A 57,671-nucleotide genomic window follows, 5' to 3' on the forward strand; every position below is an offset into this window, starting at 1 on the left:
TCCTTACAATATTTTAAAGCCTCTCGGTCCTCGTCTACCAATCGATCCTAACGCTGTCAGACCGAATGTCAGAAAGCCTGTCGTCAACTCTCAACCTTTTTCAGGTGTTCAAATCATCAAAGAAGATCTTAAGCCGCACTTCCCATTTAAGCCGCGTATTCCTTCTCATCGCAGCTCCCCCATTTGGAAACCTCAGGAATCTTCATCTACCTCCGAACCTCTTCCTGTGCCCAAGCCTACATGGACTCCGAAATCGCCTAATTCGTATCCTCCGGTTCAAACATACCCTGATAAGAAAAAACCTTCCGATGCGGAGAGCTCGCAATGGAAGCCCAGGCATCATTGGGGAGAGCCTCCTGTGCAGCGTCCGCCGATTTATCGTCCTCGCAATCGCCACTCTTCAGTAAAAACTTGGAAAGAGATGGACGAAAGAAACAGAGAAGAGTAGATAGTGTCGTCATGCCCTTTGATACAGATGTTCTAAAGGCATTTTCCACAAAACCTGGCGTTTATCTGATGAAAGACAAAGCGGGTAAGGTGATCTATGTTGGAAAAGCGAAGAACCTCAGACAACGTGTGCGGCAATACTTTGTCAAAGGAGGGGACGGACGCTTTATGATCCCTTTCCTTGTTTCGAAGGTTGAATCGATTGAGACTGTGGTTGTCAGCTCCGAAAAAGAAGCGCTTTTGTTAGAAAATAACCTGATCAAAAAGCACAAGCCGCGCTATAACGCCCTATTAAAAGATGATAAGAGCTACATTGCCTTGAAGCTTACACGTCACCACTGGCCGAGAATAGATCTTGTCCGATACAAAGGGAAGCCTAAAGCAGACGGCATTTATTTTGGTCCCTATGCGCATGCTGGTGCAGCACGCAAAACGCTTGATTTGCTCCATAAAATTTTTCCCTTGCGGCAGTGTTCCGATCAGGAGTTTGCTAGACGCAATCGTCCTTGTATTTTATACGATATTAAAAAGTGTGTCGCACCTTGTGTGGGCTATTGCAGTAAAGAGGAATATGACGAACTTGCTGCAAAAGCTGTTCGTTTTTTGCGTGGCAATGACAAAGAAGTGATTCGAGATCTTTACCGGAAAATGGAGAGGTGTTCTTCGGAAATGCAGTATGAGCAGGCAGCCGAAATTTATCGCACAATACAATCGATCGAAAAAACGGTGGAAGGACAGCATGTGGATAAACCTTTGGGTGTAGATGCGGATGCTTTGGGGCTTCATCGGGAAGGGGAGGAGGTGCTTCTTGCACTGCTCATGTTCAAAAGCGGGCGGCTGACTGGATCCAAATGTTTCAGCTTCCGTTCAATAGCTCAAGATGATCAAGAACTTGTCCAGTCTTTTATTTTCCAGCACTACGCAGATTTGCCCTCCTTGCCTCACGAAGTGATTGCGCCGTTGGATATCGAGGAAGGGGCAATCATTGCAGAGCATCTGTCTGAAGGAAGATCTAGGAAATTATCGATCATCTCTCCTAAGAGAGGAGAGAAACGTAAACTTGTTGAAATGGCGGCAATGAACGCTGAATCGGAATTTAGAAAAGAAAAAGATGCGGATGCGATTATTGAAAGAACGTTGCTGCAAATGCGGGATAAATTTCATCTGTCGCGGTACCCCAAACGGATTGAATGCTTTGACATTTCAACGATTTCAGGGGAGGAAACCGTAGCAACCAAGGTCGCTTTCCTCGATGGTAAAAAAGACGCTTCGGCTTATAGGAAATATAAGATTAAAACCCTGGATCGTCCAGATGATTATGGCGCAATGTATGAAGCATTGATCAGAAGATTTAGAAAAGCTGAAAAGGAAAATCATCTTCCAGACCTTCTTATGATCGATGGAGGAAAGGGACATTTAAACGTTGCGCTTAGAGTCCTTCAGGAATTAAATATTATTTCAGTCGATGTCATTGGCCTGGCAAAAGAGGATAGCCGGCATGATAAAGGTCAGACACTTGATCAGGTTTTCCTTCCAAATGTTAAAGATCCCCTTTTGCTTAGCAGGCACTCGCAAATTCTTTTTTTTCTGCAAAAAATCCGAGATGAGGCGCATCGCACTGCAATAGCCTTTCATCGAAAAAGAAGAAGTAAAGCTTTGATAAAAAGCGCTCTCGATGATGTTCCAGGCATTGGAAATGCACGTAAAAAAGCGCTTTTAAAACACTTTGGAAGTCTTAAAAAAATAAAAGAGGCTTCCATAGAGGAGTTGGTCTCTATCCCGGGAATATCTGAGCAGTTAGCCGAGCTAATCAGACGTTTGTAACATTTTCTTCTGTTCCAAAAGCTGTTCGATTGTATACGCCAATCGTCTTCCATCGGTCTGATGCCCTGAGAGATATTTAAATGGCGGGCAAACAGACCCTTTTTCCTGAAGTTCAAGAATGCGCTTGGAATCATTCAGCTGAGTGCGGGCATCAGAAATGGCTGTTTTGCTTATTGGCTTAATAAGGGGAAGCAAGCGACTGACTTTTTGATAGAGAAGAAGCGCTTTTTTTTCAGGGATCAGCCATAAGTCTACAGGATGCATAGAAGCAATGAATTTCCGCACAACTTTTTTCTTTTTGGATAATTTTTTATCTAAAGGAGATGGAAATCCTTCCCGTTTTGAAAGATATTTTTTGAGTTGTTGATGGGTCTTGATAGAATTTAATAGCTTCTCTTCATTTTGGCAAGATCCGCAAATACAGGAAAAAATGTTCCTTCTGGATAAATCGTATTTTTCTAAAGAAATTGGAAGAGTATAATTTTTGTTTTCTAGGAATGCTTTTCTGCACTTCTGTAGATCGTATACCAATCTAGCGTAGTTTCGCATCCAATCAACCGGAACAGCGGGTTCTTTTGTTTCAAGACAATGAATTTTCTCTTCCAAATGTTCGATCTTATCTAAGAGAGATAACCGGAGCTCGGTTTCTTTTTTTCCGAGAGCGAAAAATTCAGCGAGCTTTTCTGCAAACAGGGTTAAAGCCGCATATGGATGCAGATTGTTTAAAGAGGTTAAATGGATTAAATCCAATGCAGTAGAGCGGATCTGATTTTCGATGACGCAATCAACTGCATTGACGATAGCGGGCATTTCAATTGTGGAATTCATTGTGTGGTAAAGGTGCAGCTTTTGTGACATCAGCCTTTTTTCATCTTTGAGATTCGGTAAAATTGCAGAGTGCGCAGCGCTGCAGCAACAGCAGCTTGATTTTCCATGTTGAGAAAGTGTTTTCTCTTGCATCACGCTGCAATGTTCCTGAAAGTAGAAAAGAAGTTGGTAATAAAAGATTTGCATCCTTCGATAGGCGTGATCTATAACCACGTTGCGCCACTGCTTGAATTCAGAATCGCTCGGCCTGATTCCAGGCTTATGCGGGTATTCACTGCTTCTTGAAATTGTTATGTTTGATGAGTAAGCGTAATAAGTACGCTTCCGTTTGCGGTTTTTTCTCGGTTCGATGTTGCTGTTTTTCAAACATCTTAATACTGTTTGTTTAACAAGAGTTTCTTTTTCGTTGAATAATGAAAGACGAAATCCTTCTTTAAAAGCATAAGAGATGCAGGATGAGGAGATCGGGATCATCATAAACCTCCTTTTTTACATTTCGAATGAACTTTTTTGAATTAATTGACAATAAAATAATTTAAGTTGCGTTAATCCAAGAGAATTTGTTAAGATTCTGGCTCGTAAGAAAGCGATGATGGGGTATTAGCTCAGTTGGTTAGAGCGCCACGTTGACATCGTGGAGGTCAGCTGTTCGAGTCAGCTATATCCCATATTTTTTATCGTATGTTATATTCTTCAAAGCATCATCATCTAGTCGCAGCAGCTCTATTGGGGCGCTCCCTTTGCACTCTTTTCCCTCAGGCAAAAATATTGCACTTCGATCAAACAAAGAAGGGATTTTACTGTCTGTGTAAATTTCCTCATCCTTTTGATGATCAGGCTCTCAGAATGACTGAAGAGGAACTCAAAAGAACAATCCAGGAAAACTTAAAGATAGAAACTGTTGAAATGATGCGTGAAAACGCAGCCGTGTTGTTTGAACATCGCGGGCTGGAACCAATGGCCGATGAGATCAGAAAGGGATCTTCAACGATTATTGAATTAGTTCGGATCGAGGAGTTTTATGGAGTTTGTCCAAAACCTCATTTGTCAGGGACTAGGCAGGTTGGATCAATAAAACTCTTTTGGAAAAGAGAGGGGGAGTTGATCAAAATCGAAGGAATTGCCCGAGAGACCTCTAAGGATTTGAAACAATTTTTTAAAAATTTTGCAGCGTTTACTTCCCACGAAGAATTGGGAAAGGAAGCAGACCTTTTTTTTGTTGAGAAAAATTGCTGCTTTTGGGCGCCGAAAGGAGAGTTGATCCGAGAGATTCTCGTTCAGTGGTGGAAGTCTAGTCTTAGAGGATTAGGATTTTCTATTTTCAGCTCTTCCGGAGCTTCCATCACTGCTGATCCCCGTTTTGAGTACGGCTGTCAACTGGCAGAGATCTCTGAAAAAAAGAGAGATGAAGAGCTCTCTATGGAAGGTGGACTGTATGATTTGCCATGGGCAACTTCGGATCGATTTTGGTGGGCTTTGGATGAAAAATCAGCCTTGGCTAATGTGAATTCCTGCTTGCATTTCATTAAGAAAACCGTTAATATGATGGCCATTGACTGCTCGTGGATTTTCTATAACAACTTGTTGAAATCCCGTCGTTGTCAAAAAAATAGGGATTTGAGCATTGAAATCCTCTCTCAATCGCTGGAAATAAGTGGAATTGAGACATTCAGGCAGAACGAGTCGTTCCAGAAGTATTCGGCCATTGAGGCCAGGTTTACAGATTCGTTAGGCAGAGAATGGTCAGGGCCAAGGATTGAGTTGCGGGATGCTAGCGGCTTTCAGATCGATCAATCGATGGATTCATTTGTTTTGGTTGGATCGGTGTTTAGGTCATTGGAAAGCTTAATCGCACTCCTTTTGGAGTCTTCGAAGGGTGAGCTGCCATTTTGGCTGGCTCCCGAGCAGGTTAGGATTTTGCCTGTTAAGCAAGAAGATGTTGCGTGGGCCGTGGAGATCGCTGAAGAGTTGATTGAAAATGGTTATCGGGTACATTGCGATGCGGATCCAGGCTCGCTTTCGGAGAAAGTGAGCGTAGCAAATCAATACAAGGTTCCCTATATTGTAGTCGTAGGGAAAAGAGAGAGAGAAGAACAGGCTGTTTCCGTAAGGTGTAGCTCAAAAGGAAATAAAGCAAGTGTTGTCTCTTTCGAATTGTTTATGGAAGAGCTGAAAAAACAAAGAGAAAAAGCTCAATTCCCTATTAATTAATGACTAAGTGAAAACTGGAGAGAAGCAATAGTTTGAGAATTAACCGAGAAATTCGCGCGCCTAAGGTAAGAGTGATTAGCTCGACAGGCGAGCAGGTAGGGATTATGAGTCCCAGAGATGCCTTGAAAAGAGCAGAAGATGAAGGGCTTGATCTCGTGGAGATTGCGCCCAACGCAAATCCTCCCGTTTGTAAGATCATTGACTATGGAAAGTTCCGATATGATCAGACTAAACGGGAAAAAGAAAGTAAAAAGGCCTCCCACCAGATCAAGGTAAAGGAGGTCAAAGTAAAACCGAATATTAATGAGCACGATCTCCAAACGAAGATGAGGCATGCAAAAGATTTTCTTGAGAAAGGAAATAAGGTTAAGGTGACCTGCATGTTCAGAGGGCGTGAAATGGCTCATAAAAGCATTGGAGAACGGTTGATTCAAAGGATTGTTGAAGATCTGAATGAGGTGGCCGTTTGCGAAACACCAATGAAAATGTTCGGGCGTTTTTTAACAGTGGTCTTGGCGCCACATAAAAATAAGAAGTGATGAGAAAGCCATGCCTAAATTGAAAACCAAGAAGGCCGTGGCGGCCAGATTCAAACTGACGGGAAAGGGAAAATTGCTTAGACAAAGACCCGGCCTGCGTCACATTATGACCAAGAAGACGCCAAAGCGAAAACGTCAACTGGCCAAACCGGCACTAGTCAGCGATAGCCAGTTAAAGACTTATAAGCGCTTAATGTGCGTCTCATAATAGTGGAGGTTAGCAATGGTTAGAGCAACCAATGCTGTAGCGACACGTCGAAGAAAGAAAAGGCTCTTAAAGCGGGCGAAAGGGTTTTGGGGGGATCGTAAAAATCACCTCAAAATGACTAAAGATGCCGTGATGCGTGCATTAGCATTTAACTATGTGCACAGGAAGCAGAAAAAACGCGACTTCAGAAAGCTCTGGATCACACGTTTATCTGCGGCAGCAAAAATTCACGGAATATCTTATAGCAAACTCGTTCACGGCTTGAAAAGGTCTCGATGTGAGCTAGACAGAAAGATGTTAGCCGATATGGCAATTAGCGATCCGGACGGTTTCAAACAAGTCGTCGGTCGCGCTAAAGAAGCGTTAGCGTAAATCTAACTTTAGGGAATGTCATCAAACTGATGGCATTCCCTTCCTATATGAAGTCATGCAAGCAGAAATCGAAACATTAAAAAAGACATTTACGGCAGAAATCGATCAGGCATGCTCTACAGCATCTCTGGAAGAGTTGAAAATTAAGTACCTGGGACGTAAAGGGCCGGTGCAGGATTTGATGAAATCTCTTAAAAATGCATCGAAAGAGGAGAGGCCTGCGCTTGGCAAGTTGATTAACGATCTCAAGGAAGAGATTTCGAATGGCATTAACGGAAAATATGACGACTTATTGATTGTGGAAGAGGATCGAAAGATCAAAGAGGAAACTATCGATATCACTCTCCCGGGAAAGCGTCGTTTCTCCGGACGGAAACATGTCATTACCCAATCTATCGATACGATTTTAGAAATTTTGATTGGAATGGGATTTTCGGTCCAGTATGGTCCGGATATCGATACCGATTACTACAATTACGAAGCATTGAATTTTCCTGAAGATCATCCTGCTAGGGATATGCAGGATACCTTTTACATTACAGACAATGTTTTACTTCGCTCCCATACAAGCAACGTTCAAACTCGTGTGATGGAATCAGCAGAGCCTCCCATACGGATCATTGCCCCGGGAAAAACGTATAGAAATGAGACGATTACGGCAAGATCGCATGTCTTTTTTCATCAAATTGAGGCTCTGTACATCGATAAAGGCGTCACTTTTGGCGATTTGTTGTCTACGCTTGACGAATTTTTATCCAAGTTATTCGATCACGATGTCAAAACACGTTATCGGCCAAGTTATTTCCCATTTGTCGAACCGGGCTTGGAAGTGGATGTCAGTTGTTTATCGTGCAGCGGTAAAGGGTGTACTCTTTGCAAGCATACCGGTTGGCTTGAGGTTGCTGGTGCGGGCATGGTTCATCCTGAAGTTCTCAAAAATGGAAATATCGATCCGGAGATTTATACAGGATACGCTTGGGGACTAGGTGTGGAAAGATTAGCAATGTTAAAGCATGGGATTAAGGATATTCGACTATTCACGGAAAACCACATCCGGTTTTTAGAACAATTTCCGGCAATATAAATGATTTCATCTACTGTTTTAGAATCGGGGATAAAGCTTGTCGATTTTATCCACCAGAAGCTGCAAGGCAAACATTCTCTTCGAAAAATTAAGCGTGCCATTGAAAACAATCATGTTTGTGTTAATGGGGCAGTGGAGAGATTTTACAGTTTTCAACTTTCCAAAGGCGATTTAGTTGAATTCGATGATTCTGTGCTTGAAAAATCGGAAAGTGAAAAACCGGTTCCCGAACGGGATGCGATCCTATTTGAAGACGATCATCTCCTGATTTACAACAAGCCCTCAGGCATGAATTCAGATGAATTCGGATTGGGAAAATTCTTCCCCTCTTTCCCGCTTATTCACCGATTGGATAAAGAGACGACGGGGTGTATTATGTTTGCCAAATATCCCAAAGTCAAAAATCGCATGATCGAATTATTTAAAGGAAAGAAAATTTCCAAGCATTATTTGGCGGTTGTTGATGGTGTCCCCAATAAGCGCGAAGGCGTAGAAGAGTCGTTTATTGGCCAAATTTCATCTAATCCCGGAAGTATTAAATGGGGAAACGTCTCTCCAAAGCAGGGGCAGCATGCGAAAACCCAATGGATGATTGAAAAGAGGGGAAAGGAAGCTGCATTATTAAAGATGCAGCCGATTACAGGGCGTACCCACCAGCTGCGCGTCCATGCGGCTCAGATGGGGCATCCGATTTTAGGGGATTTCCGTTATTGCCGCCATTTTAAGTGTTCCTATCAGCCCTCAAGAACTTTGCTTCACGCTTATACACTGCATTTTCCCCATCCGATTTTAGATGCTTACCTAAAAATTAAAGCGCCGATCCCTGCAGACATGAAACAAGCAATCAGACAAACGTGTAGATGAGAGCGCTTATCGTAAAAACTTCATCCTTAGGCGATATCATTCATGCGTTTCCTGTTGCGGCGTATTTGCAAGATAGATGTCCCGGAATATTGATCGATTGGGTTGTCGAACAGCCTTTTTCCGAATTGGTCCGCTCCCATCCTTATGTTCACTCTGTTTATACAGTCCATACCAAGAAGTGGCGCAAAGGACGTGGCTGGAAAGAGATTGCGGCAATTAGAAAACAGTTGAAATCGCAGAGTTGGGATGTCGTTTTCGATCTACAGGGAAATTCAAAATCGGCCATTCTCACTCATTGGGCAAATAGTTCGGATAAAGTGGGGTATGGTGATCGTTTAGTTTTTGAAAAGCCGAATCTCTGGGTGACAACGCATCAATACGACCCTCCTCCAGAGGCCAATGTAAGGGAAGAGAACCTGTTTCTCGTTCGTTCGTATTTGCAAGATAAGGCTCCGTTTCAAAGCAAAGCGGTCTATTTAAACATCTCGACAGAAGAAGAAGAGTTAGTCGACCAAATCGATCGACGTTTGCCGAATCAACGCAAGGTCATGGTATGTCCAGGTTCTGCTTGGCTGAGTAAGCAAGTTGAGCAAAAGGCGCTTGTCTGCTTTCTTAAACAGATCCCTAAGACTCACTTTTTACTCATTTGGGGAAGCGATTCGGAAAGAGAGGCAGTTGATTTTCTCCATCGTGAAATTCCCAATAGCTCTGTGATGGATCGCTTTTCCATACCCGTATTGCAAAATCTCATGGGCCGTGTTGATGAGGTGATCGCTATGGATTCGCTGCCATTGCACCTAGCTGCCACAATTGATGTTCCTACCTATAGTGTATTTGGAGCATCAAGCGCTCAAAAATATAAGCCTTTCGGAAAGAAGCATAGAGCCTTTCAGGGAGTCTGTCCTTATGGAAGGACGTTTTCCAGAAGATGTCCTATTTTAAGAACTTGTGAAACAGGGGCTTGCATTCGTTCGTTAACTGGCGATGAACTTTTTGAGCATTATTCGAGCTCTAAAATCTGAACATGTCCCTTTCGGGTCAGAGTATAGATAGATCTTCCAATCGGAGAAAGAAGAATCCCTTTTTGAAGCAGGCGCTGCACTTGTTCTTTGCGGAGTTGAATTCCGTTTTGCTCTTTCCAAAGCACATAATCGCATCCTTTATTCCAGGCGGAACACCCAAATCCTTTTTTTCCCTCTATCATGGGTTCGTTACATTTTGGACAAGGACCGAGTTGCTCTTCACAAATTTGATTGACATCGCTTGTTTTGATGATCTCTTTTGTAAATTGTTCGATGTTTTTCATAAATTCTTCTGAAGAGTAGTTTCCGGTTTCGATCGCTTTGAGCTTTGACTCCCATTCTCCAGTCAGTTGTGCAGATTTTAAAGCGGGACTTTGAATTAATGAGATGAGAAACTTCCCGCTGCTTGTTGATTTCAGATTTTTTTTCTCTCTTTTCACATAGCCTCTGGCAATCAACGTTTCGATAATGGCAGCTCTTGTTGCCGGGGTGCCAATTCCTTTATCTTTGAGAAGTTCTCTTTGTTTTGGGTCGTCTACTTGTTTTCCGGCTGCTGCCATAGCGCCTAGCAAGGAGTTTTCCGTATAGCTTTTGGGCGGCTGAGTTTTTCCTTCTTTTAAATAAGGGGATTGGGGCCCGCTTTCTCCTTTGACAAACGCGGGAAGAAGATCTTTTTTCTCTTCATTTTTTGAATAGAGCTTTGTCCATCCCGGATCTTTGATCACCGTTCCTTTAGCTGTGAATTTCAACGTTTGCACAACAGCTTCGGCAACGACTGTTTCTTTTAAACAAGGGGGATAAAAAGCGGCAAGAAGACGCGTATGAATTGTATCGAATACTTGCGCTTGGATAGTAGGGATCTGTTTGGGGTTTTGTCCTGTGGGAATGATTGCGTGGTGATCGGTGACTTTTTTATCGTCGATAATTCTCTTTGTGAAGTTAAGCTGATTCAGATCCAGAGCTTCTGTTTCTTCGGGTTTGAGTGGTTGAAGACTTCTCAAAGCATTGACAACATCTTTCTTCATCTCTTTATTGAGGTATTGCGAATCTGTTCTAGGGTAGGTGATCAGTTTGCTTTCATACAGAGACTGAGCGGCTTTTAAAGTGTCGGCAGCAGATATTCCAAAACGTTTGTTCATTTCCCGTTGCAGCTCTGTTAAGTCAAACAATTGAGGAGGCATCTGTTTTTCGTTTTTCTTTTTGATCCCTTCAATTCTTAACAGAGCGTCTTTGATCGTATCCAGGAGAGCTTCGCCCTCCTCTTTTTTCGAAAAACGCTGTCCGTTGTATTTAAACGCTGCATCCCGATATGTTGTCATAAGCTCCCAAAAAGGCTCTGATTGAAAAAAGGCAATCTCATCGTCTCTTTCGGTAATCATCGCAAGGACAGGAGTTTGTACACGGCCTAAGCTCCACAAGGTTCCTTTGCCGTAGCGTATGGTCAAGTTCCTTGTGCCATTCAATCCAACGATCCAATCTGCTTCGCTGCGGCAACGGGCAGCCTGGAAAAGGTGTTGATATTCAGAGCCGGCCTTCATTTTTTCAAATGCTGTTTTAATGGCTTCAGGAGTTAAGGAATTCAGCCACAAGCGTTGAAACGGCTTTTCTTCCAGGTTGCACCATTGCATGATGTAGCGGAAAATCAGCTCGCCTTCCCTTCCGGCATCAGTTGCACAGATGATTCGGTTTGCTTGGACGAGCAATTTTTTTAGAATTCCCAGCTGCTTTTTTGCTCCTTCGTCGCCGATTTCAGTTAACTCAAACGGCTTTGGAAGAAGAGGCAGTGTTTCAAGCGACCACTGCTTCCATTGAGGATGATACTCTTCAGGTTTTTTCAATCCTACAAGATGCCCAAAAGCCCAAGTGATCTTATATCCGTTGCCTTCGATATATCCCTCTTTGCGCGAGGCGGCCCCTAAATGTTCGGCAAGATCGCGGGCAACAGAAGGTTTTTCGGCAACAACAACGTTCATGTTTTAAAAATTTAACTTCCTTTCACCCTTTCCCATGCGTCATAGTACAAACGCACATCCGATCCAAGGTCCCGAATTTTTTCCATTGCTTTCAGCTGATCTTCCGAGGGAAATAAAATCGGGTTTTCCCTTAAATGTTTCGGAAGTAATTGATAGCTGCTTGGAATCGGTGTTAATGCATGCGTACGTTGGATATTTAATGCCGCAGCTTTTGGAGCAATCATGTAATTGATGAAGGCATGGGCGAGTTCCGGCTCAGGGGAGTGCTCAGAAATTGTGATATAGTCAATCGATAAGATCGCCCCTTCCTCAGGAAAGCTAAACTTCACCAGGTCAGCTTCCACCTGGACTTGGAGGATATCGCTGGAATAGGATTGGCAGATAAGGAATTCGCTGTTGATGAGGCCGTTTTTGTACTGCTCGCTTTCAAATTTTGCTAAATTTTGCTTCCATTTGATGACAAGATCTGCAGCAGATTCAATAGCGTTTTTGTCTGTTGAGTTGACACTGTGGCCCAATGTTCTCAATGCTGCGCCTAAGGCTTCGCGGGTGTCGTTAAGCATTGTCATTCGGCCGATATATTCCTTCGAACCGAAAATGTTGTAAGAAGAAGGGGGAGGAGCGACCTGGTCGGACCGGTATCCGAGGCCGGAGTACGAAAGCATAAAAGGGATGCCGTAGGGGTCGCTTTCTGAATTGAAATAGTGCGGATCCAGATAAAGGTGATTGGGGATCAAATCGAAGTTAAGCGGCTTGACCATTCCTTGTTTGGACATGATCTCTAAGTAGTAATTGCTGGGGAATAGAATGTCGTATGAAGAATTTCCCAGCTTAACTTTTGCATACATCGATTCATTTGAGTCGTACAGATCGATGACTACATGGCAGTTAAACTCTTTTTCAAATTCATGAACAAGGCGTGTATCCAGCATTTCGCTCCATGTAAAAATATGAAGAGTGCGCTGACGGTTATCTTCACATGACGATAGAATCACGAGGAGGAAAAAAAAACATGTCTTCCTTAGGTTCATATTTGCTCTTCTCCGGCGAAAGTGTGGTAAACAAAAACAAGCAGAAAGGTTCCCAGAAGAATAAGTGTGCTCAGCGCATTGATAATCGGTGTCGAGCCGTATTTGATCATGCTGTAAATGTAAAGAGGAAGCGTAGTAGATCCTTCGCCGGCGACAAAAAATGTGATCACGAAATCGTCGATGGAAAGCGTAAATGAGAGGAGGACTGCTGCAACTAGTCCTGGAGTAATGAGTGGAAAAATCACTTTTTTAAATGTCTCGAAAGCTCCTGCTCCGAGGTCATGCGCAGCCTCTACCAATGAATAGTCAAAATTTTGCAGCTTTGAGAGCATCAGCATGGTCACATAGCTAATGCAAAAGGTCGTGTGTGCAATGTAGATCGTAAAAAGCCCAAGTTTGACGTTCCAAGCGACAAACAGCATTAATAAGCTGATCCCCATTAATATATCGGGAAGAAGCAAAGGGGCATAGATGAGGCCGTAGTGAACTTTTTGCAGGGGAGTTCGATAGCGGTAAATCGTAAATGCGGCAAGACTTCCGAGCACAAGAGAGGTAGCAGCTGAAGAAACGGCAATGATCATTGAATTGACCAACGCTTTCCAAAGATCTGGTTCTGAAAACAGGGTATAATACCATTTCAGAGAAAATCCGGCCCATACGGTTCCATATTTGGATGCATTGAAGGAATTGATCATTAAAAGAAGGATCGGCACGTATAAAAAAATAAAAATCGCAATGGTAACTCCAAAGCAAAGACGACTTCTAATCATTCCCTGCTCCTGTTAATCGTTTCCAACGAACGCGTTTTTCTTGAGTAGATCAGTAAAATTCCTAAAGGAATGAGGATAATCAGATTTAAAACCATAGCAATCGCACTCGCTTCAGGAATACTTCTTTCAGCAAAAGTTTTTTGTGCAATTTTATTTCCAATCATGTCGCTGTTAACACCTCCGACAAGGTCGGGGATGATATAGGTTCCAACTGCGGGAATAAAGACCATCAAAGCCGCAGTAAGAATGCCTTTTTTGATTCCGGGAATAAAAACTTTTCCGATCGCCTTAAAGCGTGCGGCGCCCAAATCCATTGCGGCTTCGATTAACTGAAAGTCAAATTTCACTGCGGAAGTGTAGATCGGCAGAATCGCGAAAGGGATGAAAGTGTATACCATGACGATGATGACAGAAAAATTTGTGTACAAAAGAGGAGTTGTGGGAGAGATCACTCCGATTGTTGCCAGTATCTGATGAAAATAACCTTCTGGATGCAGGATTGTCTTCCATGCATAAATCCGGATAAGAAAGCTGCTCCAAAAGGGAATGACAGTGAGTATCAACATCAAATGGCGCCATTTCGGCTGCGATGTCGCTATTTGATATCCCATGGGAATTGCTAGAAGCAGGCAGATCAAAGTGCTTGAAATGCTGATCCATAAGGAGCGCCAGAGAAGTTTGTAGAAGTAGAGGTTGCCAAGGTGGCTTAGAGTGGCCAGCGTCCACCCCTTCTGGATGGCGCCGTAGATATCTGCCGGTTTGAATGCAAAGACGCAGATGATGATTGTAGGTAAGAGAAAAAAAACTGATAGCCAGGCAAATGAGGGAAGGGTGGAAAAGGTCTCTTTGAGCTTATCCATATTTTTCCCTGGCAAAGATAAAACCGTCATTCGCATGCCATGAGATCCAAACGTCATCTTCCCAGTTGAGCTGCACTTGGTCTAACAGGAATCTATCATGCTGTTTAGTCACAGAGATTTTGCGGTTGCCGATTAAAACACCAAAATGGGTGTGGTCTCCCTTGTAGACTTTGTCGCCAATCTTTCCTTTCATGCAATTGTATAAAGGGGTTGCCGGAGGTTTTTCTTTAGAGACTTGGATTTTTTCCGGTCTGACGCTTAAATGAACAAGGTCTCCCATATTCAAAGGAAGGTCGTGGTAGCACTTCACGGGAGGAAAGTCGTCGAAATGAAGCAAACTATACTCTTTACTTTCCACCTTTTCGACAATGCCGTCGAAAAAATTGGTATCGCCGATAAAGCGGGCGACAAAGCGGCTTTTAGGAGTTTCGTAGATTTCAGAAGGGGTTCCGATTTGCTCCAGTTTGCCATTATTGAGAATAGCGATTCTGTCTGATACAGCCATTGCCTCCTCTTGATCATGGGTTACAAAAATAAAGGTGATTCCCACTTCGTCATGGATAAGATCGAGATCGATCAGCATTTTTTGCCTGAGTTTTAAATCAAGCGCAGCAAGAGGCTCATCAAGTAAAAGAACTTTTGGTTTGTTGATCAATGCCCTGGCGATGGCAACCCGCTGCTTTTGTCCGCCGCTGATTTGATGGGGAAACTTATTGACGTGAGAAGTCATCTGGATTAAATCCAGCATCTGATCCACTTCTTTGTCGATCTGTTTTTCAGGAATTTTTTTAATTCTTAAGCCAAACGCAATATTCTCTTTGATCGTCAGGTGGGGAAAGAGGGCGTAGTTTTGGAACACCGTGTTAACCGGCCTTTTATTTGTTGGCAGATTGGTGATCTCTTGGCTGTTTAAGAGGATAGAGCCTTGATCAGGTTTTTCAAATCCTGCTAAGAGTCTTAGGAGCGTTGTTTTGCCGCATCCGCTAGGACCCAGTATGGAAAAAAATTCCCCGTTTTCGATGGAAAAGGAAACGTTGGAAAGAGCTTCCATTTGATTGAAATGCTTAGATATGTGATTAAAAACGACCTCGTTTTTCATCTGTCCGCCTGCTTTAGAGCATCTATTCTAAGGCAAATTCGTTGATCTTTTCAAGAGAATCTACAGAATATCTTTCAAAAATTTTAAGTTCATTTCTGTATGGTTTCGACAAAAATGAATAAATAGTGTATGATTTTTTGAATGAATTCGGCATTTGATTTATCTAGAGAAGAGTGGCAAAAATGGGCGGAAACAAACGGTTTGCCTCGATTTGTTTCTTCTCAAATTTTGCAGTGGATTTATGAAAAGGGAGTTGTTGACCCAGCTCAATTTTCCAATCTTTCCTTAAAAGCCAGAAAGTTTCTTGCATCGCAATTTAAGTGGGAGTTGCCGGCGATCCACTCTCATCTTGTTTCGGTTGATCAAAGTGAGAAATTTCTTTTGCGCACTTCCGATCACCAATTATTCGAAATGGTTTTGATGCCTTACGAGAGCAGGATCACCTTATGCATTAGCAGTCAGGTGGGCTGTCGAATTGGCTGCACGTTTTGTCAGACAGGAAAGCTTGGTTTGCAGAGGAATTTAACATCCGGAGAGATTCTCTCCCAAATTTTGCTTGCCAATCAGTCAATGAACGGGAAAAAAATTACCAATATCGTCTTTATGGGAATGGGCGAGCCGTTGGACAATTATGACGAGGTGCTCAAGGCGTGCAGGCTGATGGTGGATCCCAAGGCGATTGGGCTTTCGATGCACAGAGTGACAGTATCCACATCCGGCCTTGTCCCATACATCGAAAAACTTGGGCAGGATTTGCCTGTGCGTCTTGCAATCTCTTTGCACCAGGCAGATGATGAGAAAAGAAGCCGAATGATGCCGGTCAACCGCCGTTATCCATTATCGGAGTTAAAAAAAGCATTGCAGCAGTATCCAGCTCCCAAGAGATATGGGATCACTTTTGAGTATGTGATGATCGAAGGAGAAAATGACCGTATTGAAGATGCTAAAAAGCTTGTCAAGTTTGTGTCTGGTCTCAAAGCAAAGGTGAATCTAATCCCGATTAACCATTTCCCGGGTCTTGAGATGAAAGCTTCTGCGGCTGATCGTTTAAAGAGCTTTCAGTCCTATTTAGCTGAGCGTTCGATTCCGGCTCCTGTTAGATATAGTCGAGGGCAGGATATCAGTGGAGGTTGCGGACAATTGGCAGCAAAGACGCAAGAAGAGCTGAATATGGATCCCAGAGTTTTAAGAAGGCAGAGAAAACAGTCAGCCTTTGCTGCATTAAAATGAGTTAGTCAGAAGTTTAAAGTCGATATTTTCTTCCACAAGCTTAATTGCCCTTTCTATCTTTTGGAGGTCTTTGGTGCGGATTTTTGCAGTAAATGAGGTGATCATTTTCATTGCGTCAAAACTGCATACAGGCGCGTAAAGAACAGGGATGTCAGTCTGAGACAGAGCGTTGATTGTGTTTTTTTCCGGAGGATGGCGCCCGGTTAAAATGATCCCTCCTTCAAGATTTGCACCGTTTTCCATATAGCGCTCGATATATGTAAAAATAATATCGTTTCTGGTTGCAGGTGTAATGATGAGTTCTTTGGGAATGATTTCTTGTTTAAAAGCGTCTACAGAACCTGCGACAAGGCGAAAACTGATAAAGTGGCGGTAATGATGCTCTTTACCAGAGATAAGCTGCGTGTCAAATAGGGATTCAAAATCGCGGATCGTCGGTTTGTCCAGGAACGCGTTGTAAGGCACGCATCCGATTAGCGGAATTTGCCATCTTTCCAATGCGCGGGGAAAGTAATCTTGAATCATGGTGCGTTTTTTATCGATCACTCTATTTAAGATCACACCACGTATATTTACACCATACTGTTGACACAAGGAGATATTCAACGCCAGTTCATCGTGGGCGGAACCGAGTCCTCCAGAAGCGATGATCACCATGTCAAGACCGAGCTCTGAAGCGACTTTGACGTTATTCAAGTTAATAATCGAGCCAACACCGACATGTCCGGTGCCTTCCACAACTGTAAATGCATTTGCGTTCGAAATTCGTTGATAGGCCGCATGGATATCTTGTAGGAGATTTTCTTCTGAAATTTTTTTGTCGACGTAATCGCGAGTAAAGCCTGAGGGAATGATGACAGGACTCATGTCTTTCCAGGATGACGAGAGGTGAAAATGTTTTTTGAACAGGACAGCATCTTTATCGACAATTGTTTCTGGATCGATATGGATGTGTTGTTGTCCAACAGGTTTGATAAATCCTACAGATGGAAACAATTTTTTCAGCCCTGCGATAATGCCTAGACAAAGTGTTGTTTTTCCCACGTGCTGACCGGTAGCAGCAATAAAGATCGCTCTTTTAGGCATAGGCACTGACTCCAATTAACGTTTTGACCACAGCTTTTGTTTCGGCAAAAATCTCCTGATCGCTTGTTAAAGCTTCCACTTCATCCCATGAAAACCAGCGAAGGCCGTCTGTCTCTTCCGGGTTTTCGATGAGCTTTCCTCCCTGCGGGCGTGCAAGAAAGACCATATCGATATGTTGATGCGCAGGCACCCCGTTATGTTCAGGAATTTCTTCCAGCAAGCATAAATAGGGGCGTTCGATACTTTTTGCGTTCCAGTTGTCAACCCAGATATTCTCCTGCGGGATGATGGAAATGTGCAATCCGGTTTCTTCAAATGCTTCCCTTCTGGCAGCTTCTGGAGGTGTTTCGTTCGGATCGATATGGCCTCCTGGAGGCAGCCATTTTTGGAGTTTTTTATGAAAGATTAAAAGGACTTTGTCATTTTCCAGAATATAGACGGTAGAAGTAAATTCTCTTTTCATTTAAATGCACACGATAAATTTCATATTGAAATGAACATCATCTCGAATTTCCAAATTTTATGAAACCGTAACGATTAAAAAATTAGGGCGTATGAAAGTCCTTCAAAATTTTAGCAAACTTTTTCGATGGTCAGAACATCATATGCGAGGGATTTTTTTGAAAAATAATTCTTATCAATAAATTGTCGAGTCGATTAGGATCCATGTCCATAAAAAATGGAGTTGTCGATGCTGAAACGCAGATTGCTACCGAAACTTGCCTTAGAGGTCATTATTTCGATTCATCTGCTAAGAATTGATTTTCGGTAAGGGATTACCCTTACTCTTCAAATCCCTTCTACGCATCTGAACCAAACTAATGACCTCTAAGGCAAGTTTCGGTAGCAATCTGCGTCTGAAGCGATTATTGATTTTTATCTTTCTTCCCTTTTTGATTTACTGCGATGAAGAGAATCAAGTGGAGCTTCTTTCAGACCGTTTTCAAGCGCCTTCAGGCATCGTTGCCGGTTGCGTCAATGTCGTTACAGGCAATTATTTCCTCGTTGAAACAGACCTTTATGTTCCAGGCCCCGTTCCGATCATTTACAAACGTTTTTACAATAGCGGAAACCTTGGAGGCGGAATGCTTGATCCTTCCTGCCTTTCATCGATTCCAGGTATTCATTGACTTCATTTTCAATAGCCTGTTGAAGCAACAGGCGAGCTCCTTCCCTCAAAGTTTGTTCCAGAAAACTCTTCATTTCATTTGTTGCGTGAAATTTATCCAAAGAAATGACATCATCTTTCATGAGCGTATCTCCTATAAAATTTGTTTTTGATTCTAAAATTTCATAGGGTACGCTCTTTTTATCTCAAACACAACATTTGAAAATATCTCACTCTTCGATGCTTAAAACTGTATCTGGCACCTTTCAATCCGTTCTAAATGAGGTTTCGGTAGCAATCTGCGTCTTAGGAGAAAATTTGTATGAGTAAAGTATTAACGTTTGAATTAGATGAAAAAAACGAGCTTTTAGAAATTCATGGAAATGTCGAAGGTCTAATTTTTTTGCGAGATAAAATAACAAATCTTATTGAAATGGAAAAAAATAAACATATCCACTTAATGATTCCATCGTGGGGTGGTGAAGAACTTTCAGAAAAGAAACAGAGTGAGCAAAACACGCTAGTACCTCATGTAAAAATTTTCAAGTGGTGAAAGAGAGTAGATGAAGAGACGGGCTGGGTCTATTTTGGGAGGCGTTATTACGCTCCTTCTTGGGGTAGATGGACGACAGCGGATCCCGCCTAGTTTGCAGATGGCCCGAACCTCTATGCCTATGCGCACAACAATCCTTTAAAATATCTGGATCCGGACGGTCTGTCGGCAATCGAACATCAGCAGATGAACAGGCCCGGGACGCAAGGGACGTTTTTTGGAAGCTTTTCCCGAGACATATTAGGTGATACCAGTTGGAGGCTGGGAGATTACGTGTGCGATAACTGACAGTCGAGCTTGGGACCGGAGTAGGCCTTGCCTATGGCGGGACGGAGGGTGAAGGCTGCGGTCAGTCCGATTGAAAAATTTCTTGCCTTTTCAAAAAGGCGGGAAATCTGTTATGATGGAAGATAAATTTTCCGGGGAGCTCGGGGAAAGAGTCAGTCCGAACCAGGTCAGGACAGGAATGTAGCAGCCTTAAGGACCCCGATTCTTGCCCTGAGTTTTCTCCGGTTTTTTTTATGGCTGATGGCTTCTCAGCATCCAGAGATTCTTTTCCAGATCCCTTAAAATCTCGGTCAATATATCAGCGGTTGAAGGATCGTTTTCCTCTTCTGATTGTTCAAAAACATTTTTCATATCGCTGATGTGCTGTTCATACGATTCGATTAGCGAACTTAACATTTCATTTCCATTAAGCTCTTGATGGATCTCTTGAATGGATATTTTCTTTGAAAAAGCCATAACAGATGCGTCAACTTTTTTGTTCAACTGACGAATTCGCTCTGCGATCAGATCGTTCTGATTGGTAAGAGAAATGTATTGCTCCTCGAACATTTCATGCAATGAATGAAACCGAGGATCCACCACATTCCAGTGGCAATGCAGTGTTTTGATATAAAGGGCAATGTGGTCAGCCAGCAAATATTCCAACTTATCCGCCAATTGAAGTTTGCTGCCGGATTTAGTCATTTGAAAGATGTTTTCACGCACTTCCATCCCAACCTCCTTGTATAAATTTAATTATAACATTATGGTTGCTTTTATGGTAAAGATCAGCTTAGAAAATGTTTTATGGGGAGGGGAACAAGGCGTTCCTGCAAGCACTTATGGCTTAAAAACTCAAAATTTTTGGAGAAGCTCAACGCTTTTAAAAGATACACCCCATGTCCGGTTTTTGAGGCTTTATCAAGAAAAGGGAGAAGGTCTCTTAAAATCAGGATTTTATAAAGAGACAGACTACTATCGCAATCTTTGCGAATGCATCGAGCAATGCGGCAATTATTTCAATATTACCAATTCTAAGGATGCAGGCGAACAAATGCGCCGTTTTATCGATCATTTTAAAGGCAAAGACGCGCCTAGAGTGTATCATCAATCCGACGGCCAAGATCCGTTAGTTGCGAAAAATGCTTTTAGCGATTATTACGAGATTGTCGATGGAATTCATCGATTGGCAATCGATTATGTCAAGGGAGAAAAAGAAGCCGAGTGCCGGCTGAGTTCTGAGCAGCCAATGACTTTATTGCAAAAGCTAATATTGGGAAATGCGTGGACTCCCGGACAGAAGCTTCTCTACCAACCTATTCAAGCTCCAGAGTTAGAGTCGTTTACCTTAGTGCGTAAATGTACTGATAGATTTAAATTAATGCAAAAGATGATTGACTCCTATGGCTGGGATTTTTTAGGGAAAAAATATTTGGACTTGGGGTGTTCCTATGGTTTTTTCATGAATCGGATGGAAGCGTTGGGAATGAGGTCTTATGGAGTTGACAGCTGTCCAAACTCTATTATACTTGCCCAAGTTTGTTACCAGCAACCCAGGGAAAGGCTGTTGTGTCTGTCTTTGGAAAATTTTTTTGAGCTTAACGAAGAAAAATACCATGCTGTTTCGTTGCTTAGTGTCCTGCATCATTTTTTGTTAGGCCGAGGGAAGATGACTGCAAAGCAATTGATTTATGAAGTTGATAAAATCACTGAAAAAGTGTTGTTTTTGGACTCTGGACAGAATCACGAAGAGTGGTTTAAGGAATCTTTGCCAGACTGGAACGAAGAGAGGATGGTCGAATGGCTGAAAGAAAATACAACATTTGATGACGTGATTGTGCTTGGGAAAGACGAAGACAATGTCGGTGTGTATGCTCTCAACTATCATCGTTCACTAGTTGCCTGTATCAGAAAATAGATCTTTTCTTTTGGCAAGGATGATAATATGGCTGATACTAGCTTCGCTATGACTCAGTTTTTCCAAAAGCAGCAGCAGAGTTTTACTTTGTTTGACAGCTCTTTCAATAAGGTTAGCGATCGGAGCCAGCCATCCCCATAGAGCTCCTATTGACCCTGTCGAGTTCCACTTGAACCATGCACGCCAGATAGAACATCTGTCGTTTAGTGCGTTTTTTCTTTCTTCGGCGCTTCGGCTTGCATGTGAGAATTTGCGAGGCATTGAAAAGAAATTTTGCAGCCTGATCTGGCGGCTATGAAAGCTCAGTTGATAATCGAGAATTTCCCATTCCGTGTGCATAAGGCCAATGAGTTTATCCAGAGCATCTTCTGAATGGATATCGACGGATGTGGAGAATAGAATCCTGCCATCCCGCTTTGTCAAGCGAGCAAGCTCGTTAAAGAAAAGACGATGTTCTCTAGGAGATATGAATCCGATCAGTTCCGTACAGGCAACAAGATCAAACGAGAAATCTTCCAAATGCGTATTAGGGACGCAGGACAAAATAGGTGTGATCCCTTTTTCATTTTCACTCATGCATGATGCATTTTGCGCGATGTCTACAGCGCTGACCATACCTCCATTGTCGCGATATTTCTTTGTCAAATGCCCGTGTCCCGATCCAAGATCGGCGATTTTAAGTCCGTTGAGATCCAAATGTTTTTGAATAAAATGGATTGTGCGCTCGATTCTGGTTCTTTCTCTCGCGTTTCTCATGGGATTAAACTGGTTCGGATTTTTTTTCCATTCCCTTTCGAAGCGTGCTTTAGTGGCTTCTCTAAATGTTTTAGGTTTTAAGCGATCTGAATACGGGATCGAGACCGTCTTATCTTGAATCACATTAAGCTTGTTCATGCAGGTTCATCCAGTAAATCGGAGACTGTGATCTCAGGAGGTTTAGAGTCGATAGGGCGGTTAATGAATAATCTGAACCAGATTTCCAGCTGTAGAATAGACCATAGCTTGCGGTGCGTATCGTTGGCGTATCCTAAATGATTGATTTGATCTTTCAGCCAATTTTGGGAGACGAGCCCATTGTCGACAAGAGTCCCATTCGGAAGTTTAAGGAACAGGTCTTTCATTGGACTGTTTTCCATCCAACTTTTAAGAAAGAGTTGCCGTGTGCGCTTTGGCCTTTGGATAATCTGATCGGGAAGAGAGTTTTCCATTAAAGACTTGAGGTATCCTGCTGCCTCTTCCTCTTTGAGAAAATTCGGCTCAGGAAGAGATGCCAGATACTCCACCACGCCGCGATTGAGAAAAGGGGACTGCCAATCGATCTGATGAGCTGTTGTCAGCCTTTCATATTGATGAATGTAGCAATCAACAAGGCGGGTTTTTACGTCGAAATAAAGGTATGAAGCAACTGTAGACTGTACTCTAAAGAGATGGTGAAATTTGTGCAAAAATACTTCCGGATCGAAAATTCCTCTTAACTTTGGAGATGCTTTCGCTAGTTCCGCTTCATCGAAATAAGCATTGGCTTTCAAGTAGCTAGATTGCAACGGGTCTGTCCGTGATTCTTTCATTAATTCGTAGGCAAAAGGTTTGTACACTCTTTGCATGATCGGGATGAGGGCTCTTTGCAAGCGGTGAAGCCAGTTCAGAGCGATTTGCCTGATAAGGCTTGCGTCCTGTTCTTTTGTCGTATAGCGGCTATGTCCTGCAAAAAGTTCATCGCTTCCCATACCGGAAAAAACCGTTTTAGTGTTTTTAGAGGCCATTTCACATAGCTTCCAGGTAGCAACCACGTTGAGATCGGCAATCGGCTCGTCAAGATACCAGTTGATTTTTACAAGATCATTTGCGAATGTGTCTTGAGTGATTTTATAGGTTTCCTGTGGGATATTCAAGGAGCTGGATATGAGTTTTGCCGCTTCGATATCTCCTTCGTTTTCATTCAGAAATCCTACGCTGTACGAAAGGATTCTGTCATTTTTGCTGAGTTTTTTCAGATAGTGGGCGACACTTGCCGAGCCAAGTCCACCCGACATAAAGCAGCCGATTTTTTCTTCTTTATTGGGAAGGCACTGTTTGATGCTTGATTCGAAGATCTTGCTTAAATTTCCTAAAATTTGCTCTTTCGATCCTTTAGTAGGGTGCTCAAAATAAGAGCTATATGACCAGTAGGACTCGATTGTTTTACTTCCTTCCAAATGAAGTTGCAGAAAATGCGCCGGTAAAAGCTTGTTGATCCCTTTAATCGGACTCATGTCTTGAGGAATATATCCAAAGAAGAGGTAGGCCGATAGCGCATCGATCGCGGCTGTTTGCGGGACAGCTCCTGTGGACAGAATCGCTTTCAATTCGCTGGCAAAAATGAAATGGTGGTTGTCTTGAAACCAGTATAAAGGTCTTCTGCCTATCCTATCTCTTGCTAACAGGAGTTTTTTCTTATTCTGATCAAGGATGGCGATTGCGAAATCCCCTTCGATTTTTTCTAGAAACTTAGTGTCCAAGAGTTCATACGCTTTCAATACCAACTCGGCATGAGAAGTTGATTTCATCCGCATCGCCTGTGCGATCTCTTTGGAATTAGTCAGCGTTCCATCAATTGCACAGAAAATCGATTTGTTTCTGCTATAGGCGGTCTGACTTCCACATCCTCCTATCTGAATATTTTTATAAGTGTGGATGGCAGGCTCTTCCAGACAGCGATGCTTTAGCGTCTTCACCATCGGTTTGATTAGATCGTTCATTTGAAAAAGATCGGGATAAACAATTCCTGCAATGCCGCTCATTCATTACTCCCTTAATCATGGATTTTTAGAGCGTATCTTCTAAATCGACGACACGCTCTTAAGAGTATATTTTTGTTGAATTTTTTGGAACCTTCGGAAAGAATGCAAGCTGATGAGAGTTGAAACCGGAGAAATCATGAAACACTTACTTCTAGCCCTTCTGCTGTTTGGGATAACGGCAGTTTATTCCCAGGAAGAATTTGCCTATTTAAAAATGGGAGGAGTTGTCGGGGATAGCCAGGCGCCAGGCCATCGATCCTGGTTTGAATTGTCTACTTTTGATCAGGGACCGTATAGATGGACAAAAAAAGGAAGGGAGCAAAATTATTTGCCTCGCGAATCAGGTTCTGAAGGAGCTGGAAAGCTGGTGGTTGTCCGTACCGCTCGCAACCCTTCGCAGCAAATGTATGAGGCGGCTGTAAAGGGAACTTATTTCGGTACAGTTGAGATTGATGTTCCTGTTTCTACAGGAATGGGGGATCACTACATTCGCTGGACCCTTTCCGATGTTGTGGTGACAGGTCTTAACGTGGAACGTGCTCATGGGAAAAAGGGGCTGCCTATCGAACAGGCGACGCTTTCTTATCAAAGAGCTGAATGGCAGTTGCCTGAACAGAAAATACAGTCTCATGAGCATAAAAATTCAAGTTCCTGGCATTACCGTTAGAGGGTGTAGAAAAATGGCTTTTATTTTTGAACAGATTCGGACAGGCGGAGATCGCAATTTTGCTTATTTAATCGGGGATGGATCGACTCTGGAAGCTGTTGTCATCGATCCTTCTTATGATCCTGAAGCAGTAGTTGAAAGAGCGAAGGATCAGAGACTTAAAGTGTCTACAATTATCAATACTCATGGCCACGGAGACCATACAAATGGAAACGATATGGCTCAGGAACTTACAGGAGCTGACATTGCGGCGTACAAAAACTCCTCTGTTCCTCATGAGATGGATCTCGATGAAGGGAAGGTGTTGAACGTCGGGAATTTGTCCCTAAAGATTTTTCACACTCCTGGGCATTGTGAGGATCACATCGTCGTTTACGTTCAGAGGCACCATGTTGCAATTACAGGCGATCATTTATTTGTAGGCAAAATTGGGGGAACAGCAACAGAGGAGCAGGCAGAGCTGCAGTACTATCATTTGCAAAGGCTTTTTAGCGAACTTCCTTCGGAAACGACCATTTGGCCCGGCCATGACGTAGGAGTGCGTCCATCTTCAACATTGGCGCTGGAAAAAGAGTCCAATCCCTTTTTAATGGTAAAAAATTTCGAGGAATTTTTAGACTTGAAAAACAATTGGGCTGATTTCAAGAAAAAAAAGGGATTGAAATAGTCCCTAAAAGAAAATTTCACCTCCTACTGTAATTCCTTGCAGAGCCGTATTCCCGGAAGCCGAAGAGCTTGACACCCCTTCGTTATTATAGCTGTATCTTCTCAAGTGGGGAGTATTAAAATAGTTGTTGAATTCATACATGAGGTGAAATTTCATTAGCAGGCATTGACCGCAAGCAAACTGAAAGCTAAGTCCTGTTTTCAAGTGCAGTCCAGGGATGCATACGCATTGATCTTCTTTTAGATCGATATCTGTTGAAGTGATATTGCCGGAAATATCCAGGATTTCCTGGAGATGTTCGATATCTGTTTTTGAGGCAAGGATAGATCCTCCCATGCTCCCGAAAATTCCGATTCCGCATGGCCATTTCAGATTCACATCAGCTCCACCGATTAGGCCGGCTCCTTTCAGTGTGGAGTTCCAAGTCACTCTTGCAGGGGCGGCAAGACTTCCTGTACCAAAGTCGCCTCCTTCGTATAAATAAGATTGATCATGCTTCAGCCAGATTCCATGAAATCCAAAGAACGGATGCAATTGAACAGTGTCTTCACAATAGACGATTGTACGTCCGAAAAGCACATCGAGTGCTTGATATTTCAAATCTAGTTTTGCGGTTGCGGTATCTGCATCGCTTAAACCCGTGTTTGGATGGAGAAGAGAAGCTTTCAGGCTAATATCTTCATCAGTTGTATCGATAAATTGATTCCCTTCTGTTTTGAACCATGTATAGGAGACGACAGTATCCCATCCACAGCACCAGTTCCAACCGAGCCAGCCTCTGACGCCCCAGTCCCAATCATAGCTGGCGAAGTGTGTGTTTCCAATACCCAAAATCTCTGTTTGTTCCGTGTTGAAGTCGACGGCAAAATCCAGATCGTTCTCGCATGCCGTCCACCAAAGCCCCTCGGCTCCAAAGAAAAAATGGCACTCTCCCGGACAGAATTGATCACAGGCGTAGCAATAAGGGTCATAGGTGCGTGGAGGTTCTGAGTAGCAGTCATCGCTGCAGCAGCAGGGGCGAATAGGTGGAGGGGGTTTTGTGTATGTGATGTTTTTACAGCAGTCAGCCTCAACATTAATGCTCGATAGGAAAATAAATATCAGGAATTTTGCGATGTGTCTTTTCATTTAATCCTCCTTAAAATCGTAAATCTATTCCAAAAGTTGCGCCATGCAGGGCAATGCTTCCATCTGTTGCTGCACTTGATACACCTTCGTTTTCGTAGTGGTAACGGCGCACCTCGGGTGTGTTCAGCCATTGATTGAGTTCGTAGCAAAAGCGAAAGCGGATATTATAGTTGTTAAGGCAGCACATATCCCATGTAATGCCGGCCTCCAGTTGATATCCGGGAACGCAAAGACGTTGAGTTTCTTTTAGTTGAATACGTGGAGGCGTGACATCCGCTCCGTTCTCATCTAAGGAAACTTGAATATGATGATTATCCACAACTGCTCCGATGACGCTTCCTGCCAGCTGGCCATACATCCCTAAGCCGGATACCCAGCGATAAAAAAGTTCAAAGCCTGCATGTGCGCCAGGACCGGAAAGAGTGGAGTTCCATCTTATTTGTTCGGGATTTTCGGCAAAGTCTTCTTCTTCGTAGGTGACTTTCAATTTTTGTTTGATTCTCATCCATTTGGCTCCGATAAAGGGGCGTAAGATGAGTTTGTAGTCGAAAAATTCCATTTCTCTTGAAAACAGAAGGTCTGCGGTTTCGTACCAAAGATCTTGGAAGCCTTGGGCGATGCGTGCATTGGCAAGGCCAGTGTTAGGATGCAGCAGTGATGCAACCAGAACAGCGTCTGTATCTGTGTAGTCTTTGGTTTCTTTTGCTTTATTTTCGATCCAAGTGTATTGGCCTCTAATTTCAAATCCCAATAGTTCAAGCCCAAGATAGGCTCTTACTCCGGAACTCCAACCGTATTTCAGAAAGTGTGTTTTTCCTGTTCCCAGAAGTGTTGGAGGATCATCTGCTATTGTGTGGTCGACGGAGAAATCGAGGTTATCTTGGCATACGGTCCAGTAGAGGTAATCAATGCCTGCATTGAATCCGCAGCGGTTGTTGCATCCATATTCGCAAGGGGAGCTTTTCCATTGATTAGAGGCGGTGTTGCAAGGAGAGTAATCCCAGTAGGTGTGAGTGGTTACAGGGGGGCAGGGGGAGGTTGACAGCCAGCTTTTTCCGCATTGTGCTTCAAGAAAGGGGTTGGTACAGATCAGGGCGCAGAAAATGCTTAAAAGAAGTCTACGCGTCATAGGTCCTCCGCTTATATATCTCGGTCAAAAACATTAAGTGATAGCAAAGCGGAGAATATTATAAAATAAATATTATTTAAGGAATTTCTCCAAATGCAACTTTCCCCTCTAGATAGGGCAAGAGTTGATTTCCCCAAGGAAGAATAAAGACAGCTTTTTCTCCCGATTCTCGTTGAAATGAGAGAATGCTTTTTCCTCCATAGGCTCCTACAACGCCATTGCTATAGAAGAAGCCTATATTTTTTTTGATTCTAAATGTTTGAGGAGGAATTTCTTCTGTTCCTGAGATGCTTTGGAAAGTGATGGGTTCATTATCTTTGAATCCGGAAAGAAAGACTTTGTAGCGGGAGGCTTGGCCTCCGGAGAATTCCAGAGAGATTTTAGCTTTTCCATCTGAAAAAGTTTTTTCCAAAGGATTTGGAATAAAAGATGTGTTGGCGATCAGTTTGTTTTCATTGGTTAAAAGGGATAGATTAATCTCTTCTCCAGGCAGGTATCCTGCGCAAACGAAGCTGTCGACAATAGGATGAGAACTGCTGAATTGTTTTTGATTTTCTAACAGCTCTTCTTTGGTTACACTGTATTTTCTGATCAGTTTGTCGTAGGAGTATCCGAGGAAGCCTTCTTTAAAAAGGGGCCTGTCGATGATGACGTTGAATTCAGACAGTTGGTCGGGTAAATTTTCAACGGCGATGTGCACTCCTCGTTTATATTTTTCCAGCAATTCCAGAAATATGGGATCGACCTGGCTTTTATTTACGTTGTTTAGATCGATCATTTCCACGATGAGTTCGGTTCCCTCAACGGATGCGGACAGAGAGTTTGAGTAAAAGGCGATAAGGGCCATAGAGAATGCAGTGATAATTTTTTTCATAAAAATTCTATTTGGTTAATTGTGATTGAGTGGATTGCACTTTCTCAAGTGCTTCTTGAAAGGTTTCTTGAAAATTTTCTTCATCGTCGTTTTTTGTTGAATAACATAAATTGTTTTTGATTAAGATTGCTGTTGCTATTTTTTCTTTGCTACTTTCTAGGTTTTCTGGAGAATTTTTCTTTAAATCAGAAGATAGAATAATTAAATTTAAATTTTTAATATCAAATGGGTATTCAACAAGATATTTTTTAATTTCATTATTTGAATTGATTTGCATGAGAAAATCAGTAGCTAAATGGACAATCAGATTTCTCATTTCATCAAGAGATTTTTCTTCTCTTGTATGAAAAGTTAAGCTTAATCCATTTATTTTTTCTCCAAGAGCTCGACCTTGAGCTATTAAAGAGACGTCATATTTTTCAAGTGCTGTTTTTTTAAATTTATTTATTTCTTGATGAGCATGTTTGACATGCGGAGCTTCTTCTCTATTTTGACAATTAGATAGGAGAAACATGATCACTAATAAGGGTGTAAAAAATAATTTTACAAAAAATGGAGTAAAGAATAATAATTTCATGTACATTTTATTTATTCAACTGTATTTGAGAGATTTGCACTTTTTCAATCGCTTCTTGAAAGGTTTCTTTATAAACTTTTTGCAAAAATTGTTCTTCTTCATTTTTAATTGTATAGCAAATATTATCCTTGTTTAAAACTCCTAAAGCTAATTTTTCTTTAGTGCTTCCTGGATTTGTGATGTATGTTTTTTTTGAATTAAAAATTGCTACAGCTAAATCTAAACGCTTACTTGTAAATGGATGTTCAGCAAGATATTGTCTGATTTCATTATTTGAGTTAATTTGTTTGAGAAAATCACAGGATAAATTAATAATCAGCTCTCTCATTTCTTTTACTTTCAATTCTTTTTGGATATAAAAGGTCAAGCTTATTTCATTTATTTGATCCATAAACCCCCCCCCTTTTCCCCACAAAACAACGCCGTATTTTTTAAATGCATATTTTTTAAATTTATCTATTTCTTTATAGGTGTATTGTGCGTAATTGAATTCTTCTTTGTTTTGACAACTAAATAAAAAAAACACAGTTATTAAAAAAGGTAAAAAAAACAATTTCATATTAAATTCCGTTTTCCAATAAAAATTGAATTTCTCTCCATAATGTATCTTGATATCCACCACTTTCAATTAAGTGATCTAAAATACACGAGAGGGGATTTCCAGATCCAGAGCAGTATTCTGTATAAATAAGATTAACATTTTCGTGATGGGAACAGGTTAAATTAGCGATGAAGTTTACGATATCGTAATCGTTACTATAGTTTTTAACTAACTTATAATCTCTCGCATCGAATAATTTCGCACTGCCCAATGCTAAAACAAACATTTTATCTCTCATTTCTCGAGGCAGATTTCTGGTCGCTTCGTAAAAATCCAAACCTCCACGACTGTGGTCGATGTAAAACAAAAGAAAATTATCTCCTCTAATCGCCCGCATCTCCCAATAATCATTTCTGATCTGCTCGCTTAAATGTTGGATTGCAGGTGTCCGTATATGCATCATTTCCGCCATGCACAATCCCAAATCCTGAACAAATCCTCGAGACTGCTGACATGTCCAATGCACTTCGGCTCCGCGTAAATAACCGGAAATTTTTTCAGCCGTTGCTCTAGCTCCGGACTCCAGCGTTCCAATACCGGGGATGTAACGCACTCGAATACCGTCAAGGGGTCTGCCAGGTACAATTCCTGATACCGATGGTAACACAAAACCGTTATCCGGTACAAAAGATTCTCCTTGCATCACTCTGGCTATTCCTTCAATGGCAAAGCGTCCTGTAGATTCAGGTAAAATGTTGTGAGCAGCGACTTCACAACATTTTCCCGCTCCCTTAACTAAATAGTCCATTATTTCGCAGCTTACAAATCCTCCATAGACAGGCTCGGCAATCGGACGCTTAGTAACTGGCTGAGTTGAAAATCCATAAAAATCTAAATGCATCGTTGGACAGTTGCGTGTATAGGCATATAAATTCATCCCATCAATAAAATCTCCTGGATCAGGTGAAATCCATCGGCCAATTGCAGGGCGATAATCTCTCTTGCCAAAATGATAGAGATTCGATTCACGGGTATAGCGTTGATTGCTGAATAACCAGGGACAAATGATGGAAGAGGAGATAAGCTCTTGCATCTCTCCGAAAGCCGAATAGCGATAAGCAGCTTTAAGATCTCCAGAGCTAAGATCAAGAAGAGCAACGACATTAAAAATGTGGTCGTAAAGTGGGGCGTACGTTTCGCCTTGAAGTTCAAAGGCTATACAGGTGCGGAAAGCCGGTCCCTCGCGCTTGCCCATGACCCTCAATTCTGGAAATTCACCGCTCGGAAGGCGATAGCCGATTTCATAAATTCCCTGAAATAAATACTCTCTTTCCTCTTCTAATAAATTCTCTCCAGCCCATTTAAAATGATGCGCACTTATACGCCTTCCAAAAGAGTCGTATTGATACTCTATTTTCCATATTCCTTCCCTTTCAACCGCTCTTAATCGATTGAGGGCGTCGTATGTGTAAGAGATCTCATTTCCAGCTGAAATCTGAGAAATGGTGTTGCCATTTAAATCGAATTGATATTGATGCGCCTCGCACTGCTCAACTTGATTCAGGGAATTGAGCGCATAGTCATCTGAATCCTTGCTCAAACGATTGTGCAATGAGTCGTAACGATAATCATGCGCGCGAGTTGTCGATTCATAAATCAACTGATTCAATTCATCATAATTATAAATATTTGAATATTGCTTGCCTCCGTTGATAAAGTCTGCTTGCAGCAAGTTGCCAACACTGTCATACCCCTTCTCGGAAATCTCTTCTGTAAAATGAAGCGAAGAAATTTTTGTCGGTCTGCCGTTTAAATCCCATTTGAAATCCACCTCGTCGCCTGTGATCAGAACGCTTTTTAAGCTTCTCCCTTGCATGTCGGCAGATGTATAATGATGCGTGTAAAGAGGGGATTGATCCGGAGAAAAACGGGAAACAGTTGTCATCTCTGCTAGATCGTAGGTATAAGTAATTGCAGACTCGTCAGGCAATGTGATCTTCAAAATTTGACAGAAAGGATCATACTGGTACCGCATTCGCATGCCGGACGGCAGCACCTCTTCAATCAAATTGCCAAAGGAATCATATCTCCTTTCAATGGTTTTTCCTGTAATAGAATCAACACTTCGAATGAGCTGATCCCTTAAATTGTACTCGTAAGTGTAGTGCACGCTTTGGTCTGAAGAAAACATCTCGCTTTCTCTGCCCAAATCATCGTAAAAATAAGAGAGCAGCACTCCATCCGCTTTACGTTTTGTCTCTAACATTCCCATCGGATGATAAGTGAATTGTGTTTCCTTGAATTTTTCCTTCGGATCTTCGATGATGCGTACCACTCGATCCATTGCATCATAGACCCATTTGACTTCGTAGGTTCTATTGACAACTCCTTGCACGATGGAATCTGTAAGCGAAAGTGTTTTATTGCCTTTCAGATCGTAAAAAGATTGCCCTTTAGAAAGCAAAACGCCTTCTGCATTTTCCATGTGTGTCTCGACATCTCTGCCTAAGACATCTTTAGTCGTTATCATTTTCACCCCTTTGGGGTTGATGACCGTGGAACGAAAGACTTTTTGGCCATGAACATTTTCGAACGAAAAGTCGTAATGGTAGCAAGTGGCATTTCCCATAGGGTCGATTGTTACAAGGGGCATGCTGTAAGAGGCATATTCAGCTTTAGCCACGCTGACAGCCTTTTCCGTCTGCTGGCAGCGCTCTTCAACGCAGTTTCCATTGATGTCGTAGCAATAGGAAGTCCAGGAGATTGTTTTTCCATGATGATCTTCTATTTTGTTCAGTGTTACCCTGTTCAGGCAGTCGAACTCTTGAATGTAGTTCAGGTATTCTCCTTTTTCCTCCGACAACCATTTCTTTGTTCCGCAAAGCCTGCCCAAAGAATCGTAGGCATATGTTTCCATTGCAGTCATTTCTTCTCCATGGATAAGCTTGGCGCTTTTTCTCCCTGCAAAATCATAGCGATACTCGGTGACGGTTCCGGAAGCATCGATTTCATAAATGAGAAGGCCTTGGTCATATACGAATTCTTTTTTCCTCAAGAAATTTCCATCCGAAGAGTAGGTTTCGTCTCTCACTAGCTGTTGAAACTCGTCGTATACCATGGTGTGGTACGAGCCGTTTTTCTCATATTTTTGATGCAAAGAGCCGTTGAGGTTGTAAACATATCTTTCAGAGGTTCCATCCGGATACACAATTTCGGCAAGCTGCCCTCGAGCTGTATACCGTTTTTGGGTAACATTGCCTAAAGGGTCTTTTTCCTCTACGATGCGATCAAAAATATCATAGACCATCTCTTCTGTTGGCGCTGATGTTGTTCCATCTGCCAAGAAAACAGGCGGATATTCTGTTTTGATATGTCTGCCAAGGGAATCGTAGGTCATTTTTTTGACATTTCCATAAGCATCAGTTTGTTCAATTAAATTCCCCATGACATCATATGCGAAGGTGTAGACGAACTCTTCTCCACTCTCATGCAATTCTCTTTTTTCAATCATTCGATCAGCACTGTCGTAGGCAAATGATGTTGAATAACCGACTCCCTCTTTCTTGGAAAATACACAGCAGTTGTGAGTATTGTACTTGTAGACGGTTTCCACGCCGAAACAGTCTGTTTCACGAATGCAGCGTCCATAAGAATCGTAATCAAAGGTGAGTGTGAAGCAAAGGCGGTCATCAGCATCGTACACTGTTTGAGAAGTCACGAGATTATATTTGCCATAGGTGTATGTTTGCCGTTTGAGTTGAACAAGAACTCCCGTTAAAGGGTTAAGGTAGCCTTCAATTGTTTCTTCTGGTTTTCCAAACCCTGAAGTTTTGAGATCTTCTATCAAAGTGTGCATTTGAACGGTTGAGCTTGTGACATCGCTTAGATCATTCACATCTCTGCTTGATCCGTTGTCTTCTCTAACAGATGTGAGCGCCATAAAGGAGTTGTATGTATAACATTGCCTTTTGACCACTTGATCATTAACAATAGTCAGGATTTGAGAGACTCTGTTGGAACCTGGGACATACTCATATTCCTCTCTAACCCCGTCGCCATCTTCATGAGTCAGCACTAGATTTCGCCCATCATCGGTGTAGGTGTACGTGTGATGGAAGCTCTCCTGTCCTACCACTTCATTTTTTTTGGTAATTTTGATCGGCTCGAAATCGCATTTCCCTGTCAAATTGCCATAGAGAGTCTCTTTCAGTACGTTTCCTCTATGATCGTAGATATAGCTTGCTGCGCATAAGATGTGCTCGTTAGAATCTTCTAAAGCTTTTATCGTTAAATTTCCGCGGTTATCGATCGTTTTTTCCTTTTCTCCCCAATAAAAGCGCTGTTTTCTGTAGAGGTCTTTAGGATTTGCAAAGAAAGTACCGTTTAGGTAAGTGGTGATGCTTCCAACTCTTACGGAAGATCCCGTGTATCTTAGGGCAGCTTTAAGAGGTGTGATAACAATTGTTCCTCTATCGTAAAAAGGGTAACAGAAGTAATAGACAGCACCTCTTCTTTGCGGTCCAAATAAGGTTAATTTAGAAATTTTTCCAGACGATCCATACTCACATTTTGATCTGTGCATTCCTCCTGAATGTCCGGAAATTTTTCTCTCATATATCCTGAAAGAATCGCTGCCGTCTTCAGGCTTAATTTTAATGACATTTTCATCATAAGAGTAAAGAATCTCCTTCGGTTGATCGAACAGCTGGACTTTTTTAAGAAGTGGAAGCTTCTCTTTGCAGTGCTTCTTAATTCTTTTCATTTCACAGGTATATTTTGCGATTTTGCCGTCACTTGTTTTAATCGAAGAAAGCATTCCGGAATTATAGTAAAAATTTATCCATCCAAGACATGCCTTGCCATTCCGGTCAAATGCTTGAATAGAACACAGCTGATCTTTGCTGTAATAATACTTTACCTGATTCCCGCTCGGCCTGATCTCGGTTGATAGCTGATTTTTGTCGTTGTATTTTCGAACGGTTCCATCGCCTAATTTCATTTCTCTAATGCGAATACGATCTTGCCTGCCATCGGCAGTAAGATAACTATTTTTCAGGTTGTGCCTGCCGCTGATCTTTCCCGAGTAAGTATTTGTTAAATCATGCTCGCGGTGTTCTTCATCTAAGTAGTAATTTCGGCTATGTTTGCTAAATTTCCAATCGGAATACTTCAGGCAGTTGCCGCTTTTTTCGCCGACATAAATTGTCCTCGTATCAGTCTTCTTATCATATTCATCTCGAAAAGATCCTGTAGGGTGATTATGTGTGAATCCCGATCCGAAAGAATTGTTGTAGCAGTTAAAACAGTTATAATTTCGAATAAAGCTGAGTTCTTCAGGACAATCCACTACGAGATCTGCCTGTGAATGCACAAGCGCGCCTGTCAAAGCATTGACATAGCCTTCAACGTAAATTGAAGGGTCGCCTAGACCGTCTAAATGGTCATATTTTTCAAAGGCCTGGAGTTGGGAAAAAAGGAATAAAGAAAGAAGAGATAAGGATCGAATCATTTGATGCTCCCATAAATGTACGCAGAGCACTATATGGGAGGGGTAAAAATTTTTACAACATCATAATTTGAGATTGTCTAAAAAAATTGCCTTGCCCAATTCGATTTCCTGGTCGAATCTTAAAATCGCAGCCTCGCTTTTGCTCAGGCCATGCATTAAGGCCGGATAACCTGTCAGATCATTGACAAATTCTGCAAGATGCGGTGCATGTCCGACAAAGACGAGTGTCTTGCCCTGATTCGCTTGAAGAAGGTTTGCCAACAGGATTGACTGATTAAAATTGTAGCCCAACGCTTCCTCTTCTTCGACCTCTAAGGAAAAGTGCTTAGCAATGATGGCAGCGGTTTGCACAGCCCTTAAGATAGGGGAAGAGAAGATCTTTTCAGGCATGTATCCTTTTTCTGCAAGCCTTTGCACGATCATTTCTTGTGTCGAAATTCCTTCCTTGTGAAGAGGGCGCAAACGTTCATCGGCAAATCCTTCACTTAATGGTTTTGCGTGCCTAATGGCAATTAAGGTTGTACTCATATGTCGCCTATCGGGTATAAAAAATAAAAACAAATGTAGGAGTGGCACCATGGAAAGTCAAGTGGTTTTGATTACAGGCAGCTCCAGAGGAATTGGAAGGCTGACAGCTCTTGAATTGTCTAGAAGAGGCCATCGCGTTTATGCAACGATGAGAAATCCGGAGCCCATTGAAAATGTCCATGTCGAACGTCTTGATGTGACAGATGAAAAATCAATTGCAGAAGCTGTTTCGAATTTAATTGAAAAAGAGGGAAGGCTGGATTGTGTGATCAATAATGCCGGATATGGATTGCTATCTCCAGTGGATACGGCAACTGATGATGAGATCATGAAGCAGTTCGACGTCAATCTTTTCGGTGTAATCCGAGTGATCCGGGAAGTTCTTCCTCAAATGAGAAAACAAAAAAGTGGAAAAATCATCAACATCAGCAGTGTCGTGGGAGTCGTCAGTAATCCGGCAATGGGATGGTATAGTGCAACCAAACATGCCCTCGAAGCGGTCTCTGCTTCATTGGCCAGCACAGTATTTCCCTGGAACATTTACGTCAGTGTTGTACAGCCGGGGTCGACAGCAACGGAATTTGCAGCAAATCTGAAACTCGAAGAGGGAGGCGGAAACAGCCCCTACGGCGATTTTTCAAAGAAACACCAGGAAAGAATGAAAAATATCTTAACTGACGGACAACCTCCGGAAGAGGTGGCTGAATTGATCGCTGATGTTGTGGAAGATCCGAAACCCCATTTTAGATATCAAACCAGCGAGCGGGCAAAGCAGATCGTCAGCCAATTTGTTGTCGATCCTTCTGGGGATCAGTGGCTGAATCAGCAAAAAGAAACTTTTAAAGGGTGGATCAATACTTGAAAGATTCTTTTACTTCATGGCCCGGGAAAGTCACTTCTCGCGATCTGTTCGGAATCTTTCTTTTTTTTCTGGGAGTACACTTGGTGGTAGCTCCGGCGACAATGGCCTTATTACACATCTCTTTGGAAGAGGGGGCGGCGCAAGGGTGGCTGGTGATCTATTCCATGTATCTTGCCTGCTTCTCCCTGTTTTTTTACACAGCCAAATTGTCCGATACAGAAACGCGTATTTCCTTGTCGCCGTTTGGAGCCGGGGGTTCATGGAGCGCTTTTCGAATAGGCGCGCTCTCTTTTTTGATCGCTTATCCGTTGGTCGTTGCCATAGGAAAATGCATTCGCATTGTTCAATTAAAATTATTTGATTCTAGAGAAGTAGATCAAGTGGCTGTGCAAACGCTAAAATTAAGTTTTGATTATCCGGCGATGTCTGTTTTCATGGCGATCGGTGTGATTTGTGTGGTGCCTATCGCAGAAGAATTGCTTTTTCGCGGATATTTGCAGGGGTGGCTGCGCCGTTTTATCCATCCAAAGAGCGCAATTTTTTTTGCTTCGGCTGTTTTTGCCTTGTTTCACTTCTCCTTGGCACAAGGGTGGAGCAATATCGAATATCTCGTCTCTTTGTTCACCCTTTCGTTAATTTTGGGATTTTTATATGAAAAACAACGTTCTTTGTGGGCGCCGATTGGACTGCACGCCGTTTTTAATTGCGTGAATGTGATTTTATTAGTGGTTAGCCAACTTGAAATGTAATAGAGATTATGATAAAATTGCCCGAAACCATGACTGCTAAGACTAAACCTTTTACCTTTAGATCCTCAGGTTTGACAGATACCGGTCAAGTGAGAGAAAACAATGAAGATGCCTGGAAAGTGATTCCGGAATCTAATGTCATTGTCTTAGCTGATGGAATGGGGGGACATACTGCTGGAGAGATTGCTGCTCAAGAAGCTGTGGATCATTATGCCTCATTCATCGAAGCAAAATCAGGAGAAATCACTCCTCGGAACGCTAAGAGCCTCCTCGCTGAAGTGATCAAGGAAGTCAATAGCAGTGTGTTTCGCCTGGCAAAGGCAGATCGCGAGTTGCGCGGAATGGGAACAACGATCTGCTGCGGAATTTTTGTCGAAGATTTCTTCTTTTTTGCTCATGTCGGAGACAGCCGCATTTATCGATTTAGAGATCAAAAGATTAAACAACTCACAGCCGACCACTCTCTTGTTCAAGAACTCATTGAATTGGGAGAATTGAATAAGCGGCAGGCTCAAGAATTCAATCAACGCAATATTATCACAAAAGCGATAGGGACCGAACCGCAGGTAGAGCCTTCGATCGATTCTTGCGATATTAGACCAGGAGACATTGTGATGATGTGCTCTGATGGATTGTCCGATCTGCTCTCCAATAAAGAAATTGAAAAGATTTTAAGTCTCTCAGCTGATATAAACAAAAAAACAGAACTTTTTGTTCAGTCGGCCAATAGACGGGGAGGAATGGATAATATCACTGTGATTCTCTTGGAAATCTCATAGTCCCTAATAAAACAGCGGGGTTCTAAGCAATGAACAAAGCAATCTACCTTGACCACAATGCAAATACGTTTGTCGCACCATCGGTTATTGAAGCCGTGGCTGATTACATGCGCGAAGTTGTCGGAAATCCTTCAAGCATTCATCAGTATGGCAGGAATTCAAAAAAATATTATACACAATCAAGAGATTACATTGCCCGCTATCTCGATGTTAGACCTGATGAGATCATTTTTACTTCAGGAGGAACTGAGGGAGCCAACTTGGTCATTCGAGGCATTTTTGACAAGAATAATGGCAAAGGGCACGTGATCACCTCTACGGCTGAACATTCCTGTGTCTATAAAACTGTGAAGATGCTGGAAAAAAGAGGGATTGAGGCAACTTACCTTAAACCTGGATTATATGGTGCGCCAAGTGCAGTTAATGTCAAATCTGCTATTCGGTCCGATACTTGCTTGATTGCTATCATGTCAGTAAACAATGAGACTGGAGTGAAGGCCGATATCTCTTCCATTGCGCAAATTGCCCAAGAGGCAGGGGTGCCTTTTTTTGTTGATGGTGTTGCCCAGTTCGGCAGAGATACGATAAAAATTCCGGACGGAGTTTCTGCCATGTCGTTCAGCGGACAAAAAATCCACGCTCCTTTAGGGGTAGGTTTTTGCTTTGTTCGTAAATCTTTTAAACTCGACAGCCACATGACTGGAGGAGGACATCAATTCGGGAGAAGGGCAGGCACTGAAAATGTTTCCGGTATTGTTGGATTGGCGGAAGCTGTGCGTCTTTTAGAAAATGAGCTGCCGGAAGGATTGGTAAAGATGCAGTCTTTAAGAGACCATTTTGAAGAGCAGCTGTTGGCAAAATTAGAAGGCACTGCGATCAATGGTGAAGGAATAAGGGTTGCCAATACCAGCAACCTCTACTTTCCAGAAGTTGATGGAGAGGCTCTTTTGCAAAGGCTTGATCTTGCTGGAGTTGCTGCTTCGCACGGTTCTGCATGTTCTTCTGGAGGATTGGAGCCTTCTCGCGTTTTGCTTGAAATGGGGTATCCATTAAGCCGTGTACGGTCGTCTTTGCGTTTTTCCATTTGCCGCCATACGACACGTGAGGAAATTGATCAGGCGATTCAGGTGATTGTGAACGCTGTCAATGAACTCTTGTTTTTACAACGAGGCTCTTAACTTCCAATAGTGAAGTTTCCTTGATTGTCATCTCGAACGGTTCAATATAAATCGTTTCACCTACTTCAGGAAGGTAGCCTTGCGCGTTTTGTACAAGCTCGGATAAGGTAAGATCTGAATTTGCATTAATGGTGACCGAAAACTGCTGATTAAACTCTTTAACCGTCGTTTCTCCCAAAAATGTGCGTTCGATTAAAACAGGGGATTTGTCCCTTTGCTTCTGTAGGCTGGCCTCGCCAAATATTTCAGAAAGAAGATCGTTTAAAGTGATGAGGCCTTTCGCTTGTCCGTGTCGATCAAGAATGATGGCTACAGATTGATTGTTGCGCTGAAATTGCTGCAAAATGGTTGTTAAAGGGGTGTTTTCTGTGACAAACCAAGGTTGTCTTGCGTAGTCTCTAACTCTTCTTGAATTGGGAAACCTAAGATAATCGCGAGGGAAGGCGACACTGACAATGTGTTTGTATTCCTTATAATAGATGAGGATGAAATCTGCATTTGTCTGTTTAACAAGTTTCTTCATTTGCCCCACATAGGCGTTAGAAGGCAACCTTGGGATCACATGAAGAGGAATCATGACATCGCTTGCGATTAAATGTCTGAGACGAAAAATGTTTTGAGTGATTAAGTTAATCTCTTGGTTTTCATGAGAAACGGCATCTTCACCGTGTTCTTCCAGAATTTTTTGCAGTTCCTCCAGATTTAGAAAAAGATTGGCTTCTTCTGTTTTTCCTTTGAGTAGATAGTTCGCAATTTTTGAGATCCATCCGATGAGTTGCAGGATCGGAGAGAGAAGACGGGCTGTTGCGTAAACAATGGGAATGCCAAGCATTGCAACATGTTCAGCATAGTTCCTTGCTGCAAACATGGGGGCCAGCTCGCCAAAAATAACGACGAGAACCACTTGTGTAAGAGGGGCAAGATCGGGACTGAGTCCAAGGGCTGCATGAAACTCGCGGGAACACTCCGATCCGATCACCATTGCTACATTAACGCCGATGAGGGTGGTTCCAAATAGTCGAAAAGGATGATGTAGCAGAAAATTCAACATTTTTGCCCGAGAATTCCCTTGATGAACATAATAATGAAGACGCACTTTGTTAAAAGAGACGCAAGCCATCTCCATCATTGAATAGAATGCAAGAACCACAATTGAGATTAAGTTTAAAAGCATCCACCAAAATGCAGAAGCGATCATGAAGCCACCTTTTTAACATCGATTTTTCTAATATAAAGCCTTCTGATACGGTTTGGATCGGCTGCCAAAATTTGAAAAAGGAAGCAATCTGTTTTGAACTGGGTGCCTGCCTTGGGAATTTCTCCCATTTCTTCGATTAGCCAGCCTCCAATAGTCACCATGTTTGTTTTACTATGGAGGTTTGAATCGAATAGCCGATTGAATTCCATCAGCTCAAGCTTTCCACTAGCAATGATTTCATGAGATCCCGCCACAGTGTAAAGGGGGTTTTGATCTCTTCTATCAGCAATCTCTCCGACAACAAGCTCTGCGACATCTTCTCTTGAAACAAGTCCTTCAATAGAGCCATATTCATCAACGACAAGCGCAAGCACTTCGTTTGCCTCGTCTAATTGTTTGAGAAGTGTTTTCGCCAAGGTTGTTTCAGGAACGAAAAAAGGTTTATTTGTAAAAGGTTTGAGGTCTTGATTATCTTTCAATTGATCGTGGTAGAGAAAAAATTGCTTTGAATGCATAACCCCTATGACGTTGTCTAGGTCTCCATCACAAATGGGAATGCGGGTGCACTCTTCGTCAACAAATAAGTGCACAAGTTTTTTAATTGGATTGTTAATGTCAAAAAACAGGATATCTTCTTTTGGAGCCATGATTTCTTTTACAGTTGTGTTTTGAAATTTAAGATATCCCCAGATAAGTTTTGCTTCATCAGGATGCAGGACGCCGTGTTGTTCCGATGTTTTCAGTACATGTTCAAGCTCTTCTTTTGAAATACTTTTTTCTCTTTTCAAAAAAAAGAACATGATTCGCGAAACTGGCAGCGTAATGGCGATTGTTATTTTCCTGACTAGCCTTAACGATCGATGAAAAAAATTAATGGAAGGGGAGACAAGATAGGCAATCTTCACGTTGTGTTCCATACAAAAATTTTTCGGTATGATTTCGCCAAAAAATAGTGTAAGGACAAGCGGTATGCCAACTTTCAAATCCCATCCAGCCGAGCTGCCGAACATGTGTGAGGCTGCATTCTGAAGTAAAATATTCACTAAGGTATTCAACATGAAAACCGTCACTAGTAAATCTCTGGGATGCTTCAGAAGATTGGCAATGAGTTTTTTCCGCGGATCTGGATCTTTCGCATAAGTTTTCAGTTTTAGAGTTGAAAGGGAAAATAGCGCTGTCTCAGACCCTGAGAAATAGGCTGATAACAAGGTGAGCAATGTCAAAGCAAAACTAAGGAATAGGAAGGTGTACATGTACTGATTAGCGTTTATCTTTGATGTCTGATTTTGAATAGCGCTTGCATTTCACGGCCGCTTTTTTGTTATTCATTTTCATGGGAAAAATAAATTTTTTTTTGGTTTTCAGGAATGAGCCCAAGGATTTTAATTAAGGTTAACTCAACCCATGCAGGATCGCTTTGACTGTTAATCTGATTGAGAAGATAGATGCGTTGCTTTGAAGCTTCAATTTGATGATTTTTTAATTCCATGAGTTGCTGCGTCAGTTCGTGAAAGGCGACTCTTTGCTGTCTGTTTTCATGCTCCAACCACGTATAACATAAAAGCGAAAAAAGAATGACCCACCATGAATGAATAAAAATTTCTTCTAAGCTCTTTAAAAATCGTGGTTTCGGAAGCAATTAAAAAAAACCTTTGCGTATTATTGCCTGCATTCGTTATAAAATTCAGGTAATTCGGTATCTACCGATACTACTTCAGAAATCGGAATTTTGACAAGCCAGGTGATACTAAAAACTGCATGGCATTTTACATAAAGCACAAAACATCGCTTAAGACATATCCTGTCACAAGTCTTGGAGTTGAAGAATTTTTTTGACCCTAATTGATTTGGCATTGGAATTGCCGGTTAATTAGGGTTTTTTATTAAGGGGGAATCCCATCTGAGACAAGGCAAAGCGCAGAACCAATATCGGATGGCGGAGAAAATAGCGGAAGAAAGCCCAATAGGTGACTTGATCGAATTTTTTCTCTAAAGCTTGAGGGTGTTCTTGGAATGCGTCCTCAAGCATATCGCGATGAACCTGAAAAAAAATCTTGGGCAGCTTTTGCTTTGGAAAAAAACCGATATCGGCTGTCTCATCTCCGGTTTGGAGTGTGCCGGATTCAAAAGAGCACTCGAAAAAGTGAGTGGTTGTTCCCAGTTTATTAATTGGAGTGTAGCGCGCAATTTTTTTTCGAACCGCAACGTTTAATCCTGTTTCTTCAAAAACTTCCCTTACAACTCCATCCTCCGGAGATTCTCCAGGATCTAATGCACCTCCGGGAAGAACCCATATAGGAACATCTCTCCTTTTAATGGTGAGAACTTTGCTTTTTTCTTTATTATAAACGAGGGCAACGATGCTTTGTTTCATGCTTTGGAAAAATGATGCCCAGGATAGGACTCGAACCTACACACATTGCTGCACCAGAACCTAAATCTGGCGTGTCTACCAATTTCACCACCTGGGCAATTATAAGGAACAGTCTATCTAAAAATGCCTCTTTGAGTCAATTTCTTTTGCATTCGTTATCCAGAAAAAAATTACCCTGTTCCTAAGATTAAAAAGGAAAACAAGCCATAGCTCAGTTTTGCAGAAAGATGCAGAATCGAGCAACTAAAAAAAAACAAGGGTACGGAGTTATACCGATCATTATAGGCTAGAAGCTTGAATTCACCTGACTTGAATTCACCGAAAAATCTTTAAGAAATCTTAATCAGCTAATTGTATCATTTAATATTTAAAATGGAGCTCAATTGATTTTATGAATACCCTCTAGATAGCGTCGACCGTGAGTTTACCATTGCAGATAATGATCGGTATAAACTCACGGGCGACACCATCTAAAGTCTTTTTATAAATTAGGTTCTTATGTTGAAACGGATAGTGCTCACATTTCTTTTTGGATTTTCAACTCTTGCAGCTGATTTTTATCAAGAAACAGGAGTGGAAGTTTTTGTATTGGAAAATGGAATGAGAGTTGCTCTTAAACAGACTGAGAATGAACCCGGAGAAGTCCTTGTGAGACTTATGGCAGAAGGGGGATTTGCCGAACTTCCTGCAAGACACAGAGCTGCTGGAGAAATTTCCTTAAAAGCTGCGTTGCGCTCTGGAATCTCAGATTTTGGATTCGATAAGATGCATACGCTCCTTTACGAATATTCGATCGAATTTGAAACCCAAATGCAGCCGTTCAGCCGATCTCTTGAGCTCTCATCAGGATCAAATGAACTGGAACAGCTATTTAAATTTGTAAATCTTTTTTTTACAAAAAGTCGTTTCTCCCAAAAAGCTTATGAAGCGCACAAAAAGAATCTCCAGGTCTTGTTGAAAAACAGAGAGTTCGATTCTATACAGAAATTTGAAGATGCATTCATGGATTTGAATACGCAGCAATTCCACGTCTTTAATTCTCTTAAGGCAAAGGATGTTGAAAAAGCTTCTTTCGAACAGAGTCAACATTTTTTCAATCAAAGTTTTGTCAATCCTGCAGATTTTGTCTGCGTAGTTGTAGGCGATTTTTCTTCTGAAAAAGCTAAGCAGTTAATCATTAATTATTTGGGGGAAATTCCCAAGAAAGATGGAGCGACAAGTCCTAAAATTCCCCGATTGCCGAATTTTCAGAAAGGGATCAAAACAAAAGTGATGAAAAACTCTCAAAAAAGTCATGCAATTACTCGTATGACTTTTCCTTTGCAATTGGCTGTGAAGCAAGACAATGCAAGGTGTTTAGAAGTTGTCAACTCTTTGATCAAAGAAAGATTGGAAAGCAAACTTTGTCAGCAAGAGGATCTGAAAGCTGAAATCCGTGTTTGCCTCGATTTTCCTTATTATCCCTCGTTTCATTGTCCATGGATCACGATTCAATATATATCCGATCAAAAATTTGTCAGTTCAATTGGTCAATCCATATTAGTTGAATTGAAAAGAATGCAGATTGATGGCTTTACCAAAGAAGAGATTGAGAAAATTAGGATAGCATCTGAAGCAAGTGAAAAACTTGCTCAAATGGAAAATTTTTACTGGCTGACTCAGATTGCAAACTATATGATATGGAATTGGGATCTTGCTAAATTAAAAAAAGATTTTCAGGGCGCTTCTTGCTGGAATCTTGGAGAAGCAAATAAGAACATGTCGAGTGCAATTTCTATGGATCATTACTCCATCATTTCACTTCAGCCTTAGACGCAGATTACTACCGAAACTTGCTTTAGACGATTTCATTAATAGGGATTCGAATTTCTTCGTCTTCCAATTCAACCGGAAACGTTGCTCCAAAATATGAAATATCAGGAGCAATGGCCGTATTTCTTCCTAAAGCTACATCATCTAACTGCACACAATGAAGGTGAATTCCTAAGCTTTCCTCCAAAGCGAACCATTTTTTTTGGTATTTTTTTTTGAATTTAGTGTCAAGAATTTGAATGGGATCGCTACTTTCTATCCTGGGTGTTCTAAGGTAAGAGAATGTCATTCTTTCTCCACGAAATTTTCTTCGAGGAGATGATGAAGAATCGGTTTCCTCTTCTTTTTCGTCATCAGAAGTTGATTCAGGCTGCACCTGGCTTAGTGCAGCATCGCGCATCTTTCTTAGCTGTTCTTTAATCGGGTGATCTTCTGGCAGTAGCTGCACCATTAAGGATATCCAGTGGTCTCTGGATGGAATATGCTCTCGAAATCCTTTTTCCGGTAGATGATCGAGACAGTGAACACAATGAGAAAAAGATTCTTGTTGCGTTTGTTCTGGTATGGAATTTTTTGGAGACACGCTGTGTTTGAATTGCTGAAAAGATGTTAGGAAATCTCGGATTTCTTTGCCTTGCTCTTTAATCTCTAAAATTTCCATCAGAAGATGCGCTTTATCCTTGTCATTATTAATTTGCTTAACAGCGCCTGCCAAAGGGACTAGCAAACCTGCAGCTAAAACGATGATAACAATCTGAGTAATACTCAAACCTTCGATCGCATCGATTTCAGCCGAAGAGATAGTGGTATTGCAGGACTTTTCTAAATCTGAGATTTTATCATCAAGTTTTTGACTAGCCACTAAGCTGGTGATTTCTCCGATGCCAAGGAGAATCGCTGCGAGAAATTCAACTCCTATAGAGATCCAAGTGACAGTTGAAACTCCTTGAAGACCGCAGCAGCGTCCACGCTTTCTTTTAAACTCAAATTCGTTTTTCCTGGCTTCAATATTTTGATTGATCTCTTTTAGATCTTGAAAGAGTTCTTGTATTTTATCTGTATCAAGCTCTAGAGCATTTCGACGGAACTGCCGATTGAGAGCTTGAACTTCGCTATTGATAGATTTTATGACATCTTCACGTCTTGAGATTATTTGCTGAATAGGCATCGAATCATAGTTAGTAGCTACCATTACCTTTTCCTTTGAGGCGATTTAAGGAATCGTAATCACGATCCCTGGTTCAAGCTTATTTTGATCAAGTATAGCCTTTCTATTGGCATTGTAGATGTCTATCCATCGGTTGGGAGTCCCATAATAATAAGTGGAAATGATTCCCAAATTTTCACCTTCTTGCACTGTGTGTTGATAAGAAACACTGCGGCCGGAGTTGTCAGCAATTTCCGGTTGATTTTCTTTTTTTAAGCGCATTTCTGAAATTAACTGATCTTTTTTGTCGACCTGCTTTTGCAGCTCTGCAATCTGAGCAGAAAAATTTTCCAGTTTCTCTTCGAGAAATTTCGTATGCCCAATTTGGTTTTTATTAGCCTTTTCGTACGCGAGAGTTCGATGCCGCTCCAGTTCAACTTTTTTACTGAGCTGAGCGATTGTTTGCTGCATCTCTTTGATTTGCAAAGATGATGGGCCGGTTTCCTCAATACTATAAACGCGATCTTCAAGGAAGTTGGAATGGTTGCGCTCTTCTTCTAGCTGGGCAATTAATGCGTCGACTTGATTCTCCTGAGATGCAAGCGAGGAGTGAAGTTTTTCGATTTTATCCTCTTTTTGAGCAAGTTCATCATTTAGTGAGCTGATAAGCTTGCTTGCCTCCTGGATTTTCTTCTGTTCGTTATTTAGGTCTGTTGTTGCTTTGTCGAGTTTTGCTTGAAGAAGGTCGATATTCTCATCAAAAGTCTTTTGCAGTTTGTCGTAATCATTGTAGATCGATTCGTAATCAGACAGAGAAGCTTGCAGCTCATTGGAGTGCTGTTTTTCTTGCTCATATTCGGAAGTCAATGCGAGAACCTTATCTTGCAGACGATTTACCTCTTCTTGGTGGGTTTTGAGATCTTTTTCCATCGCATTGATCTGTTCTGACTGCTGAAGTTGCCGATCATTAAACTCTTGTGTACGCGTGCGTTCGAGCTCTAGGTTGATTGCCAAGTCGCGGACAGAAGCTTCTTTTCTTCGAACCTCTTTTTGCGATTCCTCTAAAAGGGTCGTAAGTTGATCAATTCTGGCGTGCAGCTGATCGCGCAGCGATGCATTGGAATAGGTAAGCGTATCTAATTCTTGCTGCTTGCTTTCAATATCAACTTGTTTTTTCTTTAGCTCATCTTCCATCTCTAGGATTTTGTGGGCTGTTGCATGCAATTCTTCTTCGATGCACAGTCCTTTTTGTTGTTCTGCGTCTGCAGCAGCTAACGCTGTGTCCAGTTCTTCTTTCAGCGATTCAACTTTGGATTTTTCTTCCTTGACCAGCGTGGCAAGTTTGGTTTGCTTGCTTGTAAGGTGATCATGAGAATGGGTGTAAACATCGAGAATGCTCTGCAGCTCCAAATACTCCTTAGCGAAGTTCACCATGTTCTGGTTCCACTGATTCTTCTCTTTTTCTGAGAGATTTTTATTCTTGTCTAATTGGCTTTCCAGCGATCTAGTATATTGCTCTTGCGCTTTTTCCTTTGCGAGAGCAATTTCGAGTTCAGCCGCAAGGCTTTGGTTTTTCAGCATCTCAAGTTCAAGAGATTCCCCTAAGTGATTGATCTCTTTTTGCAACTGGTTTTCAGAAAGGGTGTAAAGCTTGCTTTGAGATTGCAGATCCTTGTCTTTTTCTTTCATCAGTCCATATTGCCAGGAAATTTCTTCCTCAAGAGTCTTGACTGCCGCTGCCTTGTCTGCCAAATTCTCTTTTAGCTTGTGATTTGTTTCTTCCAATTCGGCAAGTGTCTTTTTGAGTTCATTGCGTTCTCTTTTAGCATCTTCTTCCAGCCTTTCAATTTGGCTTTGAAGATTGAAGATCGCTTTTTCTTTGGTGTCTCGCTGCGTATCGGTCATCATTGCCAGTGCATCAATTGTTTGTTCCATACGCGTAATTTTTTGGTTTCTCAAATCTCTTTCAGACTCCAGTTCGGAAATCTTTTTTTGGAATTCTTCATTGCAGCGCTCTTTTTCAGTCAGCGTTTGGCAGACTTCAGCCAGTCTTGCTCTATCGGAAGGGTCCCCTTTTGTAAAGAGTTCTGATTTAATCTTATGAAGTTTAACATTGGCATTGTTAAGCTCTCTTTTGAGATCTTTGATCTTTCTTGCTTGAATCTTATTGAGCTCTCTAACTGTCTCTGCATCATTTTGCTGCGAGTTCCAAGCACCAGATAAATTCGTTGCAACACCGGCTTGGTTTTGTTCTTTTTCTTGGGCAAGTATTGTCAAAGCTTTTGTTCCGTTCATCCTTGGATGCGATTCGGAAGTTTTGCTGCTTGCTGATAACATTTGAAGCCCGACCACTCCAAAGGAGACTGCGACCAGGATAGAAAGAGCGATCGTTGTTGTTCTTTGCTGCAATTTTCTTACTGTAGAAGTGCTTTTAGCGGAACCTTTATGGTGATTGCGATCACTGTCCATGAGCTCTATTCCTTTTATCTATTCTTGAAATTAATTCGGTATATCAAATAACTCATATAGTAGGAAGTAAAAAAAGAACACGATGTTGAATGGCTGAACATCACCCCTATACGAACCGATTAATCACTCAAAAATCCCCTTATTTGTTGCAGCATGCACATAATCCTGTAGACTGGCATCCTTGGGGAGAAGAAGCGTTTGAAAAAGCGAAAGAATTGAACAAGCCGATTTTTTTATCCATTGGCTATGCGACATGCCATTGGTGTCATGTAATGGAAGAGGAATCGTTTCAAAATCTGGAAGTCGCCGAGCAATTGAATCGGGCGTTCATCAATATCAAAGTCGACCGTGAAGAGTTGCCTGAAGTTGATCAGCTGTACATGGATTTTGCACAGGCGCTCATGCCAAATTCGGCTGGCTGGCCGTTGAACGTTTTTCTTACTCCTGATTTGCTTCCTTTTTTTGCCACGACCTACCTGCCTCCAAGAAATGCCTCTGGCTTGCCGGGGATGATTGATTTGATTCAGCATATTCATGAATTGTGGATCGGGAAAGGGCATGATCAAATCCTGATGCAAGCACAGCAGATCGTTGATCTCTTCCAGCAAAATATTCAAGTGTATGGAATCGATCTTCCTGATCGCAAATGCGTGCCTTTAGCAGTGGACACGTTGCTGCAGATTTCCGACCCAGTATGGGGCGGAGTTAAAGGCGCGCCTAAATTTCCCATTGGTTATCAATATGTTTTTCTGATGCATTACTCTGCGCTTGAGAAGGATGGCAGGCCGATGTTTTTAGTTGAAAAGACGCTCGAATTGATGTATCGAGGCGGTATTTATGATCACTTGGGAAGCGGTTTTTCTCGGTATAGCATCGATGAACAGTGGCAGATTCCCCATTTTGAAAAGATGCTGTACGACAACGCACTTTTGGCAGAGTGTTACTGCGAAGCGTGGAAAGCGACGAAACGCTCTTTGCACCGCCGTGTTTGCTGCGAAGTGATCGACTATGTACTGTCAAAGCTGACAGGCGAACAAGGCGCTTTCCTTTCCGCTGAGGATGCCGATTCAGAAGGAGTGGAAGGCAAATTCTATACATGGACAATGGACGAGATTGATGATGTGCTCGGCAGTGATGACTCTGAGCTTTTCTGTTCGGTATACGGAGCAACTGCAATCGGGAATTTTGAAGGAAAAAACATTCTGCATCTTCCTGCTTTGCTTGAACACTATGCATCCGACAATCAAATGGATCATTTTGAACTTGAAGCCAGGATCGCTGAGTTGAAGGAAAAACTATACAAAGTAAGAGAAAAGCGGGGGCATCCTCTTAAAGATGACAAGGTCTTAAGCTCTTGGAACGGTCTGATGATCCATTCCATTGTCGAAGCCGGAAAAGCTTTTGAAATTTCCCGTTATGTGGACGCCGGCAGGCGTGCAGCCCGATTTATCTATGGCCACCTTTGGAAAAATGGGAGGCTTTTGAGGAGATATCGAGAAGGAAAAGTTGATTTTTCCGGGGGGTTGGACGACTACGCGTTTATGATTAGGGCAAGCTTGACGCTGTTCGAAGCCGGATGCGGCACAGAGTGGCTGGAATGGGCTTTTTCAATGGAACGCGTGCTTCGCGATGCGTTTAAGGCTGAAGGTGGAGCTTTTTATCAAACGGACGGAAAAGACCCTAACCTCATTATTCGGCAGTGTCTGTTCGCTGACGGGGCCGAACCGTCCGGCAATGCGGTTCATTGTGAAAACCTTTTGCGGATTTATCTGATGACATTTGACCCGATTTATCTCAGGCAGGCAGAAGATATTTTAAAGGCGGTAAAAGAAATTTTGGAAAAATATCCTCCCGGATACAGCTTCCACTATCGAAATTTGCTGAGGTATTATCAAGAAAACCCGTCAACAATCATTGTTTCATTAAATAGGAATCAGGAGTATAGAGTTGAGTTGGAAAGACTCTTGTTTCAACGTTTTATTCCGCATCGAGCAATCATTTGGAGATCGCAAGATGACGAACGGTTGCTTCAATTGGTTCCCGGATTGAAAGGATATCCGTCGATTAATGACAGAACGACGGTTTATCTCTGCCACGCCCGTGTATGTGAAAAGCCTTTGACGGAATTTAGTGCGATTGAAAACGCAATAGAGAAACTTTTGTGACAATTAATCAGGTATCGATTATTCTTACTTGTATGAAACTCATAAGCTGCTGAGAATCATTTATGAAAGACGTAACTCAACGAAAAAAAGTCCTTAAGGAAATGTTGAAGTCCAAGAACTTCGAACAGTTGGATGTATTTCAGGATTCTAGTCAATGGGAGAAGATGCAAGCTGACGAAAGAGAGTTGTTAGGTTTGCTGTATGTCATGCAAGGGGAAAAGCAATTAAGCAAAGGAGACAATAAAGTTCTTGATAGCTTTAGGAGGGCAAATCTTGTTGCTCCCAATTGTCCGCGTATCATGTATCGCCAAGCGGTTGCGTTTGCCGGTGAAACCCATAACCTCTACTGTTTAAAAGCAGCAAAGAAAATTTTTTACCGTGTAATTTCTTTGCAGACCGGTTCCTTTGATTCTTGGTACGGCTTGGCAAACACCTGTTCTCTTTTAGCCATGCATTCGAATATCGAAAAGAATTATTTGGAAGCTCAAAAAGCGTTTGAAAAAGCAGAAGAGCTTGCCCACTTCCAGCCAAAAGAAATCCTCGCAGCTCTTTATAGGGATTGGGGAGTGTTATGGTTTCATTATGGCAAGTTTTCCGGGGAAGCTATCGACTTTAGAAATGGTGCGAAATGCTATAAAAAAGCCGTTTCCATGGGAATGAAGACATCCGATCTATGGAATGATTATGGAAACTGCTTAACAGAGCTTGCGTCTTTGCTGAGAAAGCCGGACTTAATTCTGGAATCGATCAACATGTATTGGCGGGCAGTGCGTCTAAAGGAAGATTTTTTTGAAGGCTGGATGAATCTCTCTGCAGCATTGAAAGTCGTTTATGAAATCCAGCCGATAGAAGCCTACTATAAGTTGGCAAATGAAGGATTTGAGCGCGCTTCTAAACTAGATCCTCAGAATGGTCCCTTATGGATAAAATGGGGACAGATGCAAGTTTATCATGGAAAAATCCTCAAATCTATTGAAGCTCTTTGCGACAGCATCGGAAAATTCGAAGCGGCGAGCATTTGCGAACCTGATCATCCGGTAGTCCTTTGCTCATGGGCGGAGAGCCTCTTATGTCTAGGGGAGTGGACAGAGGATTTGCAACTTTTGCGGGAAGCAGAAGAGAAGATTATCAAAAGCTTAGAAATGCAAAGGGACCAGCCTAGAATCTGGTGTCTATATGGGGATTGCCTTGCCGAAATTGGCAGGTATTTTGATGAAGAAGAGTATTTTTTTCAAGCGATTGAGAGATATCGGACTGGGTTAAGGCTATCGCCGCAAGATCCTGTGATCTTGCATGGATTGGCAATGACATATCTGACTTTAGCTCAAGCAACACAGGATTTAAATTGGCTTGACAAGGCAAGCGACTGTTGCCGGCAATCGATTGAAAACGGAGGGCATGGGCAGGCTCAATATTGGAATGATTGGGGAGTTGTGCTTATGAAGCTGGGAACAGCCGCTGATGACAGGGAGTTGGTTAATTCGGCTTTGAATCGATTCGAACAAGCTCTTAGGATCTGTTCCCAAACGCAAAAACAGCAGGAAATAGAGCCTGAATGGCTCTATAATTACGGATGCGCCCTCGACTTTCTTGGAGACTATGACGATGATCTTTCCATGCTGGAAAAAGCAATTCATGTGTTGAAAAAGGTCATCGAGATCGATCCAGGTTTCCATCATGCCTATTACAATTTGGCCATTTCACTGGCCCATTTTGGAGATTTGGAAGCAGAGCCGGAAGCTTTCAGAGAATCGTTAAAATATCTCGAAGCGTATGTGTCCTTTGAATCGGAAGATGAACATGTTTGGAATGAGTGGGGACTGACATTGATTGATTTGTCTCAATTGATTGATGATCCCGTTCGCAAGAAGCAAACAGATGCGCTTCTGCAGGAGGCTGAAATCAAGTTTTTGCACGCTAGAGACTTGGGAAGCTTAACATCGTTTTATCATTTAGCTTGTTTGCACTGCCTGAAAAAAAATGCAGAAACAGCATTCTATTATCTTCGAAAAGCCAAAGAGGCTGGTGCCCTTCCTCCCATTGAAGATCTTGTTTCCAATCATTGGCTGGAGGCGATCCGCCACACGCCTGAGTTTCAACGATTAATTTTAGAGAGCTAGTGATTTGTGTAAAAAAAATTTGAAACAAATTTTCATGGTTGGGTACTAGATGGATCACCCAGAGGATCATATCGAAGAGCCTGAAGAGGTGGAAATTGAACAAGACCTATTGGATTCGCGTACGCAGTATCTTGACGACGTCTTGAATGAAAAGCTGGAGCGTGCGTTTCATAAACAAACCTCGCAGCTTCTCCTTCACGATGTCGCAAAGATTGCAATTGATCATGATCCTATCGATTTAGCTTATGCTGTTACAAGACTGCCTGCTTCTGCCCGTATTGTCCTCTACGATCATCTTCCCGATTTTGCATCAAAAGTGACTTTTATCATCCATACAACTCGCAATACCCGTTCCGTTATCTTTAGACAGATCAGCGATAAGGAGATCAAAGAGCTCATTGAAAAAATGCCGCCGGATGAGGCCGTTAATATTCTCGATGATATTTCAGACAGACGTTTGAAAAAAGTGATGGATCTCCTCGACCATACTCAGGCATATCGGATCAAAGAGCTTCAAAAACATGAGAGAAATAGTGCGGGTCGTTTGATGACGGATGAATTCTTCGCTTTTCCAATGACGACAACAATTGGAGAAGTTTCCCGCTATATCAGAGACCATCCTGGGATCGATCTTACCCGAAGCATCTTTGTTCTTTCCGATAACAAAGAACTTGCAGGCTATGTACCCGCACGTAATCTGATTGTTAATCCGCCATTTCTTCCATTAAAGCAGGTGATGCGTCCTGTTCTTCATACAGTGCGGCCTGACAGCACAAGAGATGAAGTGGTTGATATTGTAGAGAGATATGGGATTCCTACACTTCCAGTGATTAATGAGAACGAAGAGCTTGTCGGAGTGATCCCTTACGAAGATGTCGTCGAAGCAATGGAAGATATTGCGGATGAAACCATTGCAAGCATCGCTGGTACCGGGGAGGATTTTAGCGAGCATGAGCCTATTTTTAAACGTTATCTTTGGAGAGTTCCCTGGCTGATCGTTACCCTTTTAGCCGGAATGGTCACCTCGACAACGATGACGCAATTCGAGGGGAGATCCTGGTTTGCTATTGTTCCTTTTTTTGTCCCTCTAATTGCAGGGATGTCCGGAAATGTTGGTTTGCAGTGCAGTACTATTTTGGTCAGAGGAATGGCAACAGGGGAGCTGTCTCCAGGACAAAGGAAAGAAGCTATTGCAAAAGAAATTGCAATTGGAGGGATGATTGGAGTCACATTCGGAGTTTCATGCAGCATTCTTGTGTATTTTTTAAATTATTTTGGCATTCAGCATGCAGGTGGAGACCCATTTGCAGTTGGTATGTTAGTGGGATGGGGGTTATTCTTTGCTTGTATGACTGCAACCGTACTTGGAAGCTTTTCTCCTTTTTTCTTTGTGCGGATAGGGGTTGATCCCGCTGTCGCTTCCGGCCCTATCGTAACAGCTTTTAATGATGTGACATCCACATTGATGTTTTTACTTGTCGCTCGGGGTATTTATGCCCTCTTGTTTTAAATTATTCTGGATTCGCATCAAGACGGATATCTGGAATTTTATCGAATATCTTCAGGTTGTTTTCTACTATTATTCCAATCGAAAATTTGCAGCTGTCGATTGGTTCATGGTGCGTGCTTACCTTATTCAGAATCCCTTTCGTATGAGCAAGGAGTTTTTGCTCAAAAAGGGAGAAAAAGATGTAAACACCTATGGCGAAACACCTCTAACAACGATGGATGTGATTGCTGAAGAATGTGGAATCGCTCCTAACGATATTGTCTATGAACTCGGAGCAGGTAGAGGCCGTACTTGCTTCTGGTTGAATACTGTGATTGGCTGCACAGTCTACGGCGTAGAGTATCTTCCGGCTTTCGTTCGTATTGCCCAGTCTGCCAAGCGTAAGTTTCAGATTTCCGGTGTTAAGTTGATTTGCAGGGACTTAATGGAAGTGGATTTGGAAAAAGCAACAGTGATTTATTTCTATGGAACAACGATAAAAGAGAACGAACTGCAGCAGCTATGCGAAAAACTTTCTAAGCTTTCAAGCGATGTAAAAATGATTACCATCAGCTTTCCTTTATCTGCTTATCATAGGGGATTTAGGACAATTAAGCGTTTTACAGTTAAATTCCCTTGGGGGACGACAGACGCTTATCTTCAAAAAACATTTTCCAATTAGAACATGTCCTTCACCGCGAAGGCTGTGATCTTCGCGGTGGAATTTTTTATCCTCTTGCAGAGAGAATTTGCTGGGCTGCTTGATGGATGGCTTGAATTGCTTGTCGGCAGTTGTTAGCTGCAGAATAAGATTGGTCGCGCATTTGGCGAGCCGCATCGTCGCGGTCGCCTCTTTTTCGCTTGACCTCTTCGATCACCACTTGGAAGACAGTTCGCTTTGCTTCGTTCGAATTGTTCATCAAAGATGTGAACCCTCCGGATCCTTGACCGACTGCACCCATGCCTTGACCAATGCTTCCAAGCTTTTTTGCCCAGGCAGCATTGCCTAGCCAGCCGAGAGCATTTGGCGATGCATTTCCCAATGTCTGACCAAGCGTAGTTCCTGGTATTGCAGCTCCCATGCCGACAAAACCGCCGCCAATCGTTACGCTGGAAGAAACGATCGTAAGCGCAAGAACAGACCAGGTATTATATGTTCCTTTAAGTTCTTTGGCTTTGACGAAGAGTACGGATTCCTGATCAAGGACATATTCCTTTTCCATGTTTCCGAGCATCCTCGACATTAACTGAATCACTTTAAATGCCTGCTCAAGGACACGTGCATGATCGCAATTTGGATCCTCCAACAATTGATCCATTCTAGAGAGCTCGGCATTAAGCGTATCTAATACTTTAGTGTTTTCTGCGTGATTAGCGGTACTTATTGTCATAATGGAGATCTCCTATTGATTGGTTGAAGCTTGGTATTGATTGTTGAGCACTTCAATTAGCACTTCCCAAGCTTCAGCAATGACTTGCATGCTATGTTTCATGGCCTCTACTTCATCACGAATTTTCGTGGTATTGACATATCTTTCCGTTTCGATCTGGAGCATCTCTCCGGCCGCTTTATCATTTTTGTATTTCAGCACGCCTTGCGTTATCTGTACACCTCCCTGTCCAACAGCAAGGGCGCCATTGGCAACAACCAATACTGTTGGGAGAGCCGCACCTCCGGTGGCTATCGTCAACGCAACGCTTGCAACTCCGGCAGCAGCAATGGCTCCCCAGAGCGCCCAACCGACCCAGTCAAGGATAGAGTCAACGTTGGAACGGGAAATTTTATCATCCAGAGTATTGAAAAACTTCTCTTGTAAATGACGGTTTATTTCTTGCCGCTTAACCGCGGTCTCCTGAGCAAGCAGACTGCCGTCTTCACGGCTTTCTTGCTGCGCTTTTACACAGGCGATGTAAAGCAATAGCAGCATCGCTTCATTTAGATGAGGATCTTTACAGCCAGCCTTTGGAAGCGCAGCATTCATTTCTTGTATGACGCCTTTGATTGCAGAAACGTTAAATTGCGGAGCTTCCAGCTGATGATGGGCATTCGGAGATTCAGCGGTTCCAATCATCCCGGTATTGAATGCTCGACACATAGTATCCCATGAGAAGGGAAGTTCTTTAAGATTTTTTACCGGTGTGTAGGGGTCTGAGTGGTCCAACTCCCAATAAGGAGCTGTCTGTCTGGCTTCAACTCTATTCACCATGAGCTTTCCTCCCTGGATGCATTAATGAAATGCGTGTTAATAATTTTTGATAATGATGAGGTTTTTCTTTTGCGATCCGTTCTGCTGCATCGAAGACCGCTGCTGCACGGTCGTGTTCTCCAAGAGAGAGAAAACATTCAGCTGCGTGAAAGGGAGCAAGAGGGTTGCCAGGAGTTAAAACAGCAGCGTATCCAAAGCATTGAATGGCATGGTGGTATTGCTTTGACATTTGCAATGCGGCGCCAAGCCCCATCCAATGTTTTGACGTATTGCTGTCAACCAATGTCAGGAAACGGAAAAAATGGATCGATTGATCGTATTTGGCACTCTGATAAAATCCGTATCCGAAAGAATAGAGCGCTTCAATCGTATCTCGGGAAAACTCGGGAATCGGCTTTCCGTCTTTCTCATACCGGCTGATCAAGTCTCTCAAAGCGGCTTCGCTTAAAGAAGCTGTCATGATGCGCCTCTAATTCCCCTTGCCAAAGAACTTTTAGCCTCGTGCAGAGGTTTAAGAATGCTTCTTGCCATTTGATAAGATTCGTAACGTTCATTCGTGAGTCTGGAGATCGTTTGCAGCTGCATGTCATTTTGAACGTTCATATCCTCAATTGTCATACGGATGTTCTCAACGATGCGATCGCGCTCCTCTTTATTGAATGTTGTTTGGCCTTCTTTAATGTCTGCTCCAAGCTCTTTGGCACGCTCAATTTTTGTTTTCAGCTCTTGGTTTTTGGAAATGTCAAGGGTGCCGTCGTCTTTAGTTGCAGCGTTAATTGCTTTGAGGATATCGTGCAGTTCCTTAACTTTTTCTTGCCGTTCACGCAATTCCTTAAACTCTTTTTCAGTTTTTTCTTGAAGTTGCTTTAAACGTTCGGTGTTGATTAGAAGAATGAGCGCCTCCAAAGAAAGATTTTCCAAATCGATTCCATCTTTATCGAAATTGACAGCATCCAGTAAGACGTCTTTGATTGCGCTATCACTCATTTCATCCTCCTTGCCTATATAAAGATGACAGAAAAAAACATTAGAACATCGAAGTGTTAAGCTCGTTTTAAGAATGCGTTAAATTCACGTAAAAGTCAATCAATGCGGGATAGATTCATTAGATTCTATGTTCTTCTTTAAACATAATTGGTTAATTCCTATACTGTTTTTCAAAACTTAAAGCTTAAGGGGGACCAATGAGAAAACGTGCGCACTGGGGATCCCGCGTGGGATTCATTTTAGCTGTGGCCGGATCGGCTGTAGGATTGGCCAATATCTGGCGCTTGCCTTACGTTGTAGGGGAAAATGGCGGAGCTGCTTTCCTAATCGTTTACTTAATCTGCCTGGCACTGATCGGTTTTCCTGTTTTTATGTCGGAAATTGTGATTGGCCGCACGACTCAGTTAAGTCCTGGAAAGGCGTTTCATCAAATCGGCGGCA

General features: G+C 42.2%; 53 protein-coding genes, 2 tRNA genes, 1 other RNA gene and 2 pseudogenes (2 of these 58 running past the window's edge). 28 read left to right on the forward strand and 30 right to left on the reverse strand.

Annotation, left to right across the window (positions count from 1 at the left end):
* Positions 1–448, forward strand: partial view of a hypothetical protein gene (locus WCW_RS04405; protein WP_041941519.1) — the end only. The gene continues 1,139 nt to the left of window position 1, outside the view; 448 of the gene's 1,587 nt are visible here — the last part of the coding sequence; its start codon lies beyond the left edge, outside the window; the stop codon is at positions 446–448.
* A gap of 11 nt (positions 449–459) precedes the next feature.
* Positions 460–2,271 carry an excinuclease ABC subunit UvrC gene (gene uvrC / locus WCW_RS04410; protein WP_041941520.1) on the forward strand — a complete coding sequence of 604 codons (1,812 nt, stop codon included), beginning with the start codon at positions 460–462 and terminating at the stop codon, positions 2,269–2,271.
* Here uvrC and WCW_RS04415 read toward each other — a convergent pair.
* On the reverse strand, positions 2,254–3,576 hold the full coding sequence (locus WCW_RS04415; protein ID WP_041941521.1) for a hypothetical protein: 1,323 nt from the start codon (positions 3,574–3,576) through the stop codon (positions 2,254–2,256). The genes uvrC and WCW_RS04415 overlap by 18 nt on opposite strands.
* A 117-nt stretch (positions 3,577–3,693) precedes the next feature.
* On the opposite strand from WCW_RS04415, the gene WCW_RS04420 reads away from it, so the two are divergent.
* The 8 genes from WCW_RS04420 to WCW_RS04455 all read left to right on the forward strand — a co-directional run bounded on the left by WCW_RS04420 (position 3,694) and on the right by WCW_RS04455 (position 9,399).
* Positions 3,694–3,767 (forward strand) — tRNA-Val (locus tag WCW_RS04420).
* A 13-nt stretch (positions 3,768–3,780) separates the two neighbouring features.
* On the forward strand, positions 3,781–5,310 hold the full coding sequence (locus WCW_RS04425) for a His/Gly/Thr/Pro-type tRNA ligase C-terminal domain-containing protein (protein ID WP_013181988.1): 1,530 nt from the start codon (positions 3,781–3,783) through the stop codon (positions 5,308–5,310).
* Positions 5,311–5,342: 32 nt separating this feature from the next.
* Positions 5,343–5,849, forward strand: coding sequence for a translation initiation factor IF-3 (infC, locus tag WCW_RS04430; RefSeq protein ID WP_013181989.1), 507 nt, complete (start codon positions 5,343–5,345; stop codon positions 5,847–5,849).
* A gap of 10 nt (positions 5,850–5,859) precedes the next feature.
* Positions 5,860–6,057, forward strand: coding sequence for a 50S ribosomal protein L35 (rpmI, locus tag WCW_RS04435; RefSeq protein ID WP_013181990.1), 198 nt, complete (start codon positions 5,860–5,862; stop codon positions 6,055–6,057).
* Between the two features lie 15 nt (positions 6,058–6,072).
* Positions 6,073–6,429, forward strand: coding sequence for a 50S ribosomal protein L20 (gene rplT / locus WCW_RS04440; protein WP_013181991.1), 357 nt, complete (start codon positions 6,073–6,075; stop codon positions 6,427–6,429).
* Between the two features lie 55 nt (positions 6,430–6,484).
* Positions 6,485–7,513 (forward strand): phenylalanine--tRNA ligase subunit alpha, encoded by a 1,029-nt coding sequence (gene pheS, locus WCW_RS04445; protein WP_013181992.1) that lies wholly within the window; start codon positions 6,485–6,487, stop codon positions 7,511–7,513.
* Positions 7,514–8,377, forward strand: a complete 864-nt coding sequence (locus WCW_RS04450; RefSeq protein ID WP_013181993.1) for an RluA family pseudouridine synthase — start codon at positions 7,514–7,516, stop codon at positions 8,375–8,377.
* Entirely contained in the window at positions 8,374–9,399 is a 1,026-nt protein-coding gene (locus WCW_RS04455; protein WP_013181994.1) for a glycosyltransferase family 9 protein, read from the forward strand. The genes WCW_RS04450 and WCW_RS04455 overlap by 4 nt, the downstream gene beginning before the upstream one ends.
* Here WCW_RS04455 and WCW_RS04460 read toward each other — a convergent pair.
* From WCW_RS04460 to WCW_RS04480, 5 genes are all read right to left on the reverse strand, one after another.
* Positions 9,378–11,372 (reverse strand): DNA topoisomerase 3, encoded by a 1,995-nt coding sequence (locus WCW_RS04460; RefSeq protein ID WP_013181995.1) that lies wholly within the window; start codon positions 11,370–11,372, stop codon positions 9,378–9,380. The genes WCW_RS04455 and WCW_RS04460 overlap by 22 nt on opposite strands.
* 11 nt (positions 11,373–11,383) lie before the next feature.
* A complete protein-coding gene (locus WCW_RS04465; protein WP_162268149.1) occupies positions 11,384–12,304 on the reverse strand; it encodes a polyamine ABC transporter substrate-binding protein in 921 nt (306 codons plus the stop codon).
* Between the two features lie 95 nt (positions 12,305–12,399).
* A complete protein-coding gene (locus WCW_RS04470; protein ID WP_013181997.1) occupies positions 12,400–13,173 on the reverse strand; it encodes an ABC transporter permease in 774 nt (257 codons plus the stop codon).
* Positions 13,170–14,033 carry an ABC transporter permease gene (locus tag WCW_RS04475; RefSeq protein ID WP_013181998.1) on the reverse strand — a complete coding sequence of 288 codons (864 nt, stop codon included), beginning with the start codon at positions 14,031–14,033 and terminating at the stop codon, positions 13,170–13,172. Before WCW_RS04475 ends, WCW_RS04470 begins: the two co-directional genes overlap by 4 nt.
* Positions 14,026–15,132, reverse strand: a complete 1,107-nt coding sequence (locus WCW_RS04480) for an ABC transporter ATP-binding protein (protein ID WP_013181999.1) — start codon at positions 15,130–15,132, stop codon at positions 14,026–14,028. Before WCW_RS04480 ends, WCW_RS04475 begins: the two co-directional genes overlap by 8 nt.
* 141 nt (positions 15,133–15,273) lie before the next feature.
* Between WCW_RS04480 and rlmN the strand changes: the two genes are divergently transcribed.
* Positions 15,274–16,362 carry a dual-specificity RNA methyltransferase RlmN gene (rlmN, locus tag WCW_RS04485; protein ID WP_013182000.1) on the forward strand — a complete coding sequence of 363 codons (1,089 nt, stop codon included), beginning with the start codon at positions 15,274–15,276 and terminating at the stop codon, positions 16,360–16,362.
* Here rlmN and WCW_RS04490 read toward each other — a convergent pair.
* Together WCW_RS04490 and WCW_RS04495 are read right to left on the reverse strand one after the other, a co-directional pair.
* The gene (locus WCW_RS04490; RefSeq protein ID WP_013182001.1) at positions 16,354–17,448 is read right to left on the reverse strand and encodes a phosphotransacetylase family protein; all 1,095 of its coding nucleotides are present in this window, start codon (positions 17,446–17,448) and stop codon (positions 16,354–16,356) included. The two genes, rlmN and WCW_RS04490, sit on opposite strands and share 9 nt — an antisense overlap.
* Positions 17,441–17,911, reverse strand: a complete 471-nt coding sequence (locus tag WCW_RS04495; protein WP_013182002.1) for an NUDIX hydrolase — start codon at positions 17,909–17,911, stop codon at positions 17,441–17,443. Before WCW_RS04495 ends, WCW_RS04490 begins: the two co-directional genes overlap by 8 nt.
* 358 nt (positions 17,912–18,269) lie before the next feature.
* Here WCW_RS04495 and WCW_RS10255 point away from each other — a divergent pair, with 358 nt between their 5' ends.
* Complete coding sequence (locus tag WCW_RS10255; protein WP_013182003.1) at positions 18,270–18,578, forward strand: DUF6531 domain-containing protein; 309 nt, start codon at positions 18,270–18,272, stop codon at positions 18,576–18,578.
* On the opposite strand, the pseudogene WCW_RS04500 reads toward WCW_RS10255, so the two are convergent.
* A pseudogene (locus WCW_RS04500) lies at positions 18,514–18,699 on the reverse strand (IS256 family transposase); the annotation flags it as partial. The gene WCW_RS10255 and the pseudogene WCW_RS04500 overlap by 65 nt on opposite strands.
* Positions 18,700–18,878: 179 nt before the next feature.
* Here WCW_RS04500 and WCW_RS04505 point away from each other — a divergent pair.
* The 3 genes and pseudogenes from WCW_RS04505 (at position 18,879) to ffs (ending at position 19,625) form a co-directional block, all read left to right on the forward strand.
* Entirely contained in the window at positions 18,879–19,109 is a 231-nt protein-coding gene (locus tag WCW_RS04505) for an Imm32 family immunity protein (RefSeq protein ID WP_013182004.1), read from the forward strand.
* A 42-nt stretch (positions 19,110–19,151) separates the two neighbouring features.
* A pseudogene (locus tag WCW_RS10540) lies at positions 19,152–19,202 on the forward strand (hypothetical protein); the annotation flags it as partial.
* A 326-nt stretch (positions 19,203–19,528) separates the two neighbouring features.
* An RNA gene (ffs, locus tag WCW_RS09960) (signal recognition particle sRNA small type) lies at positions 19,529–19,625 on the forward strand.
* A 3-nt stretch (positions 19,626–19,628) separates the two neighbouring features.
* Here ffs and WCW_RS04510 read toward each other — a convergent pair.
* Entirely contained in the window at positions 19,629–20,108 is a 480-nt protein-coding gene (locus WCW_RS04510; protein ID WP_013182008.1) for a Dps family protein, read from the reverse strand.
* A 46-nt stretch (positions 20,109–20,154) separates the two neighbouring features.
* Between WCW_RS04510 and WCW_RS04515 the strand changes: the two genes are divergently transcribed.
* Positions 20,155–21,294 carry a class I SAM-dependent methyltransferase gene (locus WCW_RS04515; protein ID WP_041941523.1) on the forward strand — a complete coding sequence of 380 codons (1,140 nt, stop codon included), beginning with the start codon at positions 20,155–20,157 and terminating at the stop codon, positions 21,292–21,294.
* Here the strand turns inward: WCW_RS04515 and WCW_RS04520 are convergent.
* Both WCW_RS04520 and WCW_RS04525 read right to left on the reverse strand, forming a co-directional pair.
* Positions 21,271–22,188 (reverse strand): class I SAM-dependent methyltransferase, encoded by a 918-nt coding sequence (locus WCW_RS04520; protein ID WP_013182009.1) that lies wholly within the window; start codon positions 22,186–22,188, stop codon positions 21,271–21,273. The two genes, WCW_RS04515 and WCW_RS04520, sit on opposite strands and share 24 nt — an antisense overlap.
* The gene (locus WCW_RS04525; RefSeq protein WP_013182010.1) at positions 22,185–24,074 is read right to left on the reverse strand and encodes an asparagine synthetase B family protein; all 1,890 of its coding nucleotides are present in this window, start codon (positions 24,072–24,074) and stop codon (positions 22,185–22,187) included. The genes WCW_RS04520 and WCW_RS04525 overlap by 4 nt, the downstream gene beginning before the upstream one ends.
* 136 nt (positions 24,075–24,210) lie before the next feature.
* On the opposite strand from WCW_RS04525, the gene WCW_RS04530 reads away from it, so the two are divergent.
* Positions 24,211–24,741, forward strand: a complete 531-nt coding sequence (locus WCW_RS04530) for an Hcp family type VI secretion system effector (protein ID WP_013182011.1) — start codon at positions 24,211–24,213, stop codon at positions 24,739–24,741.
* Between the two features lie 13 nt (positions 24,742–24,754).
* Complete coding sequence (locus WCW_RS04535; RefSeq protein WP_013182012.1) at positions 24,755–25,408, forward strand: hydroxyacylglutathione hydrolase family protein; 654 nt, start codon at positions 24,755–24,757, stop codon at positions 25,406–25,408.
* A gap of 3 nt (positions 25,409–25,411) precedes the next feature.
* Here the strand turns inward: WCW_RS04535 and WCW_RS04540 are convergent, their stop codons facing one another.
* From WCW_RS04540 to WCW_RS04570, 7 genes are all read right to left on the reverse strand, one after another.
* Positions 25,412–26,536, reverse strand: coding sequence for an Lpg1974 family pore-forming outer membrane protein (locus WCW_RS04540; RefSeq protein ID WP_013182013.1), 1,125 nt, complete (start codon positions 26,534–26,536; stop codon positions 25,412–25,414).
* 10 nt (positions 26,537–26,546) lie between these two features.
* Complete coding sequence (locus WCW_RS04545) at positions 26,547–27,665, reverse strand: Lpg1974 family pore-forming outer membrane protein (RefSeq protein ID WP_013182014.1); 1,119 nt, start codon at positions 27,663–27,665, stop codon at positions 26,547–26,549.
* A 76-nt stretch (positions 27,666–27,741) separates the two neighbouring features.
* Complete coding sequence (locus tag WCW_RS04550; protein WP_013182015.1) at positions 27,742–28,539, reverse strand: hypothetical protein; 798 nt, start codon at positions 28,537–28,539, stop codon at positions 27,742–27,744.
* Positions 28,540–28,546: 7 nt separating this feature from the next.
* Entirely contained in the window at positions 28,547–29,116 is a 570-nt protein-coding gene (locus tag WCW_RS04555; RefSeq protein WP_143876352.1) for a hypothetical protein, read from the reverse strand.
* A 7-nt stretch (positions 29,117–29,123) separates the two neighbouring features.
* Positions 29,124–29,675, reverse strand: a complete 552-nt coding sequence (locus tag WCW_RS04560) for a hypothetical protein (RefSeq protein WP_013182017.1) — start codon at positions 29,673–29,675, stop codon at positions 29,124–29,126.
* A 1-nt stretch (position 29,676) separates the two neighbouring features.
* Positions 29,677–35,166, reverse strand: coding sequence for an RHS repeat-associated core domain-containing protein (locus tag WCW_RS04565; protein WP_013182018.1), 5,490 nt, complete (start codon positions 35,164–35,166; stop codon positions 29,677–29,679).
* Between the two features lie 60 nt (positions 35,167–35,226).
* Entirely contained in the window at positions 35,227–35,694 is a 468-nt protein-coding gene (locus tag WCW_RS04570; RefSeq protein ID WP_041941525.1) for a SixA phosphatase family protein, read from the reverse strand.
* 49 nt (positions 35,695–35,743) lie between these two features.
* Here WCW_RS04570 and WCW_RS04575 point away from each other — a divergent pair, with 49 nt between their 5' ends.
* Genes WCW_RS04575 through WCW_RS04590 form a run of 4 tightly spaced genes read left to right on the forward strand, consistent with a single transcriptional unit; the run spans position 35,744 to position 39,262 of the window.
* The gene (locus WCW_RS04575) at positions 35,744–36,556 is read left to right on the forward strand and encodes an SDR family oxidoreductase (RefSeq protein ID WP_013182019.1); all 813 of its coding nucleotides are present in this window, start codon (positions 35,744–35,746) and stop codon (positions 36,554–36,556) included.
* Positions 36,553–37,305: a CPBP family intramembrane glutamic endopeptidase gene (locus WCW_RS09705; RefSeq protein ID WP_143876353.1), complete on the forward strand. Its 753-nt coding sequence runs from the start codon at positions 36,553–36,555 to the stop codon at positions 37,303–37,305. Before WCW_RS04575 ends, WCW_RS09705 begins: the two co-directional genes overlap by 4 nt.
* Before the next feature lie 8 nt (positions 37,306–37,313).
* Entirely contained in the window at positions 37,314–38,084 is a 771-nt protein-coding gene (locus tag WCW_RS04585; protein ID WP_013182022.1) for a Stp1/IreP family PP2C-type Ser/Thr phosphatase, read from the forward strand.
* Between the two features lie 29 nt (positions 38,085–38,113).
* Positions 38,114–39,262 carry a cysteine desulfurase family protein gene (locus tag WCW_RS04590; RefSeq protein ID WP_013182023.1) on the forward strand — a complete coding sequence of 383 codons (1,149 nt, stop codon included), beginning with the start codon at positions 38,114–38,116 and terminating at the stop codon, positions 39,260–39,262.
* Here WCW_RS04590 and WCW_RS04595 read toward each other — a convergent pair.
* The 5 genes from WCW_RS04595 to WCW_RS04615 all read right to left on the reverse strand — a co-directional run bounded on the left by WCW_RS04595 (position 39,228) and on the right by WCW_RS04615 (position 42,931).
* Positions 39,228–40,460, reverse strand: a complete 1,233-nt coding sequence (locus tag WCW_RS04595) for a hemolysin family protein (protein ID WP_013182024.1) — start codon at positions 40,458–40,460, stop codon at positions 39,228–39,230. The two genes, WCW_RS04590 and WCW_RS04595, sit on opposite strands and share 35 nt — an antisense overlap.
* A complete protein-coding gene (locus WCW_RS04600; protein ID WP_013182025.1) occupies positions 40,457–41,713 on the reverse strand; it encodes a hemolysin family protein in 1,257 nt (418 codons plus the stop codon). Before WCW_RS04600 ends, WCW_RS04595 begins: the two co-directional genes overlap by 4 nt.
* Before the next feature lie 68 nt (positions 41,714–41,781).
* Positions 41,782–42,099, reverse strand: coding sequence for a hypothetical protein (locus tag WCW_RS04605; protein WP_013182026.1), 318 nt, complete (start codon positions 42,097–42,099; stop codon positions 41,782–41,784).
* A 231-nt stretch (positions 42,100–42,330) separates the two neighbouring features.
* Positions 42,331–42,834, reverse strand: coding sequence for an NUDIX hydrolase (locus tag WCW_RS04610; RefSeq protein WP_013182027.1), 504 nt, complete (start codon positions 42,832–42,834; stop codon positions 42,331–42,333).
* Between the two features lie 15 nt (positions 42,835–42,849).
* Positions 42,850–42,931, reverse strand: a tRNA-Leu gene (locus WCW_RS04615).
* 401 nt (positions 42,932–43,332) lie between these two features.
* Between WCW_RS04615 and WCW_RS04620 the strand changes: the two genes are divergently transcribed.
* Entirely contained in the window at positions 43,333–44,646 is a 1,314-nt protein-coding gene (locus WCW_RS04620) for an insulinase family protein (RefSeq protein WP_013182028.1), read from the forward strand.
* A gap of 25 nt (positions 44,647–44,671) precedes the next feature.
* Here the strand turns inward: WCW_RS04620 and WCW_RS04625 are convergent, their stop codons facing one another.
* Positions 44,672–45,838 carry a hypothetical protein gene (locus WCW_RS04625; RefSeq protein ID WP_013182029.1) on the reverse strand — a complete coding sequence of 389 codons (1,167 nt, stop codon included), beginning with the start codon at positions 45,836–45,838 and terminating at the stop codon, positions 44,672–44,674.
* Positions 45,839–45,859: 21 nt separating this feature from the next.
* Positions 45,860–48,262, reverse strand: coding sequence for a hypothetical protein (locus tag WCW_RS04630; RefSeq protein WP_013182030.1), 2,403 nt, complete (start codon positions 48,260–48,262; stop codon positions 45,860–45,862).
* A gap of 89 nt (positions 48,263–48,351) precedes the next feature.
* Between WCW_RS04630 and WCW_RS04635 the strand changes: the two genes are divergently transcribed.
* The 4 genes from WCW_RS04635 (at position 48,352) to WCW_RS04650 (ending at position 54,718) form a co-directional block, all read left to right on the forward strand.
* The gene (locus WCW_RS04635) at positions 48,352–50,427 is read left to right on the forward strand and encodes a thioredoxin domain-containing protein (protein WP_013182031.1); all 2,076 of its coding nucleotides are present in this window, start codon (positions 48,352–48,354) and stop codon (positions 50,425–50,427) included.
* A 62-nt stretch (positions 50,428–50,489) separates the two neighbouring features.
* Positions 50,490–52,547, forward strand: a complete 2,058-nt coding sequence (locus WCW_RS04640) for a tetratricopeptide repeat protein (RefSeq protein WP_013182032.1) — start codon at positions 50,490–50,492, stop codon at positions 52,545–52,547.
* Between the two features lie 49 nt (positions 52,548–52,596).
* Positions 52,597–54,057 (forward strand): magnesium transporter, encoded by a 1,461-nt coding sequence (locus WCW_RS04645; RefSeq protein WP_013182033.1) that lies wholly within the window; start codon positions 52,597–52,599, stop codon positions 54,055–54,057.
* A complete protein-coding gene (locus WCW_RS04650; protein WP_013182034.1) occupies positions 54,041–54,718 on the forward strand; it encodes an SAM-dependent methyltransferase in 678 nt (225 codons plus the stop codon). The genes WCW_RS04645 and WCW_RS04650 overlap by 17 nt, the downstream gene beginning before the upstream one ends.
* A 46-nt stretch (positions 54,719–54,764) precedes the next feature.
* On the opposite strand, the gene WCW_RS04655 is transcribed toward WCW_RS04650, so the two are convergent.
* From WCW_RS04655 to WCW_RS04670, 4 genes are read right to left on the reverse strand one after another with little or no spacing between them, the layout of a single operon-like run.
* Complete coding sequence (locus WCW_RS04655; protein ID WP_013182035.1) at positions 54,765–55,427, reverse strand: hypothetical protein; 663 nt, start codon at positions 55,425–55,427, stop codon at positions 54,765–54,767.
* 12 nt (positions 55,428–55,439) lie between these two features.
* Complete coding sequence (locus WCW_RS04660; protein ID WP_013182036.1) at positions 55,440–56,243, reverse strand: hypothetical protein; 804 nt, start codon at positions 56,241–56,243, stop codon at positions 55,440–55,442.
* Complete coding sequence (locus WCW_RS04665; RefSeq protein WP_013182037.1) at positions 56,233–56,703, reverse strand: SycD/LcrH family type III secretion system chaperone; 471 nt, start codon at positions 56,701–56,703, stop codon at positions 56,233–56,235. Before WCW_RS04665 ends, WCW_RS04660 begins: the two co-directional genes overlap by 11 nt.
* Positions 56,700–57,230, reverse strand: coding sequence for a hypothetical protein (locus WCW_RS04670; RefSeq protein ID WP_013182038.1), 531 nt, complete (start codon positions 57,228–57,230; stop codon positions 56,700–56,702). Before WCW_RS04670 ends, WCW_RS04665 begins: the two co-directional genes overlap by 4 nt.
* Positions 57,231–57,427: 197 nt before the next feature.
* On the opposite strand from WCW_RS04670, the gene WCW_RS04675 reads away from it, so the two are divergent.
* A protein-coding gene (locus WCW_RS04675; protein ID WP_013182039.1) for a sodium-dependent transporter crosses the window boundary here: on the forward strand, positions 57,428–57,671 show its beginning. The gene runs 1,118 nt beyond the window's last position; only the first 244 of its 1,362 coding nucleotides appear in the window; its start codon is at positions 57,428–57,430; its stop codon lies off the right edge, out of view.

It is taken from the genome of Waddlia chondrophila WSU 86-1044, from assembly GCF_000092785.1.
Classification (GTDB): domain Bacteria; phylum Chlamydiota; class Chlamydiia; order Chlamydiales; family Waddliaceae; genus Waddlia; species Waddlia chondrophila.

Bases quoted from the DNA above. Each gene is read 5' to 3' on its own strand.
- uvrC (WP_041941520.1), top strand. From the start codon at position 460: ATGCCCTTTGATACAGATGTTCTAAAGGCATTTTCCACAAAACCTGGC.
- WCW_RS04415 (WP_041941521.1), bottom strand. From the start codon at position 3,576: ATGATGATCCCGATCTCCTCATCCTGCATCTCTTATGCTTTTAAAGAA.
- WCW_RS04425 (WP_013181988.1), top strand. From the start codon at position 3,781: ATGTTATATTCTTCAAAGCATCATCATCTAGTCGCAGCAGCTCTATTG.
- rpmI (WP_013181990.1), top strand. From the start codon at position 5,860: ATGCCTAAATTGAAAACCAAGAAGGCCGTGGCGGCCAGATTCAAACTG.
- rplT (WP_013181991.1), top strand. From the start codon at position 6,073: ATGGTTAGAGCAACCAATGCTGTAGCGACACGTCGAAGAAAGAAAAGG.
- pheS (WP_013181992.1), top strand. From the start codon at position 6,485: ATGCAAGCAGAAATCGAAACATTAAAAAAGACATTTACGGCAGAAATC.
- WCW_RS04450 (WP_013181993.1), top strand. From the start codon at position 7,514: ATGATTTCATCTACTGTTTTAGAATCGGGGATAAAGCTTGTCGATTTT.
- WCW_RS04455 (WP_013181994.1), top strand. From the start codon at position 8,374: ATGAGAGCGCTTATCGTAAAAACTTCATCCTTAGGCGATATCATTCAT.
- WCW_RS04460 (WP_013181995.1), bottom strand. From the start codon at position 11,372: ATGAACGTTGTTGTTGCCGAAAAACCTTCTGTTGCCCGCGATCTTGCC.
- WCW_RS04465 (WP_162268149.1), bottom strand. From the start codon at position 12,304: ATGCTGGATACACGCCTTGTTCATGAATTTGAAAAAGAGTTTAACTGC.
- WCW_RS04470 (WP_013181997.1), bottom strand. From the start codon at position 13,173: ATGATTAGAAGTCGTCTTTGCTTTGGAGTTACCATTGCGATTTTTATT.
- WCW_RS04475 (WP_013181998.1), bottom strand. From the start codon at position 14,033: ATGGATAAGCTCAAAGAGACCTTTTCCACCCTTCCCTCATTTGCCTGG.
- WCW_RS04480 (WP_013181999.1), bottom strand. From the start codon at position 15,132: ATGAAAAACGAGGTCGTTTTTAATCACATATCTAAGCATTTCAATCAA.
- rlmN (WP_013182000.1), top strand. From the start codon at position 15,274: ATGAATTCGGCATTTGATTTATCTAGAGAAGAGTGGCAAAAATGGGCG.
- WCW_RS04490 (WP_013182001.1), bottom strand. From the start codon at position 17,448: ATGCCTAAAAGAGCGATCTTTATTGCTGCTACCGGTCAGCACGTGGGA.
- WCW_RS04495 (WP_013182002.1), bottom strand. From the start codon at position 17,911: ATGAAAAGAGAATTTACTTCTACCGTCTATATTCTGGAAAATGACAAA.
- WCW_RS10255 (WP_013182003.1), top strand. From the start codon at position 18,270: ATGACCTCTAAGGCAAGTTTCGGTAGCAATCTGCGTCTGAAGCGATTA.
- WCW_RS04505 (WP_013182004.1), top strand. From the start codon at position 18,879: ATGAGTAAAGTATTAACGTTTGAATTAGATGAAAAAAACGAGCTTTTA.
- WCW_RS04510 (WP_013182008.1), bottom strand. From the start codon at position 20,108: ATGGAAGTGCGTGAAAACATCTTTCAAATGACTAAATCCGGCAGCAAA.
- WCW_RS04515 (WP_041941523.1), top strand. From the start codon at position 20,155: ATGGTAAAGATCAGCTTAGAAAATGTTTTATGGGGAGGGGAACAAGGC.
- WCW_RS04520 (WP_013182009.1), bottom strand. From the start codon at position 22,188: ATGAACAAGCTTAATGTGATTCAAGATAAGACGGTCTCGATCCCGTAT.
- WCW_RS04525 (WP_013182010.1), bottom strand. From the start codon at position 24,074: ATGAGCGGCATTGCAGGAATTGTTTATCCCGATCTTTTTCAAATGAAC.
- WCW_RS04530 (WP_013182011.1), top strand. From the start codon at position 24,211: ATGAAACACTTACTTCTAGCCCTTCTGCTGTTTGGGATAACGGCAGTT.
- WCW_RS04535 (WP_013182012.1), top strand. From the start codon at position 24,755: ATGGCTTTTATTTTTGAACAGATTCGGACAGGCGGAGATCGCAATTTT.
- WCW_RS04540 (WP_013182013.1), bottom strand. From the start codon at position 26,536: ATGAAAAGACACATCGCAAAATTCCTGATATTTATTTTCCTATCGAGC.
- WCW_RS04545 (WP_013182014.1), bottom strand. From the start codon at position 27,665: ATGACGCGTAGACTTCTTTTAAGCATTTTCTGCGCCCTGATCTGTACC.
- WCW_RS04550 (WP_013182015.1), bottom strand. From the start codon at position 28,539: ATGAAAAAAATTATCACTGCATTCTCTATGGCCCTTATCGCCTTTTAC.
- WCW_RS04555 (WP_143876352.1), bottom strand. From the start codon at position 29,116: ATGAAATTATTATTCTTTACTCCATTTTTTGTAAAATTATTTTTTACA.
- WCW_RS04560 (WP_013182017.1), bottom strand. From the start codon at position 29,675: ATGAAATTGTTTTTTTTACCTTTTTTAATAACTGTGTTTTTTTTATTT.
- WCW_RS04565 (WP_013182018.1), bottom strand. From the start codon at position 35,166: ATGATTCGATCCTTATCTCTTCTTTCTTTATTCCTTTTTTCCCAACTC.
- WCW_RS04570 (WP_041941525.1), bottom strand. From the start codon at position 35,694: ATGAGTACAACCTTAATTGCCATTAGGCACGCAAAACCATTAAGTGAA.
- WCW_RS04575 (WP_013182019.1), top strand. From the start codon at position 35,744: ATGGAAAGTCAAGTGGTTTTGATTACAGGCAGCTCCAGAGGAATTGGA.
- WCW_RS04585 (WP_013182022.1), top strand. From the start codon at position 37,314: ATGATAAAATTGCCCGAAACCATGACTGCTAAGACTAAACCTTTTACC.
- WCW_RS04590 (WP_013182023.1), top strand. From the start codon at position 38,114: ATGAACAAAGCAATCTACCTTGACCACAATGCAAATACGTTTGTCGCA.
- WCW_RS04595 (WP_013182024.1), bottom strand. From the start codon at position 40,460: ATGATCGCTTCTGCATTTTGGTGGATGCTTTTAAACTTAATCTCAATT.
- WCW_RS04600 (WP_013182025.1), bottom strand. From the start codon at position 41,713: ATGTACACCTTCCTATTCCTTAGTTTTGCTTTGACATTGCTCACCTTG.
- WCW_RS04610 (WP_013182027.1), bottom strand. From the start codon at position 42,834: ATGAAACAAAGCATCGTTGCCCTCGTTTATAATAAAGAAAAAAGCAAA.
- WCW_RS04620 (WP_013182028.1), top strand. From the start codon at position 43,333: ATGTTGAAACGGATAGTGCTCACATTTCTTTTTGGATTTTCAACTCTT.
- WCW_RS04625 (WP_013182029.1), bottom strand. From the start codon at position 45,838: ATGGTAGCTACTAACTATGATTCGATGCCTATTCAGCAAATAATCTCA.
- WCW_RS04630 (WP_013182030.1), bottom strand. From the start codon at position 48,262: ATGGACAGTGATCGCAATCACCATAAAGGTTCCGCTAAAAGCACTTCT.
- WCW_RS04635 (WP_013182031.1), top strand. From the start codon at position 48,352: ATGGCTGAACATCACCCCTATACGAACCGATTAATCACTCAAAAATCC.
- WCW_RS04640 (WP_013182032.1), top strand. From the start codon at position 50,490: ATGAAAGACGTAACTCAACGAAAAAAAGTCCTTAAGGAAATGTTGAAG.
- WCW_RS04645 (WP_013182033.1), top strand. From the start codon at position 52,597: ATGGATCACCCAGAGGATCATATCGAAGAGCCTGAAGAGGTGGAAATT.
- WCW_RS04650 (WP_013182034.1), top strand. From the start codon at position 54,041: ATGCCCTCTTGTTTTAAATTATTCTGGATTCGCATCAAGACGGATATC.
- WCW_RS04655 (WP_013182035.1), bottom strand. From the start codon at position 55,427: ATGACAATAAGTACCGCTAATCACGCAGAAAACACTAAAGTATTAGAT.
- WCW_RS04660 (WP_013182036.1), bottom strand. From the start codon at position 56,243: ATGGTGAATAGAGTTGAAGCCAGACAGACAGCTCCTTATTGGGAGTTG.
- WCW_RS04665 (WP_013182037.1), bottom strand. From the start codon at position 56,703: ATGACAGCTTCTTTAAGCGAAGCCGCTTTGAGAGACTTGATCAGCCGG.
- WCW_RS04670 (WP_013182038.1), bottom strand. From the start codon at position 57,230: ATGAGTGATAGCGCAATCAAAGACGTCTTACTGGATGCTGTCAATTTC.